Origin of the sequence: Pseudodesulfovibrio pelocollis (assembly GCF_030282845.1) — a bacterium.
Lineage (GTDB): Bacteria > Desulfobacterota > Desulfovibrionia > Desulfovibrionales > Desulfovibrionaceae > Pseudodesulfovibrio > Pseudodesulfovibrio pelocollis.
The window spans coordinates 1-46,163 of sequence record NZ_JASTWE010000031.1 but is presented as its reverse complement, the minus strand read 5'-3'; the positions used below and the strand labels follow the sequence as shown (position 1 = coordinate 46,163).

Below are 46,163 nucleotides of genomic sequence, written 5' to 3'. Positions count from 1 at the left end.
GTGCATTGAACGATTGATAGTCAGCGAGTTGATCCGCTCCCGCGATCCTTGGGTTGCGCCCTCAAGTTTCCCGGCTGCCCGGCCGATGAGAGGGGAGACACATCGCGACAAGGAGCACCCATGGGAAGCATCGTGGCCCTGGACGCCTTCCGGGCGTCCGTGGAAAAGACCCGCAATACGCCGCAAGGCCCGCCCCGGCCCGAAATATCGGGCGCGGAGATATGGACCCGCGACTACCGCGAGGTGGAGGCCGTGGTCTTTGGCCTGCTCACGGTGCGCAACCTCGTCGCCCACCATCTGGCCGGCTACGATGCCGACTTCGACACCCTGTGCATGGACGGCCTCGATGCCGCCTACACCGTGGAGACCACCGGCCCGGCCCGGCTCAAGGCCGCCCTCAAGCCCCTCAAGGAGTGGCTCCTTGACGCCATGACCGAGGACAGCAAGCGCGACATGGCCTGGGCCCTGGTCATTGTCGATCTCATTGAGAAATCACCCGCCAAAGTGCGGTCCTGAGTTCCCGTCCCACTCATCGCCACGCCCGTCGTCACATCGGGCCGCCACATCGGGCCGCCGCGCCGTTTACCAGCCCGATTGCGCCCTTCCCCGAAATTTCTATCGCGCGGCCGCGCGCGGTGCAGTATTGGTAGGCCATGAGCGAGCCACCCGCCGCACCCGGCCCCACCATCCTGCTCTCGGCAGGCTGCCTCTTCCACCTGCCCCTCAAGCGCATTGCGCAGATCGGGCGGGACGCCGGTTTTGCGGGCATGGAACTGATCATGAACTCGCCCAAGCTGACGCCCGAAGCGGGCCTGGAGCGCATCAGCGAGGTGCTGCCCATCAGGAGCCTGCACGCGCCCTTTCGCGACTGGGCCGCCTGGGGCGGGCATCTGGCCTCGTGGAAGGCGACCACGGCCCTGGCCAACTTCCTGCCCCACGCCGACCACATCACCATGCACCCGCCCGGCTCGCGGCTGGCCAACATGATCCAGAACCGCTGGTTCGAGAAGGCGTGCGACCTGCCCCTGCTCCTCGACGCCAAGGGGCGCATCCGCTTTTCCCTCGAGAACATGCCCTGGGCCGAGGGCTCGCCCTTTGCGCGCGATCCGCTGGAAAGGCTCCTGGAGCAGTGCCGCGACAAGAACGTGGGCCTGACCTTTGACGTCTGCCACATGGGCGTTTCCGGCCGCAACGTGCTCGATTCCATCGCCAAGGTGCCCCTTGAGATGCTCTACAACGTCCACTACTCGGACGCCAGGGGTTTCACCGAGCATCTGGCCCCGGGCAAGGGATGCCTGCCCCTGGCCGAATTCCTGCGCCACCTTGGCGGCCGGGGCTATTCGCGCTATGTAACCCTCGAACTCGAACCGGCGGCCTTTCCCGACGACATCGACGGCACTGTGGCCATGCTCGACGCGCTGCGCCGGGACATGGAGCGCCAGCTGACCCCTGACCCGGAGTGATCATGACCCGCAAGTATCTCGAAAAAGTCTGCTGCCCTGACCAGCGAGTGAACCCGCTCTTCGCCTTCCTCGGCATCGAGGTCGAGGCCCTGATGCCCGAGCGGGCCATGCTGCGCCTGCGCGCCAAACCAGAGCTGGTCCAGGGGGCGGGAATGATCGCCGGGGGCATCCTGGCCACCCTGCTCGACGAGGCCATGGCCCACGCCGTGCTGGCGGGCAACGCGCCGCGCGAGAAGACCACCACCGTGGACATGAACGTCAGCTACCTGCGCCCGGTGGAGGAGGGAGCCACGCTGGAATGCGAGGCCCGGGTGATCAAGCGCGGCAGGCGGGTCGTCTTTGCCGAGGCCGTGCTCCGCGCTCTCGGCCCCGACGAGTCTGATCCCGACAAGCGCGGCCCGGCTCAGGAGGCGGCCAAAGCCACGGCCACCTTCCTCCTGGTCTGAACCGGGCCGCGGGTCATTGCCTTTGGCCCGTTCATGCTTATTTTCGGGCCAGACACATCCCCGGAGGACACCCCCATGACCGACACCACCCGAATTCTCGTCTGCCCGGGCTGCGGCGCGCGCAATCGCGTCCAGGCCGGGCGCGAGGCCCAGGCCACCTGCGGCAAGTGCAAGGCCACCGTGTTCGAGCCAAAGCCGCTGGAACTGGTGGCAGCCACCTTTGACCGCCAGATCGCCGGGAGCGACGCGCCCGTGCTCGTGGATTTCTATTCGCCCAGCTGCGGACCCTGCCTGATGATGGTCCCCCAGTTCGAGGCCGCGGCCAAGGCGCTGCACCCGGACGTGCGGCTGGCCAAGATCGACACCTCGGCCGAGCAGGGAGTGGCGGCGCGTTTCGGCATCAGCGCCGTGCCTACCCTGATTCTCTTTCGCCAGGGCCGCGAGATCGCCCGCCAGCCCGGGGCCATGAACGCCCGCGACATCGAGGCCTGGGTCCGCAGCCACCTGTGACGGCCCGCCGCATCGCGAAGACACCTCTGGTCGGAAAACCCCTTGAACTCGAAGGGGAATTGGGCGACTATGCCCGCACTACGCGAAACAGGTTGTGAAAGGAGTTGTTATGGCAAAAGATTTCAGAGAGTTGCTTGTGGAGTCCTCGCGCCACGAGCAGTTTGGTCGCTTTTTCAAGGAGCTGGCCGTGGGCTTCAAGGTGGTGCTCTCCTTTCAGGCGAGCGAGACCCACGCCTGCGAACCGGCCGAGACCCTGGACGACCTCTACGCCTACACCAAGTGGGAGGTGAGCATGCGCCAGGTGGACAAGGCCATCGACATCCCCAGAATCGGGGTGTGGAGCTTCTTCAAGGACAAGGAGTGGGCCGCGCCCTTTGACCGCCCCGAGTATCAGCGGGCCATCGCCGGCGAGTTCATCCCGGTGGAGGACTGTCAGCGGATTCTGGAGGATGTCATCGAGTACGCCGTGAGCCACGACCAGATCAAGTCCGAGGACGAGATCACGGTGGTGGACCCGGAGGTGGACCTCAAGCGCGCCGCTGGCTGCGGCGGCGGCTGTGGCGGCAAGAAGGCCGACAAGGCCGAGAAGAAGCCCGTTCAGTAGGCCAAGGCCCGTCGGAACGGACGATGCCATCATTCTGAGGCCCGCTTTTCGCGGGCCTTTTTACTGTCAGGCGAAAAAGGCGGTGAGAACGACCACGTAGACCAGGGCGGGCAGCAGGTTGGCCAGCCGGATTTCCTTCAGTTCCAGCAGGTTGATGCCGATGCCGATGATGAGCAGGCCGCCGCAGGCCGTGACCTGGCTGATCATCATGGGCGAGAAGTATTGCTGGAAGAAGCTGGCCCCGATGGTCATGGCCCCCTGGTAGAGCAGCACCGGGATGAAGGAGAAGAGCACGCCCGAGCCATAGGTGGCGGCCAGGGCCACCGAGGCGAATCCGTCGAGGATGGACTTGGTGTAGAGGACCGTGGCGTCGCCGTTGATGCCTTCCTCAAGCGAGCCGATGATGGCCATGGCCCCGATGCAGTAGATGAGCGAGGCGGTGATCAGCCCGTCGGTGAACTTGGCGTTGTCAGACTTGATGAGCCGCTTGAAGCGGTCGCCAAGCCGGGCGAACAGGGTGTCGAGCCGCAGCAGCTCGCCGCTGATGCCGCCCAGCAGGACAGCGAAGATGACAATGAGGATGTTCTCGACCTTGAGGGCCATCTGGATGCCGATGAGCAGCACGCACAGCCCCAGCCCCTGAAAGACGATGGTGCGGATGCGCTCTGGAAAGCGCGATTGCAGCCAGCAGCCGATGAGGCTGCCGCCGATGATGGCCAGTGCGTTGACGATGGAGCCGACAGGGAGCATGGGCGACCTTCCGAGGTTGAGTGGCGGCGCGGCACCGCAGCTGCGGTGCTACCACCAAGGCGCGCGCCTGACAAGAACATTGACAGCCCGCGCCGCCCTGCCCTATGAATGACCCCAACCACGCCAGGGTGGCGGAATTGGTAGACGCAGCGGACTCAAAATCCGCCGGTAGTGATACTGTAAGGGTTCGAGTCCCTTCCCTGGTACCAGAATGAATTCAGCGGCTTGCGATGAGAATCGCGGGCCGCTGACTTGTTTCGTTGATTGTTGTGCTGATTGTCCCACTTCTGCCCCAAGGCGTTGACTTTTCGCCAGGAGCATAAGCAATATTTTTGGTTGACTTCAGGCAAGCAGAATAGCATTTTATTAACGATACTTAACATTGTGTTGATATACGTTGCCTTTAATTGTTGCCGGAATGAATTTATTATCATCTAAAAATTTCTTACTACGTTTACTTCACAGGAATAGACACATGCAGCCTATAGAATTCAAATACCCAGAGCAGCCTGAGCAGCAAATTAGTGAACATATCCTTCAAAACAATACGCCAGCAGCCTGTACGTCTATTGAGTTAGATTTAAGAAAGTTAAAAGATGTATGGGGAAAAGACGTTTACGGATATTCCGGGGTTGGTGGCCGTGACAGGAAAGAAGAAAGGATCGAAATTTTGAAAAATGAAATTGCCTCAGGGTCAACTTACATGCCTATCATTTTCTTGACGGATATGGCCCCCGAGGGGCTTAGTTTTGAAGACGGGCGGCATCGCACAGCGGTCCTCATTGAGGCCGGTTATGAGACCGCAATGTTTGTAGTTCCGAGCCACCAAGCGGAGCAGATCAAAAAATTTTTTGGACCTTGATATAATTTGCATGGCGGTAGCAGGTTTCAATGTTCGCTTACTTGCATGAAGAGAGTTCTGTGCATGAATAGTGCATAGAAAATAGTGCCCACCTGAAACCGTTGACCTTGGCGGGTTATGTTTCGCTGGTTCTTCGGTCTCCGATTGCTTGCACTCCATCGACCTTTGAGATACGTGTATCTCAAAGGAGGTGCCTATGCCCATATCCATTCGATTGCCGGAAGAGACCGAGAACCGGCTCAACGCCCTGGCGGAAGCCACCGGGCGCACCAAGGCTTTTTACATCCGGGAGGCGATCCAGGAGCACCTGGAGAACCTTGAGGACATCTATCTCGCGGAGCAGAGGCTCGCAGACATCAAGGCGGGTAAGAGCCGCACATACACGATAGATGAGGTGGAGGCGCGCCTTGACCTGGCGGATTGAGTTCGACGCAGCTGCGGAAAAGGAATTGGCCAAGCTCGACAAGCAGGCCCAAAGGCTTCTTTTGAAATACCTCCGGGAGCGGATCGCTCCCAACAACCCGCGAGATTATGGAGAGCCGCTTCGCAAGAACCTAGCGGGCCTCTGGAAGTACCGGGTCGGAGACTATCGCATTGTAGCCGACATCCAAGACGAAATAGTCTTGATTCTGATTCTCCGTGTCGGCCATCGCAGAAAGGTCTACGGGGGTCATTGAAACCCCTTTAGCCCCCGCAATCTCGGCCCGCTTCTTTCCGGGTGGCGACTCTAACCAATCAATCCCGCCCCACCCACTCAATACAGCATGCCCACGACCGCGCCGGTCATGAGGGTGGCCAGGGTTCCGGCCACCAGGGATTTCAGGCCCAGGCCCACGATCTCGTCGCGGCGGTCCGGGGCCATGGCGCTCAGCCCGCCGACCATGATGCCCACCGAGCCGAAGTTGGCGAAACCACACATGGCGTAGACCATGATCACGCGGCTTTTCTCGCTCAGAGCGCCCTCGGGCAGGGCGGCCATGTCGAGGTAGGCGATGAATTCGTTGAGCACCACCTTGGTGCCCATGAGCGCTCCGGCCGTGACCGCCTCGGACCAGGGCACGCCGATGATCCAGACCAGCGGGGCCATGAGCCAGCCCAGCAGCCGTTGCAGGGTCAGGGGGGCGCCTGCCGCGTCCGGGCCCAGGGCCAGGAGCAGGTTCGCCATCTCGGCCAGGGCCACGAACACGATGAGCAGGGCCACCACGTTGATCAGAAGTTTCACGCCCTGCGCCGTGCCCTTCACCGCCGCGTCCATGGTCGAGGTGGCGGTCTGGGGCGGCACGATGACCCCGGTGGTCACCTCGCCGGTCTCGGGAATCATGATGCGCGAGAGCAGGATGGCCGCCGGGGCCGAGACGATGGAGGCGATGAGGATGTGCCCCAGGGCCTCGGGGATCACCGGGCCGAGGATGGAGGCATAGACCACGAGCATGGTCCCGGCGATGGTGGCCATGCCCGCGCACATGAGGGAGAAAAGCTCGCTACGGGTCATCTGGGCGAGATAGGGCCGGACCAGCAGCGGGGCCTCGACCATGCCCACGAAGATGTTGGCCGAGACGCCGATGCCCAGCGCGCCGCCCACGCCCATGGTCTTCTTGAGGCAAAAGGAGAAGGCGTTGACCACCACCGGGATAACGCGCCAGTAGAAGAGCACCGCCGAGAGGGCCGAGACCACCAGGATCAGCGGCAGCGCCCGCAGGGCAAAGACAAAGGCCGCGCCCGGCCAGGGTTCCTCAAAGGGCAGCGGGCCGCCGCCAAGATAGCCGAAGGCAAAGGTGGTGCCTGCGGCCGTGGCCTGCTCCAGCACCTCCACCAGCACATTGGCCGCCAGAAAGGCATCGTTGATCACCGGCACCTTGATGAGGACGAAGGCCACACCCAGTTGCAGGCCCACGCCCGCCAGGACCAAACGCCAGTCGAGCCTGCGCCGATGCTCGCTCAGGAGCCAGGCCAACGCCATCAAGACCACCAGCCCGAGGGCTCCATATGCTCTGTCCATCCCCGCCTCCAAAATTTCCGTGTTTCTACTGCCTTCGAAGGGCGGAAGCAAGAAGGGAGAGCCCTCAGGCCGCCAGCGTCTTCTCGGCCAGCTCCGGGAGCAGGGTTCCGGCCTTGCCCTGGAGGAAGATGTCGCTGAAGCCGTAGGAGTAGCGGGTTTCGTACAGGTTGATCTCGATCACCGTGCCGCCTGCGCTCTTGACCAGATGGGGGATGCGGCCAGCGGGCATGACCTCGCCGCCGGTGCCCACGATGAGGCAGACGTCGCTGGCCTGGGCCAGGTCCGTGGCCGCCCGGTGGACCTCGAAGGGGATGGGCTCGGAAAAGAAGATGAAATCCGGCTTCAGCGTGCCGCCGCAGGCCGGGCAGGGCGGGGGCAGGCGCTCCAGGGAGATGGACGCGGAGTCGAAGAAGGCCCGGCAGGCGAGGCATTGCATGCGCCGGGTGGAGCCGTGGTATTCGTGGACCGTGCGGCTGCCAGCGGCCTGATGCAGGCCATCGATGTTCTGGGTGATGACCCCGGCCAGTCGGCCCGCCGCCTCCAGATCGGCCAGGGCGTAGTGCGCCGGGTTGGGCCGCGCCCTAGCCAGGGTGTCGTAGAAGATGGTCTTGAGCAGGGGCCAGACTTCCTGCGGATGCTGTTTGAAATACGCCTTTTCGAACATCGCCGGGTCGTATTTGGACCACACCCCGCCCGGGCCGCGAAAGGGCGGTATGCCCGATTCCACCGAGATGCCCGCGCCGGTGAATGCGATGGTGCAGCGGGCCTGCCCCAGGATGCGGGCGGCGTTGTCCAGCGCGTGATTGGCCATGGCGACCCCCTTTGCCCGACCCATAGCACGGGATGCGGCCAATGAAAAACCCGGCCCGGCGGAGAGGGCGGCCGCCGAAAAACGGTGGCGGCACCGGGCAGTGGCCCGATGCCGCCAAGACATAACGGCGTGCTAAAGCATCTTCTCAGGCTGTTCAAAAATGGTCCGATGCGTCGTCTTTCAGCCTACTATGGTGTGATGGTCGTGCCGAGCAGCCTGAGGAACTCGCGGATCAGCGCCGGGTGGGAGGGCCAGGCCGGGGAGGTGACGAGGTTGCCGTCCACATGGGCGTTGCTGAAGGTCTCGTTGGTGTTGACCCATGTGGCGCCGCCCACTTCGAGGTCGGGCCGCACCGCAGGATAGGCGGTGCAGGACTTGCCCTTGACCACGCCTGCGGCCACCAGCACCTGCGGGCCGTGGCACACGGCGGCGATGGGCTTGCCCGCCTTGGCGAAATGGCGCACGATCTCAAGAACCCGCTCGTTGAGGCGGATGTATTCCGGGGCGCGTCCGCCGGGGATGACCAGCCCGTCGTAGCTCGCCGGGTCCACGGTGTCGAAGTCGGCGTTGAGCAGGAAGTTGTGGCCCGGCTTCTCGCTGTAGGTCTGGTGGCCCTCGAAGTCGTGAATGGCCGTGGCCACAGTCTCGCCCGCCTTCTTGCCCGGGCACACGGCATGGACCTCGTGCCCGACCATGAGCAGCATCTGGAACGGGACCATCACCTCGTAATCCTCGACAAAATCGCCGACGAGCATCAGAATCTTCTTCACGGACATGGCTTGCCTCCTGGGGGTTTTTCGATGCTTCCACCAATACCCCTATTCGGCGCGGGGCACAACCGTTGCGAGGGCAGGTTGGCTGGCGTTGTGCCGCCGTGGTGGGTCCTTGTCATTGCGAGGGCCGTGGGCTATGCCTCGTCACGACAAAGAAGAATCACCATAAGGAGTTGATCATGCTGAAGTATGGCTTGGCGGTGTGCGCCCTCGTCGTCTGCCTCACCCTGGCGGGGTGCGGCGACAATGGCCCGTGGCCCACCATGATGGGAAAAATCCAGAAGGACTATTCCTTTGAGGCCGCTGATTCCTGGCAGGACGCCACCGGCGACACCATGTCGCTGCTCATGGCCTCGTTCATGGCCGAGGAGTATGTGATTGAGCACACGTTCATGCCCGCAGGGCATCAGCCCGGTGGAGGGTACCCCCCGGCCGTGATGTTTCTGGTGGACAGGGGCGGCCCCTATTCCCGTGATCAGATCGAGGAGCAATACAGGGAGTATCTCTCCCGACCGGTGGTGACCGCGCCGAGCGAGGTCCGCCATTCCCTGGACCTGGATGCCGGACGCTTCCGCATTGAGGAGATGTCCGGGGATTCGGCGGGGGGCAGGTTGACAATCCTGGAGAGGCAATACACCCGGAAAGGGTATGTGGCCACCCTGGCGATCTGCCCGGCCGACGATGGCGCGCGGCTGGCCGAGATAGAAGCCCTGGCGGGCAGCGTGACCATCAATCCGGCCATCGTCTATGCTGATTCCGCGCACGAATTATAACTGCGCTCCCGGCCAGCTCAGGTATATCCGATTGAGCATCGGGCGGATTTGGTCTATCCTGCACAGGATAACGGCGAACACGGATTTTTCCAATCAGCATAAAGAGTCGTTGAAAAACTCGAAAACACAGGCTGTTCAAAAATGGTGAGATGCAAGGCGCGAAAAAAGGTCAAGGCCGAAGCGTACTCCAGGTACGCGAGGATTTGACCTTTTTGAATAAGCTTTCTGTACGGCTCGAAGACTCGCCTACAGTCGCTTAACGTCCGCAGATCGTCGTTTTTCAACAGCCAGGCAAGGAGTCGATCATGAGTACCATCACTGGCGTCTGGGCCCGCGAGATTCTGGATTCGCGCGGCAATCCCACGGTTGAGGTCGAGGTCATCCTCGAATCGGGCGTCATGGGCCGCGCGGCCGTGCCCTCGGGCGCGTCCACCGGCTCGCGCGAGGCCCTGGAGCTGCGCGACAAGGAAGAGCGCTACAACGGCAAGGGCGTCATGACCGCTGTCGAGAACGTTCGCGGCGAGATCGCCGGGGCGATCATCGGCATGGACTGCCTGCGCCAGACCACCCTGGATAACGCGCTGATCACCCTTGACGGCACCGAGAACAAGGAGCGCCTGGGCGCCAACGCCATGCTCGGCGTGTCCATGGCCGCTGCCCGTGCCGCCTCGCGCTTCCTGGGCCTGCCCCTGTACCAGTACCTGGGCGGGGTGAACGCCAAGCTGCTGCCGGTGCCGCTCATGAACATCATCAACGGCGGCGAGCACGCGCCCAACAACCTGGACATCCAGGAATTCATGATCATGCCCGTGGGCGCCGAGACCTTTGCCGAGGCCCTGCGCATGGGGGCTGAGACCTTCCACATGCTCAAGGCGATCCTGGCCAAGGACGGCCACGTCACCTCGGTGGGCGACGAGGGTGGCTTTGCCCCGAACCTCAAGTCCCACGCCGAGGCCTTCGAGTACATCATCCGGGCCATCGAGGGCGCTGGCTACGAGCCCGGCCGCGACATCTGCCTGGCCATCGACGCCGCTGCCAGCGAGTTCTACAAGGACGGGAAATACGTCCTGGCCGGCGAGGGCAAGACCTTCACCTCGGCCGAGCTGGTGGACTTCTACGACGACTTCACCGACAGGTTCCCGCTGGTGTCCATCGAGGACGGGCTGGCCGAAGGCGACTGGGACGGCTTCGCCCTGCAGACCGACAAGATGGGCGACCGCATCCAGCTGGTGGGCGACGACATCTTCGTGACCAACCCGGACATCCTGGCCGAGGGCATCGATCGGGGCGTGTGCAACTCCATCCTGATCAAGCTCAACCAGATCGGCACCGTGTCCGAGACCCTGGACACCATCGAGCTGGCCAAGACCGCGGGCTACACCACGGTCATCTCCCACCGCTCGGGCGAGACCGGCGACCACTTCATCGCCGACCTCGCCGTGGCGGTCAACGCGGGCCAGATCAAGACCGGCTCCCTGTGCCGCTCGGACCGGCTCGAAAAATACAACCAGCTCCTGCGCATCGAGGAAGACCTGGCCGACGACGGCGCCTACTACGGCCCGGTGCTCGGCGGCAGTTTCTTCGACGAAGAGTAGGGAAAAGGGCGGGGCGGCCGGATCGCGACAACGCTGTCGCCACAGCGCCGCCCCATGGATTCAATGTCTCGAGCCTGCCGGGCCGAGGGCGCGATGCTCCCGGCCCGGCATGCCCGGAATTCACGCAAGTCCGTGCCGAGCGGGCTTTTGACTCGCCGGAGGCAACAGCATGATTCTACTCGACGGCAAGGCGACTGCGGCCACCATACGGGCCGAGATCAAAGAGGAAGTGACCGAACTCGCGGCCAGATTCGGGCGCAGCCCCGGGCTGGCCGTGGTGCTCGTGGGCGACGACCCGGCCAGCCAGGTGTATGTGCGCAACAAGGAGCGCGCCTGCGAGGACTGCGGCATCGTCTCCATGCCGCATCGGCTGGAGAATGCCTCCCAGCTGGAGCTTGAGGGGCTGATCCAGCAGCTCAACCGCGACGTGCGCGTGGACGGCATCCTGGTCCAGCTGCCCCTGCCCAAGGGGCTCGACAGCCAGCGCATCCTCGACCTGATCGACCCGAACAAGGACGTGGACGGGTTCCACCCGGTCAACGTGGGCAAGCTCAGCCTCGGGCTGCCCGGGTTCAAGCCGTGCACCCCGGCGGGCGTGATCAATCTGCTCAAGCGCTACGACCTGGACCCGGCCTGCAAGAAGGCCGTGGTCATCGGCCGCTCCAACATCGTGGGCAAGCCCCTGGCCATGATGCTCTCCCAGGCCGGGCCGTGCGCCAACGCCACCGTGACCCTGTGCCATTCGCGCACAGCGGACCTCAAGGCCGAGTGTCAGGGGGCGGATTTCGTGTTTGCAGCCATCGGCATGCCGGGCTTTGTCACCGCGGACATGGTCAAGGAGGGCGCGGTGGTGGTGGATGTGGGCATCAACCGCACCGACGAGGGCCTGGTAGGCGACTGCGATTTCGAGGGCCTCAAGGACAAGGTCCACGCCATGACCCCGGTGCCGGGCGGCGTCGGCCCCATGACCATCGCCCAGCTGATGGTCAACACCCTGGAGGCGTACAAGCTCCACGTAGGCGCGTAACAGGCTCTTCTGTGACGATCACAGGGGCGGTCCGGGATGCCGGGCCGCCCCTTTTTGCGGCCGCGGGGCGATTTGGCGGGTCAGGGCATTTGCCTTTTCCGTACCCTTTCGTGTAGCGTGGCCCGGGCTTGAAACATGCAGGAAATCCGGCCGGCGGGCCGGAACAGGAGGCAGGCGATGGGCAGTGTTTTTGTGACCGGGGCCACAGGCGTCATCGGGTCGGCCGTGTTGGCATCCCTGCGCGAGGCCGGGGTGGATGTGGTGGCCGGGGCGCATGCCCCGGAGGGAGCCGAGGCCCTGGCCCGCGACGGCGTTCAGGCGCGGGTCTTTGACTTTTCGGACCAGGAGTCCATGACCCGGGCCATGCAGGGGTGCGACAGGCTCTTTCTGGCGCTGCCCCTGGCCGAGGGCATGGCCCGGCGGGGCCATCTGGCCGTGCAGGCGGCCAAGGCGGCGGGCATCGGCCATATCGTGCGCGCCAGCGCCTACGCCGCGTCGTCCGATGCCCACTGGCGGCTCGGGCGCGAGCACGGCACCGTGGACCAGTTTGTGGAGGATTCCGGCATTCCCTTCACCATCCTGCGGCCCAATGCGGTCATGCAGCGTTTCGCCACCACCCTGGCCCCCATGGTGCGCGCAGGCCAACTGGCCCTGCCCGAGGAGGACGCCAGGGTCAGCTACATCGACGCCCGCGACATCGGGGCCTGCGCGGCCCGGCTGTTTCTCGACGACGCGACCCACCACGGACGCACCTATGCCCTGACCGGCCCCCAGGGGATCTCCCTGGCCGAGGTGGCGGCCATCCTGACCAAGGCCACCGGCCGGGAGGTGGCCTACCGGCCCGTGGACGAGGCGGTCTACATGGAGGCCCTGGCCCGGGACGGCGTGCCCGAATGGACCGTGAACATGCTGGTCAGCCTGACCCGGGTGGTCAAGCTCGGCATGGCGGGCAACGTGACCGGGGCCGTGGCCCATCTGACCGGCCACGAACCCCGCGCCTTCGCGGCCTTTGCCGCCGAACACGCCGACGCCTGGGCATAGGGTCGTCGTGCTCAAGGGGCAGGACCGGCTGGTGGAGGCCATCAAGGCCATCGCCGCAGGGAACTATTCAAGCGACATCATGGAGCTGACCGGCCCGGGCTATCCGCCGGAGGTGCGTGAGCTGGCCGAGGCCGTGGGCATGATGATGGTCCGCATCGAGACCAGGGAGTTTCACCTGGAGCAACTCATGGAGACCATCCGAACCAACTCGCTGAACGCGGTCACCGCGGTGGTCAACGCCCTGGGCGCGCGCGACGCCTATACCGAGGGCCACGGTGAGCGGGTGGCCGTTTATTCCGAGCGGCTGGCCCGGCGGCTGGGCCTTGACGAGGAAGAGGCAGAGCGCATCCGCATCGCGGGCGTGCTCCACGACATCGGCAAGATCGGCTTCAGCGATCTGATCTTTTCCAATGAAGACACCGTGATGAACGAGGACATGCTCCTTGAGATCCGCAGCCATCCCCAATGGAGCTACGACATCCTCAGAAACCTCGACTTCCTTGGCCCGGCCCTGGACTATGTCTACGCCCATCACGAGCGCATGGACGGCCGGGGTTATCCGCGCGGCCTGTGTGGTGAGGACATTCCCCTGGGCGCACGGATACTGGCCGTGGCCGACTGCTTCGACGCCATGACCACGGACCGGCCCTACCAGCCGGGCAGGACGCCCCAGGCCGCCCTGGCCATCCTCGGCACCCTGGCGGGCGATGCCCTGGACCCGGCCGTGGTAGACGCCTTCATCATAGAGATCGAGGACAACGGCATGGTCGGCTAGCAGTGGGCCGCCACCCGATGTCATCTGCCTGTCGTTCCTGGAACAGCTTATCATTTACTTTTTGATTTCGTGTGGTATGCAGCGGCGATGGAAATCCCTGTCCTTCAGCCCATCGAATACCGTTTATGCCGCGACGCATCGCCTATCTGATACCTCTCGTGGTCGGGCTGGCCCTGGCCGCCGCGCTGTCCCTGACCCTGCATGCCGATGGGCAGCGCCATGCCCAGCATGCGCGGCTTGAAGTCTTTCATCGTCTGTCCGTGGTCCAGAGCGGGTTCGAGAACGCCCTCAACTCGCGCCTGCACCTGGCCCGCACCCTCAAGACGGTCCTTGCTCTTGACCCGGACATGGACCAGTCGGCCTTTGCCGCCCTGGCCAGGGGGCTGCTCGCGGACCTGGGCGGGGTGCGCTTCGTGGAACTGGCCAGGGACGACCGGATCACCCATGTCTTTCCCGAGACCGGCGGTGCGGCATCGGTGGGTCGGCGACTGGCCGAGGACTACCCCCAAGAGGTGCGTCAGGCCGCGCTGCATGCGGTCAGGACAGGGCAGGTTCAGGTTCTCGCGTCCACCCGGATGCCCGAGGTGGGCGAGGCCGTGGTGGCCCTCATGCCTGTCGATCTGCCCGCTGGCGGCCACTGGGGCATGATCCTGGTGCTCATCGACGCCGGGACCCTGTTTCGCGAGGCCGGGGTCATGGACACCTCCCTGCGGCTGGACATCGCCTTTCGCGAGCAGACAGCGGGCGGCTGGCGCATGATCTACGGCAATGGGTCGGTCTTCGCGGCAGCCCCGGTGATCATGAACACGCCCGTGCCCCAGGGGCTGTGGCAGGCTGGCGCGGTGCCCTCGGGCGGCTGGCACCCTTCGCCCAACCGCCCTGTTCTGATCTATGGCGGCGGTGCGCTCATCCTCCTGGCCACAGGCGGGCTGCTGGTCGTCATGCGGCTCGTGGCGGCCAGACTCAGGGAGCGCGAGCAATACCGCTATCTGGTGCAAAACGCCCGCAGCCTCATCCTGCGCATCGACCTGAATGGAACCATCGTCTTCTGCAACGAGCATGCGGAGCGTTTCTTCGGCTTTGCTCCGGGCGAACTCCTTGGGTGGCCCCTCGTGGGCACCCTGATCCCGGAACGTTGCCCGGACGGCGAGCCCACCAAGCGGCGGCTCAACAGGCTGCTGGGCGACCCGGCCGAGCCGGTGCTGGCCGAAACCAAGGTCATCCGCCGGGGCGGCGAGTTGGCCTGGGCCTCCTGGGCATACTCGCCTGTGCGCTCGGCCGATGGGGCCATGGTCGAGCTGCTCTGCGTGGGCACGGAAATCACCGACCGCCGCCAGGCAGAGGAGGCCCTGCGCCAGAGCGAGCGCCAGTACCGGCTGCTGGCAGACAACGTCACCGATGTCATCTGGGGCACGGACGCTGACCTGTGCGTCACCTTTGTCAGCAAATCCGACCTTGGTCTGCGCGGGTTTGCCCGGGCCGATGTCCTGGGGCGACCCCTTGGCGAGTTCCTGACCGGCGTGTCGCGGGGCAGGCTCGTGGAGGCGGTGGCCGCGCTCAAGGGCATGGCCGACGCCCACTGCGACCAGCCGCCCGCCGTGACCCAGGACCTCGAATTCCTTTGCGCCGACGGCCGCTCCATCTGGCTTGAGACCCGGCTCGGGCTGCTGCTCAACGAGTCGGGCGACAGCGTGGGCGTGCTCGGCGTGGGGCGCGACATCACGGACCGCAAGCTGGCCGAGGCCCTGCGCGACGATGTGGAGCGCATGGCCCGCCATGATCTCAAGACCCCGCTGGGCGCGGTGGTCGGCCTGCCAGGGGAGATAGAGCGGCTGGGAGGATTGACCGAGGCCCAGTCCGGCATGCTCAGGACCATCGAACAGGCGGGCGAGACCATGCTCGTCCTCATCAACCGTTCCCTGGACCTCTTCAAGATGGAGCGCGGCACCTATGGCCTGAGCCGCCGCCCGGTGGATCTGCTCCAGACCCTTGAGCGGATCAAGGCGGAATGCCGGTTCATTCTGCGCGAAAAGGGCATCAGCGTGGGCATTGAGGTGGCGGGCGGCCTGCCCGACGAGGGAATGGTGGTCCCGGCCGAGGAGGAGCTGCTGCGCACCATGCTCGCCAACCTGCTGCTCAATGCCTTCCAGGCCTCGCCCGAGGGCGGCTCGGTGACCGTCACCCTGACCTCCGGCGATCCGCTGACCCTGGCCATCCGCAACCAGGGCGAGGTGCCCCCGGCCATCCGCGAGACCTTCTTCCAGAAATACGTGCGCGCCGACACCTCCCCCGGCTCCGGCCTTGGCACCTACTCGGCCCGCCTCGTGGCCCGAACCCACGGCGGCGACATCACCCTCGACACCGCCACCCCCGGCGAAACCTGCATCATGGTGACCCTGCCCCGGCGGTGAGCGCCGTGGTCAATGGCCGCTCTGGGCGTGTTTCGTTCTTTGATTGGGAATGAGGTGAATGCATATCCATCATGTTGACACTCTTCCTGTTTTTTACTACCTGAACCCATTGTCCAATCCGCAACGAGACGGGAAAGGAAGACGCTGCGGGCGCTTCGCTTTTTCGTTTTGTTGCCGTGGCACATTGCGATTCCGGGCTCCTTTGTGGGGTACCTAGCCGACGAGGAGAGGGTATGCCTTGCCCAGTCAAAACCGCATTTCGGAGGTTTTACTATGTTTGGTCGTCCAAGAAAGCGTTTTTTCACCCTTGCACTCACCTCACTGTTGATCCTGTGCCTGCTGATGTCGGGTTGCCAAGCGACTAAACGGGAGACCGGCACTGCTGCCGGAGCCGTCTTGGGCGCGGCGGCAGGAATGTTCTTCGGCAGGGGGGTGGGCAAGGCTGTTGCCATTGGTTTGGGTGCCGTGGTCGGCGGTTTTGTCGGCAACATGATCGGTGGGTATCTTGACGATCAGGACCGACTGGCCCTTGAGAAGGAGTCGGCCAAGGCTCTCTCCGAACTCAAAGATGGGGGCACGTCCAAATGGGAAAACCTCGAAAGCAAGGCGGAAGCTGAAATCACGGTAGTCAAAACAGAGACCATCCAGAGGAATGTGCCGATAGTCAGACACAAAGAGGTCAAGAAGCCGGGAACGCTCACCATGATCGGAGAGCCCTATGAAATACTGACGGATTCAAACGTGCGGTTTGGGCCTTCGATGGAGTATGACGTGGCCAAGGTGCTAAAGAAGGGGAGCGTTGTCCTCGCTGTGGGACAGGAAAAGGGCACCAACTGGATTCTGGTGAACCAGGATCGTCAGGCCATCGGGTACATCCACGCTTCCCTTGTCGGGAAGGAAGGCACCCTGGCCGAGAATGAGAGAAAGACAGAGAACTCTGTCGCCGTGATGCGCCCGGCCTATGATCTTGACGAGATGTCGGGAGACATGGCGAGCGCACAGACCATTCGGCCCGCCATCAACCTTGACGAAATGGTCGCAAGCTATGCCGACACCCCTGAGACCGATGACCTGGTTGCCGAGCGCGTGGATGTGGAGGCTCCGGCCAGAACCATGAAGATGAAGGTCGTCACCCCGCACGGGGAGGAAGAGACGACTGTCGTGGCAAGCAAGGGAACGGACGGAGCCTGGGAGATCTTGTAGCCATGAAATGGAGAACCGGTTTTCTGGTCACTGTCTGCCTGCTCATGTCAGTTGGGGTTTCCCATGCGGCATCCTGGCACAAGGTCGCGTACTCGAAAAAAATGGGTGCAGAGGTCTTTGTTGACCAGGGACAAGCCAGCTGGTGCAGGGAAACGGTCGAGGTCAAGGTTCTCCTTGATGCTGGCAGCCCCTTGGAAACCGGTGGTCTTGAGGGCTTTTTGCAGACCGCATGTTCAGTCATCGCTCGCGATTGCCAAGCGGCAGTCGTGGCGAATCTCAACGTTTTCAGTCGGGCGGATGAGACCTTGTTCGGCAGTTATACAGCCGCCATCCAGAACGAATGGAGGCCTGTCAAGGCTGTGCCTTCGGCTCATCCCGCTCCCCCGGCATCCGGCGAGCAGCCCGGGCCCTCCGAGCCCGTAACGGCTCAGGAAGCCAAGGCCGTCAAGGCGGACTATATCAATCTTGTGGCGGGCGTCATGCCTGCCACGCAGGACGTCCTGGCCGATGAGCAGGCGGTAATCGACTATGTCAAAATCAAAGATTGTAAGGCGGTCCAGAGGGCCGAAAAGGACGAGTTCGCCCTAGCGAAAATGAAGCACGATGCCCGGGCCGAGGCCGAAGCCTTCTTGCAAAGCGCCAAACCCGAGGTGGTTGAATTGACATTCCCGGCTCGGCTTGGCGAGTATGATTTTGATACAAGCGCTTTCAGCTTTGTGCCGATGCCTTCGGGCACGACCAAGAAAGTCGGTGCCGAATGGTCTGCGTGGTGCCCCAAAAATACCACCTTCCCCGAAAGCATCGAGGTGGTCATCAAGGGCGGCGAAGTGATCCAGCATCTCGCCATGCCGCCTGACCGCGCAGAGGCCCTTCTGAAGTCCATGCGTGGAGACAGGCGGGTCACGGTCAGGGCAACGCTCAGGGTCGAGCAGTGGGGCCAGTATTCCAGGAATGAGCGTACGCCGCCAACCATCACGGTGGTTCCTGACGCCGTGGCGGTCTCCATTCCAAAAACCGGTAAACCTTTTTTTGAATACCCGAGCAGTTGGCTTGAACCTCGCGTGGCCGCATGGCAGAAAAAGAATGAGGAGATGGAAAGAGAACAGCGGCTGCGGCAAAAGGCGGCGCGCCTCCGGCAGGAGCGCGAGAAACTGGCCCAGGCCGAGCGAATCCAGGCCGGGACCGAGCCGATTCTTGCCACCCCGGAGGTAGTCCTTGCCCATTTCAAGAAGTTGTCCGCCCCGGAAGCGTCCGGGACGACCATCAATGGCGTGGATGTAAGACGGCCTCTTGTTTTTCGGGCGACACCGCAATTTGAGGAAGGCATCGCGAGCGCTCTTGCATCCCCCATGGGCGAGGTGGCGGTGCTCAATCAAATTGAGCCGGAAGCCACGGCTGCGCTTGTTTTCAACTCGGACGAGGGCAGAATCAAGGTCGTCGTGCAGAACATCAAGGATTTTTCGACGGTTGTCATTCCTGCGGAAGTTGTGTCTGGAGTGAAGGAAGGCCTGGGGGGATCAGGCACCTCTTCGGCTCCTGAGATGGCGGCTCGGCGGACTGCGAGCGAGCGGGGTCTGGGCCGACTGCTCTCGGGATATTATCCCGGCCCCGAGATACGACTGGAGTATGTCGCGGAGCCTGTGGGATATGCAGAGGACCCCTGGAAGGGCGGCAAGCTTCTCTATGTCCACGCTGTCAAATGCGTTTCCCACATCAAGGTGGCGGACCAGAGTACGGAGCAGACCTGGGAAGCCAAGGCCTCGTCGAAACCACAGCCGTTTGTCCAGAAAAGGGATGAGCGCACCGCCAGAACGCTTTCCATCATCGGCGTCAATGGGGGCATGGAGAGCGACAAGGTCAAGAGTATTGTGACCGACAGGCTCAAGCTGCCCCTGGCGTTTGATGAGCATATCAAGATTCTTGCCTCGCCAGACACGACCCCGACAACGGAGAAAGACATTCTCACCCTCCTCTATGGGGGAGAAACGGTTGTTCCGGGGCAGCGTGACTTCAGGGGGTACTTCGTGCAAACCGGCAAGTCGCTGATGGGTTTTGGTTCTCCGGTGTACTCCCTGCGCCAGGCAGTGTTGAAGCAGACAGCCGCGCCTCAGGAGAAGGAGGCCATCCTCGATGGCCTGATCGCGAGGTTCGGCGAGCCTGATCTGCTGTTGAGCGACAAGAGGGTGAGCATATTCAACTGGGGCAGGAGAATCTCGGACGACAGGTCGGAGATGCCCATCGGAAAAGACTTCCGCCGTCCGGTTTCGGCCCTTGAAGCCCAGGTCTACAGCAGCGAGCACGGCGTCCTCACCGTGTTGATCCTCACTGATGAGGAGCTCTATCCGGTCAAAGCCGACGTCACGACACAGACAGTCTTCTGACGCGTTCCACAATGGCAGCAACGACGCCTTCGGGGGGCACGGTATGAAACATCTGGCAAACACCACCCTGTTCCTGCTGGGTTTTCTCCTGCTTGCGGTCCACGCCGCCCAGAGTGCGGAGCCGTATCATTTCGCCTTCTCGAAAAAAAAGGGCGTCGATGTATTTGTTGTCTCGGACGGCGATGCCTGGTGTCAGCGACTTGTGGAGATTCAGATTCGTCTCGCCGCCGACAGCCCTCTTGCCAGGGAAGGAGTGGAGGCTTTCTTTGGGAAACAGGTCGGGCCGTTGCTCAACGCCCAATGCCCGAGCGTTGAGCGGGCCATCATCACGGTGATCAAGGCAGAGACCGGCCAGCGGATTGCTTCGATCCGTGCCAGTCGGGACGAGGGGTGGACGCCCCGGGCGGCCCTGCACTGGACAGACAACAAGTGGGTGCTCGCAGGGTCTGCGTGTCTTGTGGGCGCGGTGCTGTTGTGGGCCGTGGTTGCAAGAAGAAGGCGCACTGCCCGGACGAGCGCTCCCCGGCAGGTGATGGCAGCGCCCGAGCATGCGAGGGGCGTGTCCCAACCAAATGCGGCCCCGCACATCGTCACCGCGCCCGAGTATCATCGGCGACTTCGGGCCATTCCAGACCGGTCTGCCCCGGACAACGGAGGAAGCGATGGAGCGGGACGCCGGGGAGAGGCGGCAATCCTGAGGGTCATCAGAGGCATAGGCGGCGGCATAGTCTATTGGGGACTCGGCCTGAGCTTCGAGAGGAAGCGATGTGAGTTCGACATCCTGATTGTGGCCCCGCGCGGTGTGCTCCATGTGGAGGTGAAGAATCTCTCAGGGACGTGGAAGCCGGACCCGGACTCCATGGAAGATGGCTACGCCACCAAGTGGATCAGGGAGAAAGATGGCTTGGCAATGAAAAGTCCCATCTCTCAGGCGCACCGGGCTCGTTTTCTGCTCGGTGAAGCGGCGAGGATTATCTGTTCATATCAACTCCCGGTACACAGCGTTGTCGTGGTTGCCAATGATACGTTCGAGTTCACGGGCGAGAAGGATGACCGCGTGAGCCTCATGCGCGATTCCGAGTTCCGGGCATACTATGAAGAGTATGCCCATGGCCGGGAGTCTTCGGTGGTTGGCGTCGCCAAGCCCCGGCTCGCCCGACTCCCCCTGTATGTCATGCGGTTCAAGCAGCTTCCGGTCTGTTTTGATCTGCGATCATTCGGCAGGGACCGGAGGGATATCCATGTCCTGCGCGAATGGACGGACGAGGATTTTGATCGTGAACTTCGTTGCCTACTCATGGAGGCCTGGCAGTGGGACAAGATCGGCATTGATGTCTCTGCCATATGGTTTGGAAGCTCTGATGATGTCCATCCCGAAAAGGCCCCGCCTGACGGGTATGAATAATCTTACGCGAGCGTTGATCGTTCTGCGGTGAAGCAAAGCCCCCTTGCGGGGGCTTTCTCGTTCAACCTCAACCGTGAATCTTCTTCAGCAGCCAGGCCATGTTCCGGCCGAGGATTTCCATGGTTTCCATGGCCTCGGCGTCTTCGGACACCTGGCCCTTGTCCATGCCCCGGCCCAGGTTCCAGTAGCGGGAGCCGGGGACGATCATCTGCTCGATGAAGAAGAAGGCGTTGAGGGCGTTGAATGTGAGCATGTCGCCGCCCCGGCGGCTGACCACCACGGGCGCGCCCACCTTGCGGGCGAACATGTCGCCGTTGACCCGGCCGACCATGCCCGCGCGGTCGATGAGCGCCTTCATCTCGGTGGTGACATTGGCGAAATAGGTGGGCGAGCCGAGGATGATGCCGTCGGCCGCATCCATGGCCGCGATACAGTCGTTGACGAAATCATTGTCCACGGCGCAGCGGCGGTCCTTGTTCTTGATACACTTGTAGCAGGCGATGCAGCCGTGCATGGGCTTGCCCGAAAGCTCGATCAGTTCGGTTCCGATGCCCTCGGCCTCGAGCTGGTCGAGGACCTTGCGGATCATCAGGGCCGTGTTGCCCCCCTTGCGCGCGCTGCCGTTGATGGCGACTACCTTCATGGTCTGCTCCTAATAGGTGTTGTAGTGAATCCTGTCCTCGCGGAACCTGTTGACCTCGCCCGATGGCTGGGCGGGCCAGCCCATGGGCGCGAACCCGAGGGGGATGACGCCCTGCGGCAGGTTGGCCAGTTTCGTGAAATCCCTGACCCGCTCCTCGATGGGGTAGATGCCGGTCCAGACCGCGCCAAGCCCCAGGCCGTGGGCGGCCAGCAGGAGGTTCTGCATGGCGGCCGAGCAGTCCTGCACCCAGTAGCCCGCGTATTTCTCCAGGGAGAGATCGCCGCAGACCAGGATGCCCACGGGTGCCTGGGCCGCCATCTTGGCATAGGGATGAATGGCGGCCGCATCGGCCAGTTTGGCCGGATCGGTCAGGACCACGAACTGCCAGGGCTGGGCGTTGCCCGCGCTGGGCGCGGCCATGGCCGCCTCCAGCACCTGGCGGATCATGGCCTCGGCAACGGGCCTGTCCTCGAATTTACGTATGCTGCGCCGGGTGCGCAGGGCGTGCATCAGGTCCATGGGCTTCCCCCTTGTCTGCCCCGGAACATGCGGCCGGGGATGTGTTTACCCTGAGTATCTTTTCTGCTACTGGGGCAAAAAGATCAAGTACGCACGGCAAAGTGCCATAGTCACCAAAAAGATACCGGACCGAGCCCGAGGCAGGGCGTCAGGTCACGGAGAAACCATGGGCGTCACCTGCACCCTCAAGCATTGCGGCAACAAGACCTACTATTGCAACGTGGAGCTGACCCTCCAGGTCATCGGCGGCAAGTGGAAACCCATCATCATGTACCGGCTGGGCGACGGCGGAACCCTGCGCTTCAGCGAGGTCAAACGGTCAATCCCCAACATTTCCCAGAAGATGCTCACTCAGCAGCTGCGCGAGCTTGAGGCCGACGGCGTGGTCCATCGCGAGGTGCATCCCCAGGTGCCGCCGCGCGTGGACTACTCGCTGACAGAACTGGGCAAAAGCGTCATGCCGGTCATCGAATCCCTGAGCCGGTGGGGCAGGCGCTACGAGGATTGGGCGAACCGGCAGGATTCGGGGCACGAGGCACGGGGCGCGGCCAGCGCGGTCCTTTGATAAATTGCGCGACATTGTGTACGGTCCCGCAACCGGGAAAAGTGCTTCGCGAGGTGAACATGGCAAAATCGCTGCAATTGTATCTGACCGAGGTCCGGGCCTGCTGGCTTGAGGCCCGCATCGTGCTGGACGGCGAGCAGTACGACCTGAGCACCCATTGCGCCCTGTCCGAGCCACTCAAGGACCTATTTCGCTGCCTGTGCGATGCCCACGGCCTGGAAGGGCCGCCGGACATGGTTGCCGACTACCGCCACCTGGAGTTCGAGTGGGTGGGCGAGGGGTGGCTCTACTACTGGGCGCTGACCCCCGGCCCGGATGGGCGGCTTGAGGTGAGCGTGGAGTTCAAGGGCAAGCGCGAGGTGGGCGGCACCGAGTACCCGGTCTGGAACATCCGGTTTGCCACGGATTGGGCCACCCTGGCCGGGCAGATATTTGCCCAGTCTGCCAAGCTGCTCCGGCGGTACGGCTTTGCGGGCTATCTCGACCGCTGGTCCAAGGACTTTCCGGCCGGGCAGATGATGCGCCTTGGTCATCTGCTGCATGACCAGTCGCCGGAGTGCGAGGATCTGGCCCGCGAGCTGGCCTATCTCGGGGAAACCGCGTGATCAGGCAGGGATCTCGCTTCCTGCTGGCGGCCGGGCTGCTTTGCCTGCTGTGGGTTGCCCCGGCCCGGGCTGACGGGCTGCATGTCATGACCGAGGTCTATCCGCCCTTCAGCTATCAGGTGGAGGGCGAGCCACGGGGCTTTTGCGTCGAGATCGTGCGCCGCATCCTCGACAGCCTGGGACGGCCTGACACGGAGATTTTCTTCTATCCCTGGGCCAGGGCGTACCGGGAGATCCAGGAGGAGGACGGCCGGGTGCTCTTTCCCATGAGCCGCTCGGCCGCTCGCGAGGCCATGTTCCGCTTCGTTGGCCCCGTGTTCGAGGACACGCTTTATTTCTACGCCCGAAAGGGAGCGGAAATGCACATCGCCTCCCTGGACGACGCCCGCCGGGTCAGGGCCATCGGCGTGACCCGCGACGACTTCTATCATCAGTTCCTGGTCACACGCGGCTTTGCCAACCTCGATGTCAGCACCTGTCAGGCCCACGATTTCCGCAAGCTGGCCCAGGGCCGGGTGGATCTGGTGCCCATGGGCGAGAAGGCGCTGGCCCAGTTCGTGGGCAGGCTCGACGGGCTGGACCCGGCCATGTTCGAGCGGGTTGGGCCACCCGTCTATACGTCCGGGGTCTACATCGCGTTTTCGCGCTCCACGCCGGACGGGGTGCTCGGAGAGTGGCAGCAGGCCCTGGACGACCTCAAGGAGGCGGGGGTCTATGATGCCATCATGAACCGCTATTTTCCCGTTGCCGAAGAGTCTCTCCCATAGGTTTCCCCCCCGGTTGACAAATCCTTGCGTGCTGGTAGGTTGGCACGATGCCGCCCTTGACGGGCGCAAGCGAGAGGGGAGACCATGCGCAACAGGGGAGAGGTAGGTCCGAGGTGGCGGGGCAGGCGGGAATATGCGGGGTTCCGGCGCGGGTTGAGAGTCGCGGTGCAGGCAGTCGCGGTGCTGGCGGTGCTCGTGGCGCTGGCTGTGGCACCTGCGGCCGGGGCAGAGGGAGAGGCCGTGCTGCGCGTCTCCTTCAACGACCTGCCGCCGTGGAAGGTGCTCGGCCCCGGTGGCGAGCCCGCAGGCATAGACGTTGAATTCCTCGGCATGCTGGCCTCCCGGATGGGGCTGTCCGTCGAATATGTCCACTATCCCTTCAAGCGCGGACTCAAGATGATGGAGGGCGGCGAGATCGACCTGATGATCGGCGTGCTCCGCAGGCCCGAGCGCGAAGCATATCTGCACTTCATCGAACCGCCCTACAAGAACGAGTCGAGCAAGGCGTTCTTCGTGCTCAAGGGGCGCGAACACGCCATCGCCAGCCATGAGGATTTGCGCGGCCTGCGCGTGGGCACGGTTCTGGGCGGCCGGTATTATCCCGAGTTCGACGACGACCCCCGTATCGACAAGTATCCCGTAACTTCGCCCGAATTGAACATCAGCATGCTTCTGGCCGGGCGCATCGACGCCTTTGTCATGACCGAGACGGCAGGTGACCACCGGGTGGCCGAGCGCGGCCTGGAAGGGAAGGTGGGCAAGGCCCGGTATGTGCACCGGGAGTGCCAGGACGTGTATGTGGTTCTCTCCCGGCAATCGCCCCACGTTGCCCGGCTTGAGGAGTTCAACCGGGCCATGGCCGAATTGGTGGCAGAAGGGGCCTTTTTCCGCGCCAGGGAACAGTTCCTGGAGAGTCTGGCCAGACAGTAGCTCCGGTTCACTGCGTCAGCAGGTCAAGCATGCGGCCCAGGGTCGCGTCCACCGCATCGCCCTCGGGCAAGCCGAGAACCGAGGCATCCGTCATCTGCCGCAGGGCCAGTCCGCCGAGGGGGGGCATGGTCAGCCTCCAGCCGGGCAGTCCCGGCAGGGCGGGCACCTCGCCCCCGGTGTGGCGGTTGATCACCAGCACCTGATTGTTCAGCCCCAGGTCGCGGGCCATGCGGCCCACCTCGGCCCCGACGAGCAGGCCGCGCATGCTCGGCTCGCTGACCACCACCAGCCCGTCCACATGGGCCACCGTGCCCCGGCCCAGGTGCTCCACCCCGGCCTCCAGGTCCACCAGCACCCATTCGTCGCGGCCCATGACCAGATGGGCCAGCACCGCCTTGAGCAGGGCGTTGGCATCGCAGGCGCAGCCGCCGCCCGCGTTGGTCAGCGCGCCCATGACCAGGAGCCGCTTGCGGCCTGGGGTGACTCCGGGCAGCGGCGCAGCGCCAAGGGGCACGTCCACGGCCAGTGTCTCGGGCAGGTCGCCCACCTCGGGGTTGAGATCAAGGAACCCGCCCGCGTGGATGCGCTCGCGCACCAGATCGGCCCGGCGTACCAGCGGCTCGGGCAAAGCTCCTGCGGGCAGGCCGGAAGCCTGCCCCAGCGACAGGGCCGTGTCCGCGTCGATCATCCAGACGTCATGACCCTGCCGGGCCAGCAGGTCGGCCGTCCAGGCGGCCAGCGAGGTCTTGCCAACCCCGCCCTTGCCCGCAAAGGCGATCTTCATGCACGCTCCTTGGTCGTTGCGAGGGCCAGGATGGCGGCGGGGGGAGCGCCCCTTGAATGGGATTTCCCCCCGTCGCCTGAGGTTCTGTTATTCGCTCAGCCCCAGCGCCTTGCGCTTGGCCCTGATGCGCACGTCGAACAGCTCCGCCGCCTTGACCGGGTCGGGCTCGATGACGAAGCACGCGCCAACCAGGTCTTCCAGGCCGGACACGGCCAGGTTGGTGACCGTCTCGGAGCCGAGGATGTTGGGCGGATGGCCCAGGTGGGTGTAGATGCCGCTGGCCACGGCGTACAGCCCGATGGCCGCCGCCTTTTCGGAGTACCACTCGGGCGAGGACGCGCCCACGGGCAGGTCCGAGATGTCCACGCCAAGGCCGTTGGCCAGAGCGGCGCAGAGCTGGAGGATGCGGGCGTTGTCCACGCAGGAGCCGTAGTGCAGCACCGGCGGGATGCCCAGCGACCCGCAGACCTTGCGCAGTCCCGGCCCGGCCTGATCGATGGCCCCGGGCAGGAGCAGCCCGGCCTTGCCCGCCGCCGTGGTCACGCAGCCGGTCACCAGCACCAGGATGTCCTTCTTGATCAGCTCTCTGGCCAGCACCACGTTCATGGAATCCTGCTGGAACTTGGGGTTGTTGCAACCCACGATGCCCACCGCGCCCCGGATGTCGCCGCTGGCGATGGCCTGGATCAGCGGGTCGAGGGAGCCGCCCAGGGCCTTGATGACCGCCTCGTTGGAGAAGCCGGTCATGATATCCACGGGCTCGCCCGGGATGTCCACCCGGCCGGGGTCGCGCTCGGCATAGGCGTCCACGGCCAGGGCCACTATCTCCCGGGCCTGGGCCATGGCGTTGTGGGGGTGGATGTCGTAGTGGATGGCCCCGGTGAAGCGCGCCTTGGACGCGGTGTCGATGAACCGGGTGTGGTAACAGCCGGATATCTGCACAAGGCTCGGCATGATGCACTGGTAGTCCACCACCACGGCCTCCACCGCGCCGGTGATGATGGCCAGCTCGGTCATCAGGTGGTTGCCCGCCATGGGAATGCCCTGGCGCATGAGCAGTTCGTTGCCCGTGCAGCACAGCCCGGCCACGTTGATGCCTGTGGCCCCGAGCTTCTTGGCCCGCTCGATCAGCTCGGGCTCGCGGGCCGCGGCCAGGATCATCTCCGAGACCACCGGGTTGTGCCCGTGGACCAGGATGTTGACCTTGTCCTTCTTGATCACGCCGAGGTTGGCCGTGGACATCCTGGGCGTGGGCGTGCCGAAGATGACGTCAGAGAGTTCGGTGCCGATCATGGACCCGGCCCAGCCGTCGGCCAGGGCGGTGCGCGCCGCGTGGATCAGGGTGTTGGGCGCGTCGTTGTCGCAGCCCATGTGGGTGCGGTGCATCATCTCCGCGATCTCGCGGTCCACGCCGCGCGGGGTCATGCCCAGCTTGGCCCAGATGGCCTTGCGCTTTTCAGGCACGCGGCACAGGAAGTTGACGGATTTGCGGCGGCTGCCGAAGTCGGCGTAGAAGGCGTCCATGACGTCGCGGGCCACGTCCATGGTCGCGCGGCCCTCGGTGGCCACGCCGATCTCGGCGGCGATGGCCGTGAGTTTGGCCTCGTCGGTGATGCGGTAGTCCTTGGTCTCGCCCTCGACGATGGCCTCGAGCACCTCGATCAGGTCGCGGCCGTGGTCCGAGTGGCCTGCCGCGCCGCCCGCCACGAAGCGGCCGAAGTTGCGCGCCACCACCACATCCGCGTCTGCCCCGCACACGCCGCGTGGGGCCTTCTTGCTGATGCGGCAGGGGCCCATGGTACAGTTGCGGCAGGTGGTGCCCAGCTCGCAGAACTTGCAGTGGGGCGTCTGCTGCGCAAGCCGCTCGTGCACGGTCTCGATGCCTTCGGCCCTGGCCTTTTTGATCATGGCCCGGGCGTCTTCCCAGATGGAGAGTTCTTCAACCGGTCTTGGTTCCTTCGCCATGTCTCCCTCCCATTTTCTTAGGGCTGCGCGGATGCCCGGCCCGTTTATGTGTGACAGCCAATGGGGACGAGCGTACCTGTCTCCAAGCGGCGTGTCTGTCGGATAGCCGACAAACGGAGTAAGAAATGCGGAAAAAATATCCGGACGGTCAGGCGCCCGGCAATCCGGCGGCGGCGCGTTTCAGGGCGGTCAGGTCCGGGATGCAAAAGCGGCCCCGGCCGCGTTTTTCCAGGAGTCCGGCCCGGACCATGTCGTTGAGCAGGGTGGACACGGTCTGCCGGGTGGCCCCCAGGAGCTGGGCCAGCTGCTCCACGGTCAGTCCCAGCGTGACGATCAGCTCCCCGTCCTCGCCTTCGACCACGGTCTCGCCGCTGTCGCGGGCCTGGATGAGGATGTAGTCCATGAGCCGGTCGTAGATGTCCTTGAAGGCGAGGCCGCCGATGATGGAGAAGGTGTTCTGGAGGATGTTGCCGAGCACCCGGACCATGGTCCGGGTGAAGGCGGGCACTTCGGTCATGCACCGTTTCACGGCGTGGACGTCCGCCGCCAGCAGCCGTGCGTTGTCGAGGGCCTGCACGTAGCATCCGGCATGGGTGGCGTAGAGGTCGCCCGGGCCGAGGATGCCCAGGGTGAATTCCTTGTCTTCGTAGGCCAGATAAACGCGCACCCGTCCCTCGGCGATGATGAAGACGAGGTTGTCGGTTTCGTCCGCGTCGAAGATGACGGCCCCTGCGGGCCAGGACCGTTCGCTGAAGATGTCGCGCAGGTCTCCCAGTTCGTCCCGCTTCAACTCGTCGAGCAGGTTGACTCCCGTGAATTTCATGTGGCCTCCTGGCTGTGAGTCGCTGCCACAAACGTAGCACGATCCGGCCCGTGGCGTCCAATGACCCGTGCTCCTTCCATTTGTTGTTGAAATGGGCGGTCAATGGGGAAAGAATGGCGCATGACACAGCGCGAGACCCACAGACCGGGTGCATTCCACAGCGACGAATACGCCCGCATCGCTCCGGTGTACGATGCAGTGGTCGGCCCGTTCCTGCGGCCGGTGCACGCGGCCGTGGCAGCCGCCCTGCGCTCCGGCCCGCTCCGGCCCGGGGATGCGGTGGTGGACCTGTGCTGCGGCACCGGTGCCTTGGCAGATATGGTCGCCCGTGCCCGGCTCAACGTGGTGGGCGTGGATAATTCTCCGGCCATGCTCGACCGGGCGCGCGCCCGCGGTGGCGGTGCGCGGTATCTGCTGGCCGACGCCTCGGCCACGGGCCTTGAGTCGGGCCGGTTTGCCGGGTGCGCCATCAGCTTCGCCCTGCACGAGAAGCCGCCAGAAACAGGGCTGGCTATTCTGGCCGAGGCGCGACGGCTGGTCAGACCCGGTGGCCTCGTGGTGGTGGCTGACTATAGCGTGGCTCAGGGCACCTGGCTGGCTGGAGTGGCCATAGCCCTGGCCGAGCGGCTGGCCGGAAGCGAGCACCATGCATGCTTCCGGCGCTTCATGGCAGGCGGCGGCTGCCCCTCGTTCCTGGCCCGGTCCGGGCTGGACGCGGGTGAGCCGTTGGCCTTTTTCCTGGGCGGCCGGGTGGGCGTGTACGTTGTAGCGCTCTGATCCCGACCGGGGCGGGTGTCGAAATTGTACCGCAAGGTGTTGACGCGGGCTCGCGGCTGGTGCAATGGTCCGCCCCATGTGTATGGCGCGCCGGGCGCGCCAGATCGCCCACGCCGCAGGAGGGACCATGGCGGAGTTTCACGTGTTCGCGGATGTCGAGGCCCAGAGCCGGGCCGCCGCCGACCTGATGGTCGGCCTCTCCCACAGGGCGCTGGAGGCCCGGGGCCGTTTCACCCTGGCCCTGTGCGGCGGCAGCGGCCCGGTGCGGATCATGGAGCTGCTGGCCGGGGAGCCCTGGCGCAGGTGCATCCCCTGGGACAGGACCGTGGTCTTTTGGGGCGATGACCGGGCTGTGCCGCCCGACCACGAACACAGCAATTTTCATCAGGCGAGCAAGTTGCTCCTCTCCCGCCTTCCCCTGGCCGAGGCCAATGTGGTCCGCATCCGGGGCGAGCTGGGTGCCATGGACGCGGCCCGGGAGTTGCGCCTCGACCTGGCAGAGTGTTTTGGCGAGGCCGGGCCGCCCCGGTTCGACCTCATGCTGCTGGGCATGGGACGCGACGGCCACACGGCCTCGCTCTTTCCCGGTCGGCCCGAGCTGGATTCCACGGCCTGGGTGGAGCCGGTGCCCGCGCCGGACATGGAGCCGCGCGTGGACCGCGTGACCATGACCTTGCCCGTGCTCGACGCGGCCCGCACGGCCCTCTTTCTGGTGTCTGGCCCGGACAAGCGCGCCCTGGTGGGCGAGATCATGACCGACCCCACGGCCCCGGCCCGTTACCCGGCGGCCAGGGTCAATGCCGAACGCACCCTGTGGTACCTGGACGAGGCGGCGGCCGGGCAGCCTGCCGGGGGCTGATCCCGCGCATGGTCACAGTAAATGCCAGCGGGCCGACATCCTCTGAGGGTGTCGGCCCGCTGGCGTTGGCGTCGGCTTTGGTGGGTTTACGCCGGGCACACGGCCCGGGCGAAGAAGCGGCAGGTGCGGTCCTGCCAGCCGATGAAGCCGAGTTCGGCGTCCGCGTACCACGCGGCAGTGAAGGCCTTGGTGTCCGCGCTCCACAGTCGCGCCTTGCGCGGGTCGAAGACCGGGGCCTGACAGGAGAGGCCCGGCTGCGCGGCGCGGCCCATGAGCCCGGCCAGTTCGGCCACGGTGGGCAGCCGCCAGCCGGTGCGGCCGCCGTAAGCGCGCTCCTTGAGCCGTGCCGCGTGGGCCTGGGCCCGTTCCCAGGTCAGCGGATAGCGTGAGCCGTGCCGCTCCCAGACCAGGCCCGTGCCGTGGCCGCTCGGCCCGGGTTGGAGCACGGTGCCGTCGCCCTGGTCCGAGAACTCGGCCGGGGCGGTGTTCGTTGGCCGCCACAGTTCGTCGAGCCCGAAGAATGGCCGTGCCTGCCGCGCTCCCACCTTGACCGGCGTGGACCGTGCGTGTCCGGTATCTGGCTGCGCCGTTTCGGCCAGCAGGTCCGCCGCCGAGCAGACCGCCTCGCGGGCCGCCAGCCAGTCGGCTTGGACCCGGTCCAGGGCGTCGAGCATGGCAGGCGCGTCGGCAAAGCGGTCGTCCGGGTTCGCGGCCAGGGCGCGGGCGAAGAAGCTGTCCCAGTCCGGGCCGGAGAGATCGGAGGCAGCCAAAAGCGGGGCCGCCCCCTGCCCGGGTTCGGGCAAATGGCCGGTGAGCATCCGGTGCAGGGTCACGCCCACGGAAAAGAGATCGGCGCGGGCGTCGGCGCTGTCCGGGTCTGCCTCCTGCTCGGGCGCGGTGTACCACGGGGAGCCCACCACCATGCCCGGGTGGCTCGGGGGGCGCTCGCCGCGCAACCGGCTCAGGCCGAAGTCGATGAGCCTGACCGTGCCCGGCCCGCCCTCGTCCTCGGCCAGCATGACGTTGAAGGGCTTGACGTCGCGGTGGACGATGCCCTCATAGTGGAGCCGGTCCAGGCCGTGGAGTATCTGGCGGGCCAGGAGCAGGGCCGCTGCCGCGCCCAGCCTGCGCGAGGGGCGTTCCACCTCGTAGGTCTCACCCATGAGCGCGCCGAGGTTGCCGCAATAGTATTCCATGGTGAAGTGGGGCGGGGTGGTGTCGTTGCCCTCGTCCACATCGAGGACCGAGGCCACGTTGGCGTGGCTGATGCGGGCCATGGTGGCGGCCTCGGCCAGAAACAGGGCGGTCAGGGCGTCGCGGCCCATGATGTCGAGGAGGATGTCGGCGGGCCTGAGGACCTTGAGGGCCACCATGCGCCCGGTGACAGGCATGGCCACCTTGTAGACCGCGCCCATGCCGCCCCGGCCCAACAGGCCGCGAATCTCGTATCGTCCGATGCGCATGGCCCGACGATACCCCAAAGCCGGACAGACGGAAAGGCGCGGGATCAGCCCATACGGCGGGCGAACTCCGAGACGAGCACGGCCCCGGCCTGGGCCACGTTGAGGGAGTCGAATTCGCGCCGCAGGGGGATGGAGAGGTCGTGGTGGCAGAGCTTGGCCACGCCGGGGCGCACCCCCTTTTCCTCGTTGCCGAGGACCAGCACGGCCGGGGTGGTCAGCTCGGCCTCGTAGGCGTTGAGGGCCTCAACGCCCGAGCGGGCGCAGTAGATGGTGAAATCGTGATTGACGCAATCCTTGAGGGCCACGGCCAGATTGCCCGCCTTGGCCACGGGCAGCTTGTTCAGCGCGCCCGCGCTGGAGCGCACGGCCCCGGCCCCGAGATAGGCGCCGTGGTGCTGGCAGACGATGAGCCCGGCCCCTCCCAGGGCATAGACCGTGCGGGCCAGCACGCCCACGTTGCCCGTGTCCTGGACCTGATCCAGGGCCACGATGAGCGGCAGGGGCGCTTCCGGCGCGGTCTCCAGCAGGCTCTCAAGGGAGACGTAGGACAGGGCCGCGCACCGGGCGGCCACGCCCTGGTGATTGCCCCGGTACATGAAGTCCAGGTCCTTGGGCGGCACCGAGCGGAAAGGGACCCCGGCCTTGCGGCACAGGGCGAGGATGTCCTCCATCGCCGCATCGTGGCGGCCCTGGCGAAAGGCCACGAAATCGACCCGCGAAGGGTCGTCGAGCAGCAGCTCCCTCACGGGCTTGTTGCCGACCACGAATATCTTGCCGTCCTTCTTGTCCTGCTGGCCGTCCTGCATAGTGTCCCCGCCTTGTCTCGGTGCGGCAAAGAGTTGCACATGGTTGCGTACCGCACCGCGACTATGTAGGGGTTTTGCCAAGCTATTGCAATCCCGGGTCAGGTGAGGTAGCACAGTTCTCATCGGCTCAGCACATGTAAGACTTTTTCTAGACTTCCCAAGTCCCTGTTTTTCTGATACTGGGTGCGGGAAGCCGGAGGAAAAATTGGACGCACACAAATCTCTGCGCCCGCTTTTTGCGGCGCTCCTTATCGTCGGGTTGGCGACCTTCATGGCCGGTTGTGCCGCCAAGGCTCCTGTCAGCGACCCTGTCGCCGAGACAGACCAGGGCGGTGTGCCCGATGACGCCGAGGCCTTGGACCCTGAGGTCATCGCCGCCCCCGTGAGCGAAGGGGAATTGACCCAGGCCGAGCAGGCGGTGCTCAACGCGCGCTTTGGCCTGCTCTTTGACCTTGAAGATCACGACAACGCGGACGTTGAGCGTTATTTCAATTATTTCAACCACAAGGCTCGTGGGACAATGGAGCGCTGGCTGGAGCGCTCGCAGCAGCACCTGCCCTATGTGCGCCGCGTCTTCACCCAGTACGGCCTGCCTCAGGACCTCGTACTCCTGCCCTTCACCGAGTCCGGCTACAACGTCCGCGCCTACTCCTGGGCCGGGGCGGGCGGCATGTGGCAGTTCATGAAGGGCACCGGCCGCCTCTACGGCCTGCGGGCCGACTGGTGGATCGACGAGCGCCGCGATCCCTACAAGTCCACCGACGCCGCTGCCCGCCATCTGCGCGATCTGTATGACCGCTTCGGCGACTGGTATCTGGCCCTGGCCGCCTACAACGCGGGCGAGGGCAAGATTTCCCGCGCCCTCAAGCTGACCGATTGCGACGACTTCTTCGAGCTGACGGCCAACAACCACAAGCTCACAGGCCGCGCCAAGCTCAAGCCCGAAACCAAGCACTATGTGCCAAAATTCATCGCCATCTCCAAGATATTCCAGAATCTCGACACCCTGGGCTACAACCCGGTGTCCTGGGACATGGAGCCCGCAGTGGTGCCCGTGCAGGTGCCCGGCGGCACCGATCTGCTCGCTCTGGCCCGGGCGGGCGGCCTGACCTGGAAGGAATTCCACGACTACAACCCGGCCTACCGCCGCCAGGTCAGCCCGCCGCACATGGAGACCACCGCCTATCTGCCCGCAGCCAAGGCGGACAGCATGATCGCCTATCTCAAGGACCCCGGGTCGCGCCCCTATGCGGGCTACACCCAGTACGCGGTGCGCAGCGGCGATTCCTGGTGGCGCATCTCCAATCGCTTCAATGTGCCCGTGGCCGTGCTCAAGGGGGTCAACAACACCAAGTCGGACACCCTGCGCCCCGGCCAGCTGGTCATGGTGCCGGGTAACGAGAAAGGCCGGGTGGTGGCCAGTTCCCCGTCCGAGGACACGCCCTCGTCCACCCGGGCCATCGCCTCGCGCCGCAGCAATTATGTGGTGCGCAGCGGCGATACCCTGTGGTCCATCTCTCGCAAGTTCGGAACCACTGTGGACACGCTCAAGCAATCCAACGGCCTGCGCGCCAACACCCTCAAGGCGGGGCAGAAGCTCTATGTCCCGGACAATTCCGGCCAGGCCACCCGCCAGGCCGTCAAGGACGCGGAACAGGCCAAGGCCCAACTGGTGCGCTACAAGGTGCGCCGGGGCGACAACCTGACCGCCATCGCCCGCAAGTTCGGCGTCACCGTGGCCGAGCTGCGCAAGTGGAACTCCATCAACTCCAGCAACACCATCTTCGCCGGGCAGAACCTCAAGGTCTACGTCCACTAAGCCGGCATCACGCCACTAAAAAGACCGGGGGAGAACCATTGACAGGTTCTCCCCCGGTCTTGTTTTACCGGTTCGCTCGCCCCCTGAATGGATCGGTTGCGCGCTAGGCCAGCCCCCTGAAGGGGTTGGACACGGGCTCGGCCATGCCTTGAACATAGCCCCATTCCACCAGCCGATAATAGGCGTGTTTGGCCTGATCGCCCTGGTTGACCTGCTCGAGAAAGCGCACATACTCGCTGGCAGCCCCGCGTCGGTCGCCCATGCCCTCCTTGCAGTACCCCTTGTAAAAGGCGGAGTAGGGGTTGCCCGGCAGGGCCGTCTCATAGGCCGCGAAATTGGTCAGGGCCTGAGCGAAGTTCCCGTTCCTGACCAGCAGCAGGCCATTGAGCTGCAGGGCCTGGGGTTCGGCCGGATACGCTTCGCGGGCGCGTTCAGCGTAGGGGATTCCCTCGTTGTAACGCCCCTGGGCGGCCTTGCTTTTGGCCATGAGCAGGAGCCCGACATAGTCGTCGGGTGCCTTGGCCAGGGCCGAGGCGATGTGCTCGTCAGCCTTGGTGTACTCCTTTTTGATCAGGTGCTTCTCCGCGGTCTGCAAATCCTTGATCGCGGGCGCCTTGGCGCGCAGCGCAGCGGTGTTGTCCATGTATCGCTCCCGGTACATGGAATACTCGCGGGCCGACAGGTATTTGGTATTGGCCTCGGCGCGGGCCGTGGCCAGCCGCTCGCTGCTCATGGGGTGGGTGGCGAACATCACCTCAAGGGCGCTGGGCTCCTTGTCGTGCAGGGCGTTGAGCGCTTCCATGAGCCCGGCCATGCCGTCGGGATTGTACTCGGCCCGGGTCATGTATTCCATGCCCAGGCTGTCTGCCTGCCGCTCGTCGGCGCGGCTGTATGAGGCCAGGAGCATGCCCGCGCCAAAGGCACCCAGGCCGCCGGCCAGGGCACCCATCTCTCCACCGTATTTGGCCCCGATCAGGGCCCCGCCTACCCCGGCAGCCAGGGAAACCAGGATGGAAGTGCTCATGCGCGAGGCCGTGTGCCGGGCGTTGACGTGGGCGATTTCGTGGCCGAGCAGGCCAGCCAGCTCGGCCTCGCTCTCCATGTCGAGCATGATGCCGCGCGTGCAGGCGATGGTCCCGCCGGGGAAGGCGTAGGCGTTGACGTAGGTGGCGTTGACCACCTGGAAGTTGTAGGGCATCTCCGGCCGGTGGCTGACCCCGGCCAGCCGCTGACCCACCTCGGAAACATAGGCGTTGAGCTCCCCGTCCTGCGTCCGCCCGTAGTCGGCCGAGAGCTGGTGCGGGGCGGCCTGCCTGTCCATGGTGATCTCATCGGTCTCGCTGACGAACATCAGCTGGCTGCGGCCGGTGACCGGGTTCTTGGCACACCCGCCAATGGCCATGAACGCCGCTGTCATGGCCCCGGCCTTGATGAACCTGCGCCGGGTCCAAGGTTTGGAATATGTACGTACCATCATCGTCTCTCCGGTTTTCCTTGTAATACCGCACTCGATCTTAATGTTCAAGTCGTCGTCCGGCTGGAAGGCGAGATACCCCGCCGCAAGGACCGGCCAGAACTTGACATCAAACCGGACGGACGGTATGTTTCGGGCATGACAACAGCACATGAACGCAAAAAACAGCCGGAATTGGTCCGGCGGGCCATTCTCGATTGCGCGGCGCAGATTTGCGTGGAGCGGGGTCTGGCCGCGCTGACCATCCAGTCCGTGGCCGATATGGCCGGGGTGACCAAGGGCGGGGTTTTCCATCATTTCACCAGCAAACAGGCATTGGTTGAGGCGGCGTTTTCTGACCTGCTCGGCCAGATGGGCCGGGAGATCGACCGTTTCATGGCTGCCGATCCTGAAGCCCATGGCCGGTTCACCAGGGCCTATCTGGCCACGGTCTTCCGGGCCGAGGCCTTTGCCAGCAACAATGTCTGCGCGGCCCTGTCTATTGCCATGCTCACCGAGCCCGGGCTGCGCGCACTCTGGCGGCAGTGGCTGGCAGACCGCCTCGAAAGGCACGCCAGGACCGACGGCACCACGGCTCTGACCGTGGTCCGGCTGGCCGCCGATGGCGTCTGGCTGGCCGAACTGATGCTGCCCGAGGGTGAGAGAATCGACGACAGGGTCGCCCTTCATGCGCGCCTGCTCGCCATGACCAGGGAGCCCGTATGAGCTCCGCCATGACCACCTATGTGTCGCTGTTGACAGCCATTGTCCTCGAAGTGGCCGGGACGTCGTTCCTCCAGAAGTCGCAGCAGTTCACCAAGCTGTGGCCCACCCTGGTCATGGGGCTGTGCTACGCCGGAGCCTTCTACTGCCTGTCCATCACCCTCAAGGCCATGCCCGTGGGCATCGCCTATGCCATCTGGGCCGGACTCGGCATCGTGCTGATAACCGCAGTGGGGTATTTCTTCTTCGGGCAGTCCCTTGACGCGCCCGCCCTGCTGGGCATCGGCCTCATCGTCGCGGGCGTGGTCATCGTCAACGCTTTCTCATCTGCCATCCCCCACTGAACCCATGCGGCCCACAAGCTCCGGCCGTCTTGACTTGGCCGTCGGCCTGGGCCACCATCGCGCCTTTGCCAACCGCTAGCGCCCGAGGTGTCGCCATGCCCGCCTTTTGCCCCATGCTCATCCTCAAGACCGGCTCCACCTTTGACGGCCTCGCCGCCGTCAGGGGGGACTTCGAACACTGGACCGCCCAGACCATGGGCCTTGATCCGGGGCAGTGGGTCCGCGCCGATGTCCGCCTTGGCGAGCCCCTGCCCGATCCGGCCGGGCTGGCCGGGTGCGTGATCACCGGCTCCCACGACATGGTAACGGACGACGCGGACTGGATGCTGGCCGCCGGGCGCTGGCTCTCCCTGGCCATGGACGCCGGGCTTCCGCTGCTGGGCATCTGTTTCGGGCACCAGCTCATGGCCCACGCCCTGGGCGGCCGCGCCGCCTACCATCCCGACGGCCCGGAGATAGGCACCGTGGCGGTGACCCTGACCGCCCAGGCTGCGGACGACCCCCTGTTTTCGGCCATGCCGCCCGTGTTCCCGGCCCATGTGACCCACTCCCAGACCGCCCTTGCGCTGCCGCCGCAGAGTGTGATCCTGGCCACCAGCGACCATGATCCGCACCAGGCCTTCCGCCTGGGTTCCCGCGCCTGGGGGGTGCAGTTCCATCCCGAGTTCGACGCCGAGGCCACCGGCCACTATGTCACGGCCCAGGCCGCCAAGATCGTGGCCCACGGCGGCGACCCCGAAGCCGTGCGCGCCTCTGTGCGCGAAACGCCCGAATCGGCCGACCTGCTTCGCCGCTTCGCCGGATACTGCCTCGGCTGACGCGCAGCCAGTTGCGCTGGAGCCGGATATCGGCTATCCCTTCCTTCGGTCGGCAGTTCACCCAGGCGTCGCCGCCCCGTACGGGGAGCTAAACCTGCCTTTTCATCCTTTCCACCCGACACCTTGTTTCGTGCCGAGTCGGAAGTCGGCGACCACCGGCAGTCCATCCCGCGACAGGCGCGACAACGAGGATATGTCATGCCCAGAACACCCATGCCCCTGTGCGTGGCCGATGTTTCCGACTTCGCCCGTACCCTGCGCCATCAACTCGACGACCTCAAACGAATCCCCGGCCATGTGGAGATGCTCAACCTGCTCGCCAGGGCGGGCGGATTCCGCAACATCCAACACCTGCGCGCCCAACTGGCGGCCAGGGAGGCCCTGGGCGCTCCGGTGCCGACCGCAGGCCCGGTCGATCTTGTCCTGGTCAGGCGTCTGGCCCGCCTCTTCGACGACAGGCGGCGGCTCGTGCGCTGGCCCAGGAAATTCACCCAGCGCATGATTTGCCTCTGGGTCGTCTGGGCGCGCATACCGGCCCGCACGGCCATGACCGAGAGGGAGGTCAACGCCCTGATCGAGGACGCCCACCTCTTCGGCGATCACGCGCTGCTGCGTCGCGAGTTGGTGGACCATGGCTTGGTCACCCGCACCCCGGACGGCCGGAGCTACACGCGCTGCGAGCGCACGCCGCCCGCAGAGGCCGTGGCTCTGCTCGACCACCTGCGGCGGTCCGGGGTCAACCGGCACTGAGGGGTTGCCTGACACAAGAGGCGGCGGGCGGCTGGCCAACGGTTCCCCGCCGCTGTCTGCGCTGCGGGCGCGACCTTGGCTGTGGCGGTCTCTTGACGCACGCCACGACGAGCGCCTGAGGGGCTGCGAGTCTCGCGGGAGCGGGATTATCTGTAGGAAAAGGTCCAGCCCTGGACGGCCTGGGAGGAGAGGTCGATCTTCAGCGAGCCGACGATGCGCTCAAGCAGGGAGCGCTCCTTGACCGGCCCGCGCACGAGCACGGCGCGGCCTTCAATGCCGCACATGGTCTTGAGCTGGTCAAAGGCCTGGGATTCACTGCCGAGCATGTCCACGAGCCCCAGCTCAAGGGCCTGCCGACCGGTGACGGCCCTGCCGTCGGCCACGGCGGCCACCCGGGCGCGCTCCATCTTGCGGGCTGCGGCCACATCATCCACGAACTGGTCGTGCAGGTCGCGCATCAGTCCCAGGAGCTGCTCGCGCTGGTCCGGGGTCAGGTCGCGCATGGGAGAGCCTGCGGCCTTGAACTTGCCCGTGGTCAGCACCTCGGGCTTGATGCCGAGCTTTTCCAGGGCCTCGGCCACGGTGACGAACTCGGCCATGACCCCGATGGAGGCGGTGATGGAGCCGGGGTTGGCCATGATGACATGGGCCGGGGCCGAGGCGTAGTAGCCGCCGCTGGCGGCCACGGTGCCGTATGAGGCGACCACGGGCTTGAGTCCGGCCAGATCGGCCACGGCCTGATAGATTTCCTGGGACGGCGCAATGGCCCCGCCCGGGGAGTTGACGCGCAGCAGCACGCCCTGGATCGAATCGTCGTCCTTGAGGGTGCGTATCCACCCGACCACTTCGGCAGAGTCGAGGATCATGCCCTCCACCTCCACCACGCCGAGCTTGGACGCACCGAATCCGCCCCCGGGGCCGAGCCCCACGGAGCGAAGAAAGGCCGTGGCCCCCATGACGAGGACCACGGCCAACAGTATCATCATCACCCCGAAGAGAAAGGGGTGGCGCTGGGAGAAACGCAGTCGTGTTCCTTCCAAACGCACGGCGTCGCTCTACTTGCTCTCGTCTTCGTCAGACTCGGCACTTTCGACAGTCTCGGGCTCGACGGGCTCGGGTGCGGCGGCAGCCGCTTCCTTGGCTTCCTCCTCGGCGATTTCTTCGAGGATGTCGCTGGCGGCCTCCTCGAGTTTCTCGCGGAGCAGGTCGCCCAGGGTGGAGCCGGCATCGACGCCGCCGCCAAAGCTCTTGGCCTTGCGCGGTCCGCCGGAAACGGCGGCAGGCTCTTCCTTGGTCTGCTTGATGGACAGGCCGAGGCGGCGCTCATCAGCGGAGACATGGATGACCTTGGCCTCGATGGTGTCGCCTTCCTTGTATATCTCGGAAGGGGACTTGATCTTCTTGCGGCTGATCTCGGAGACGTGCACCAGACCCTCGATACCTTCCTCCACCTCGACGAAGAGGCCGAAGTCGGTGATGTTGGTCACGGTACCGGTGATCATCTGTCCCACGGGGTACTTGGCCGGGACCTGGGTCCACGGGTCTTCGGTCAGCTGCTTCACGCCCAGGGTGAACTTCTCGTTCTCCTTGTCCACGGTCAGCACCTTGGCCTGGACGGCGTCGCCGGACTTGTAGACCTCGGAGGGATGGCGGATCTTCTTGGTCCAGGAGATGTCGGAGACATGGATCAGGCCGTCAATGCCCTCCTCGATGCCGATGAACACGCCGAACTCGGTGATGTTCTTGATGGCTCCTTCAAGCACGGTGCCCTCGGGGTACTTCTCGGCCACCACATCCCAGGGATTGGGGCTGATCTGCTTCATGCCGAGGCTGATGCGCTTCTTGTCCTGATCGACGCCGAGGACGATGACCTCGACCTCTTCGCCCACCTTGACCATCTGGGAGGGGTGGCGCAGCTTGCGCGTCCAGGACATTTCGGAGATATGGACCAGACCTTCCACGCCGTTTTCCAGTTCCACGAAGGCACCGTAGTCGGCCAGGTTGGTGATGTTGCCGGTGAAGCGGGCACCCTCGGGGTACTTCTCGGCGATGTTCTCCCACGGATCGGGTACCAGCTGCTTCAGTCCCAGGGAGACCTTCTGCGCCTCGCGGTCGAAGCTTAAGATCTTCAGCTCCAGGTCGTCGCCCAACTGGACCATTTCCTTGGGATGCTTGATGCGCTTCCAGGACATGTCGGTGATGTGCAGCAGGCCGTCGAGGCCGCCCAGGTCGATGAACACGCCGTACTCGGTGATGTTCTTGACCTTGCCGGTGACCACCTGGCCGTCCACGATGGTGTCGAGCAGCTTGTCGCGCTGCTCGCCGCGCATCTCTTCGAGAAGCACGCGGCGGGAGACGATGACGTTGCTGCGACGGCGGTTGATCTTGAGGATCTTGAAGTCGAACTTCTTGTTGACCAGGGCGTCCATGTCAGGGACGGGCCGCAGGTCCACATGAGAACCGGGCAGGAAGGCTTCCACGCCGCCGAGATCGACGGTGTAGCCGCCCTTGATGCGGCGGAGAATGCGGCCGACGACTTCGCCGTCCTTCTCCATCAGCTCTTCCAGTTTATCAAAAAGCTGCATCCGCTTGGCCTTGTCACGGGACAAGTAGATGGTGCCCTCGGCTTCGTTCTTGCGGGCCACGAACACATCCACCTTCTCGCCGATCTCGACGGTCACGTTGCCGTCCGCATCGAGAAATTCGCTGATGGGGATCTGCCCTTCGGACTTGAAATTCACGTCCACGAGCACTGTGTCCTTGTCGATCTTGACCACCTCGCCGATAACGATGGTGCCTTCGTCAAGATCCCCGAAATCGGAATTGAGGTATTCGTCGAGCGCGTCGGCGAAGTTCAGTTCCATCTCAGTCGATTCAATAGTTTCTTTTGTGTTTTCCATGAGTTACCTCCACAACGGACCTCGGACAATGTATTTTAGCGCTTTATGTTGAAGAAGACGGTACCAGCGCGTCCCAAGGGAGATCGTTCCGAGGCAGTCGAGCCTTGGGGTGCGCGGTCGGCATTGAGGCCGCTTCCGTCCTCTTTACGCTCGTGGGGCCGTTGCCGACCCCCGATCAAAGAAGAATCCTGCTTGTATCGGAAAAACGACACCGTGTAAACTCCTTTTCCCAGGCGGATTCCGGGCGCATGGGCCGGTCTCGCCGGGGCGCGAACCCCTGGAAAAGGCGGCAGAAAAACAGGACCGGCGAGCGCCTGCCCGCCGGTCCTGAAACATGAGTGAAATGGTCGGCTATTCCTTGCAATTGTGCTTCATGCTTGTGCCTTCGACGATGAAGACCACGGACTCGGCCACGTTGGTGGCCAGGTCGGCGATGCGCTCCAGGTGGCGCGCGCCGATGATGGCGTGGACGCCGCGCTCCACGATGCGCGACTCCGAGACCATTTCGCTGACAAACTGGCGCAGGATGGCGATATTGAGGTCGTCGGCCTTGTCGTCGGTGCGGCAGACCTGCCCGGCCAGGGAGACGTCCTCGTCCACATAGGCCTTGAGCGCGTCGGAGAGCATGCGCTTGGCCGTGGCCGCGAGGCTCTCCATTCTGGGATTGTGCGGCAGGGGCGGGCGCGTGCTCAGGAACATGGCGCGGTGGGCCAGGTTGACGGCCTCGTCGCCCAGGCGCTCCAGGTTGACCGTGATGCGCTGGCTGCCCACGATGTTGCGCAGGTCGATGGCCATGGGCTGGTCGAGCGCCAGCAGTTCGAGGGTGTAGTTGTCCAGGTGGTCTTCGAGCTTGTTGATGGCCGCGTCGCCGAGGATGACCTCCTCGGCCAGATCGGCGTCGTTTTCGAGAAACGCCTTGACCGCCTTGTGGACAGCGGCCTCGGACAAGGCTGCCATGCGCAGCACCTCGACCTTCAGGTCTTCAAGTTTCTTGGAAAAATGAGCACGCTGTTCCATATATTCCTCCGGACCCGGTCCCTGCTGGCGACGCGGTGTCGTTGTTCGTCAATTGTTGTCGGTTGCACGCCCTCCCCGGGCTGTCAACGGGCGTCGCGACCTAGCCGAAGCGGCCGGTGATGTAGTCCTCGGTCTGCTTGTTGCCCGGCTTGGTGAACATGGATTTGGTGTTGTCCACCTCGATGAGCCTGCCCATGTAGAAGAAGGCGGTGCGGTCGGAGACGCGCGCGGCCTGCTGCATGGAGTGGGTGACGATGATGATGGTGAAATCTTTCTTCAGTTCGTGGATGAGGTCCTCGATCTTCTGGGTGGCGATGGGGTCGAGCGCCGAGGCGGGCTCGTCCATGAGCAGCACCTCGGGCTGCACGGCCAGGGCGCGGGCGATGCATAGCCGCTGCTGCTGGCCGCCCGAAAGCCCCAGCGCCGAGGCATGCAGGCGGTCCTTGACCTCGTCCCACAGGGCCGCGCCCTTGAGGCTCTCCTCCACGGCCTGCTCCAGAAACGCCTTGTCCTTGATGCCGTTGACCCGCAACCCGTAGGCCACGTTCTCGAAGACGGTCTTGGGAAAGGGGTTGGGCTTCTGGAAGACCATGCCGATGCGCCGCCTCAAGGAGACCACGTCCAGGCCGGGGGCGTAGATGTCCTGGCCGTCAAGGACCATCTGTCCGGCCACGCGGGTGCCCGGGATGAGATCGTTCATGCGGTTGATGCACCGCAGATAGGTGGACTTGCCGCAGCCGGACGGACCGATCAGGGCCGTGACCCGGTTGCGCTGGAACTCCAGGGAGATGTCTTCCAGCGCCTTGAAATCCCCGTAATAGAAATCGAGATTGGTGGAGGCCACCTTGATGGCGTTGCTCATGCCTATCGAAACTCCCGGTGTGGAATTATTGGCTCCGCGCCCGTGAGACGCAGCGAATCCATGCTGTCTATCCGGGTGCGGTTACGGGGGCATGACCTGTTTGTTACGATTGGGAAACGAGAGCGTGCGCGGGGTGTGGGCCGGGGGCGGCTCACTGCTGCCGGGCGATGGGCACGGTCACGCGCAGGGTGTTGCCTTGGCGCGCCGTGGTCGGCTCCCCGAGCCGGTCGAGGACCGAATCCTCGCGCAGATGGACCACGAAGCGCAGCTTGTCCGGGTGCGCGCCGATGACCACATGACGGACCGGGCCGCTCTCCTCGCGCAGGACATTGGGCGCCTTGAGCGTCCAGGAACCGGCCAGATCGAGCACCAGCCTGGGGGGCGAGGCCAGGGTCAGGTGCGCCACGCTCCCCAGGGGCCTGTCGCCAGCCAGAGTCAGGACAAAGTCCCCGGCGGTCGATTCGAGGGACGCGGCGGTGATGGTGCCCCCTGGAGCCGGTGCTTCAGGAGCCGAAGCCTTGGGCGCAGAGACTTTGGGCGCAGAGACTTTGGAAGCGGGAGGCGCGGTGGTCGGAGCCTCGGAAGGCGCGGGCGCGGCGGCTTCGGGAGCCGGGGTTTGGGCCGGGGGTTCGGGTGGGGTTCCGGGCTGCGCTTCGGCGGGAAATTCAGGCTGCGCCGAGGGCATGTCGGACGGGATCACGGTGGCGTCCACGGCCATGCGCACCTGGCCCGCTCCAGCGCCCTGTCCAGAGGTCTGGCCCGGCCCGCCGCGCAGTACGACGACCGCGAGCCCGGCCGCCACGATCACGACCGCCAGCAGTATCCTTTGCCCCTTGCTTTTCGTCATTACTCTTCCTGTCGCCCTTCCTGTCTCTCTGCCTGTCGTTCAATTCCGCATTGTGCTTCTGCCGAAAGTCTATACTGGAATCCGGGCCGAAAGGCAAAGGTGGTCGATCACATGGCCTCGTAGAACCGGGCCAGCCGCTCCACCACCGCGCGATCAGACCACCGCTCGACCATGAACCGGCGCGAGGCATCGCCCACGGCGCGGCAATGGTCGCGGTCCCCGGCCAATTCGCGCAGCCGGGCCTCAAGGTCCGACCTGATGGCGGCCAGCACCCAGGGCAGGTCGTCGGTTCCGGCGAACCCGGCCACCTGCTCGCGGTTCCAGGCGTCGAGCCCGGCGATGACCGCCAGCCCCTGGGAGAGCCCTTCCAGGCTGCTCACTCCGTAATAGCCCTGCATGTGGTCAAAGAGCACATGGCAGCGCCGCTTGCGGGCAAGGCACTCGGCGTTGGGCACATCGTCGATGAGGTCCACGGCCAGCCGCAGCGGCCCGCATTCCATGGCCTTGACCACGGCCAGGAAGTCGTCGGTGTTCTTGAGGTCCTTGCGGGTGGGCGAGTGGCAGACCCGCAGTGGGCCGGGGTGCTCGAAGCGGCCGGGCAGGGGCGTGAACAGCGGATCGTCCACGGGCACGAGGTTGGGCTGCCAGCGCGCCTCGGGCAGCAGCTTCATCAGGTCCGGGGTGCTCACCAGCAGGTTGGTCCGGCCCAGCCGCTGGTACTTGTCGCGAAAGGCCCCGGGGTTGGTGCGGAAATCGTGATGCCCGTGGTGGTGATGGACCACCGCCTTGCCGCGCAGATGGTCGGCGGGCAGATGGGGGCCAAAGGGCTGGCGCTCGTCGCAGGTCATGTGGAAGTGGAAGACATCCGCCTCGCGCATGAGCATGCCCAGCTCTTCCACGCCGTCCGGCCCCAGGTCGGGCAGGTGCAGGTCCTTTTCCCAGGCGTGGGTGTAGCGGGTTTCCAGGGTGGCCAGCCGGGCCGTGTACGGGGTGTGCCGGTTGATGGCCCGGCAGAACTGGATGGCGGTCCCGGCCGGATCATTGATGGCGAGCATGAGTATCTTCATCGGCCAGCTCCAGATGGGTCATGACCGGGACCATGCCCGGGACCGTGCCCGGAATACCGGACCGAATCGGCCGCGCCCCCGGTGTAGACCACGCGCACGGCGTCGAGAAACCGGCCCACCTCGGCGGCCAGGTCGGCCGCGCGTTCCAGGTCGTGGGCCAGGGCCGCCCCTTCGATGGCCGCGCCCAGTTCCGAGAGGCGGGGGAAGCCGTAGGATGCGCCCGTGCCCTTGAGCCGATGGCCGAAGAGGCGCACCACCTCGGCCCGGCCCGAGGCCGCAGCCTTGGCCACCTCGGCCAGATCGGTGCGCTGCAATTCGAAATAGCGGGGCATGATGGCCGCCAGATCGGCGTCAACGGTCACGGTGAACGGTTTCATGCTCCTCCCGGGCGGGTCATTGTTGCTTGGGGGCGTCTTGCTCCACCGCGTGCAGTTCGTCGCTCTTGTCGCCAGAGAGGTCGAGGGCGTCGAACTCCCTGGTGGCGGGCAGGCGCACCGTGAACTCGCGCAGGGTGTCGATGCGGGCCGTGGCCGGGTCCATGGAGCAGTCGAGCACATGGCCGCCTCCGCTGCGGTCCCGGGTCAGGAAATGCCAGTGGAATCCGGGCACGTTGACCCCTTTGACAAAGGGCGGCGAGTAGTAGCCCACCAGCGTGCCCTCGCCCGAGAACTGGACCACCACCTGCTCCCTGACCGCCTCGGCCAGGGGGACGTAGGGCGCGTTCTGCCTGGGGATGGCCCGCGCCTTGACAAAGGGGAAGCGTGCGTCCACCCGGATGGCGAAGAAGGCGTTGCGCGAGGGCAGCCCCTCTTCCACGGCCCGGTTCAGTTCATCGAGGGAGCCGATGCGGCCGAGCTTGAGGATGGCGTCCTCCTGGAAAAAGGAGACCGTGGCAAAGGGCACCCGGGCCGAATCGGCCGGAATCTGCGCCTTGCCCCCGGCAGTGATGTGGTAGGCCTCGCCGTCGAGGACCACCAGTTCGCCGTCCAGGCCGTTGAGGGTGCCCAGGCCGAAATCGCCCTTGTCCTTGAGATCCCTGATGCTCAACTGGCCATCGTACAGCCCGGCCAGCAGGGCGTCGATGGTGGAATACTGGAAGAGGGCGTCGCCCGCCAGGGCGACGCGGCCCGGCAGCGTCAGCAGCAGGCACAGGCACAGGGCCGTGATCGGTCCGCAAAGGGCTTTTGCGCGCATGGATTCCCCTTGTTGCAGGTTGATGGGCAACGGC

48 protein-coding genes and 1 tRNA gene are annotated in these 46,163 nt (G+C 64.8%); 29 read left to right on the top strand and 20 right to left on the bottom strand.

What is annotated here, in order from left to right:
* Positions 1-120 precede the first annotated feature (120 nt).
* The 5 genes from QQS14_RS11540 to QQS14_RS11520 all read left to right on the top strand — a co-directional run bounded on the left by QQS14_RS11540 (position 121) and on the right by QQS14_RS11520 (position 3,023).
* Entirely contained in the window at positions 121-516 is a 396-nt protein-coding gene (locus tag QQS14_RS11540; protein WP_285907150.1) for a hypothetical protein, read from the top strand.
* Between the two features lie 137 nt (positions 517-653).
* Positions 654-1,463: a sugar phosphate isomerase/epimerase family protein gene (locus QQS14_RS11535; protein WP_285907149.1), complete on the top strand. Its 810-nt coding sequence runs from the start codon at positions 654-656 to the stop codon at positions 1,461-1,463.
* Positions 1,464-1,465: 2 nt separating this feature from the next.
* On the top strand, positions 1,466-1,909 hold the full coding sequence (locus tag QQS14_RS11530; protein ID WP_285907148.1) for a PaaI family thioesterase: 444 nt from the start codon (positions 1,466-1,468) through the stop codon (positions 1,907-1,909).
* Between the two features lie 75 nt (positions 1,910-1,984).
* Complete coding sequence (locus QQS14_RS11525; protein WP_285907147.1) at positions 1,985-2,419, top strand: thioredoxin family protein; 435 nt, start codon at positions 1,985-1,987, stop codon at positions 2,417-2,419.
* 109 nt (positions 2,420-2,528) lie between these two features.
* Positions 2,529-3,023, top strand: coding sequence for a hypothetical protein (locus tag QQS14_RS11520; protein ID WP_285907146.1), 495 nt, complete (start codon positions 2,529-2,531; stop codon positions 3,021-3,023).
* A gap of 66 nt (positions 3,024-3,089) precedes the next feature.
* Here QQS14_RS11520 and QQS14_RS11515 read toward each other — a convergent pair whose 3' ends face one another.
* On the bottom strand, positions 3,090-3,773 hold the full coding sequence (locus QQS14_RS11515; protein ID WP_285907145.1) for a DUF554 domain-containing protein: 684 nt from the start codon (positions 3,771-3,773) through the stop codon (positions 3,090-3,092).
* 122 nt (positions 3,774-3,895) lie between these two features.
* Between QQS14_RS11515 and QQS14_RS11510 the strand changes: the two genes are divergently transcribed.
* The 4 genes from QQS14_RS11510 to QQS14_RS11495 all read left to right on the top strand — a co-directional run bounded on the left by QQS14_RS11510 (position 3,896) and on the right by QQS14_RS11495 (position 5,312).
* Positions 3,896-3,982 (top strand) — tRNA-Leu (locus QQS14_RS11510).
* A 266-nt stretch (positions 3,983-4,248) separates the two neighbouring features.
* Positions 4,249-4,635 carry a hypothetical protein gene (locus tag QQS14_RS11505; protein WP_285907144.1) on the top strand — a complete coding sequence of 129 codons (387 nt, stop codon included), beginning with the start codon at positions 4,249-4,251 and terminating at the stop codon, positions 4,633-4,635.
* Between the two features lie 196 nt (positions 4,636-4,831).
* On the top strand, positions 4,832-5,059 hold the full coding sequence (gene relB / locus QQS14_RS11500; protein ID WP_285907143.1) for a type II toxin-antitoxin system RelB family antitoxin: 228 nt from the start codon (positions 4,832-4,834) through the stop codon (positions 5,057-5,059).
* A complete protein-coding gene (locus QQS14_RS11495) occupies positions 5,043-5,312 on the top strand; it encodes a type II toxin-antitoxin system RelE family toxin (protein WP_285907142.1) in 270 nt (89 codons plus the stop codon). The genes relB and QQS14_RS11495 overlap by 17 nt, the downstream gene beginning before the upstream one ends.
* Positions 5,313-5,389: 77 nt before the next feature.
* On the opposite strand, the gene QQS14_RS11490 is transcribed toward QQS14_RS11495, so the two are convergent.
* From QQS14_RS11490 to QQS14_RS11480, 3 genes are all read right to left on the bottom strand, one after another.
* Positions 5,390-6,634: a NupC/NupG family nucleoside CNT transporter gene (locus tag QQS14_RS11490; protein ID WP_285907141.1), complete on the bottom strand. Its 1,245-nt coding sequence runs from the start codon at positions 6,632-6,634 to the stop codon at positions 5,390-5,392.
* Positions 6,635-6,698: 64 nt separating this feature from the next.
* Positions 6,699-7,445 (bottom strand): SIR2 family NAD-dependent protein deacylase, encoded by a 747-nt coding sequence (locus QQS14_RS11485; protein ID WP_285907140.1) that lies wholly within the window; start codon positions 7,443-7,445, stop codon positions 6,699-6,701.
* Between the two features lie 188 nt (positions 7,446-7,633).
* Complete coding sequence (locus QQS14_RS11480; RefSeq protein ID WP_285907139.1) at positions 7,634-8,221, bottom strand: DJ-1/PfpI family protein; 588 nt, start codon at positions 8,219-8,221, stop codon at positions 7,634-7,636.
* Positions 8,222-8,397: 176 nt separating this feature from the next.
* Between QQS14_RS11480 and QQS14_RS11475 the strand changes: the two genes are divergently transcribed.
* The 9 genes from QQS14_RS11475 to QQS14_RS11435 all read left to right on the top strand — a co-directional run bounded on the left by QQS14_RS11475 (position 8,398) and on the right by QQS14_RS11435 (position 20,829).
* Entirely contained in the window at positions 8,398-8,991 is a 594-nt protein-coding gene (locus tag QQS14_RS11475) for a hypothetical protein (protein ID WP_285907138.1), read from the top strand.
* Positions 8,992-9,296: 305 nt separating this feature from the next.
* A complete protein-coding gene (eno, locus tag QQS14_RS11470) occupies positions 9,297-10,586 on the top strand; it encodes a phosphopyruvate hydratase (protein WP_285907137.1) in 1,290 nt (429 codons plus the stop codon).
* Between the two features lie 169 nt (positions 10,587-10,755).
* Positions 10,756-11,613, top strand: a complete 858-nt coding sequence (folD, locus tag QQS14_RS11465; protein ID WP_285907136.1) for a bifunctional methylenetetrahydrofolate dehydrogenase/methenyltetrahydrofolate cyclohydrolase FolD — start codon at positions 10,756-10,758, stop codon at positions 11,611-11,613.
* 177 nt (positions 11,614-11,790) lie between these two features.
* Positions 11,791-12,654: an SDR family oxidoreductase gene (locus tag QQS14_RS11460; RefSeq protein ID WP_285907135.1), complete on the top strand. Its 864-nt coding sequence runs from the start codon at positions 11,791-11,793 to the stop codon at positions 12,652-12,654.
* Between the two features lie 7 nt (positions 12,655-12,661).
* The gene (locus QQS14_RS11455) at positions 12,662-13,429 is read left to right on the top strand and encodes an HD-GYP domain-containing protein (RefSeq protein WP_285907134.1); all 768 of its coding nucleotides are present in this window, start codon (positions 12,662-12,664) and stop codon (positions 13,427-13,429) included.
* Between the two features lie 125 nt (positions 13,430-13,554).
* On the top strand, positions 13,555-15,840 hold the full coding sequence (locus QQS14_RS11450) for a PAS domain S-box protein (protein ID WP_285907133.1): 2,286 nt from the start codon (positions 13,555-13,557) through the stop codon (positions 15,838-15,840).
* 273 nt (positions 15,841-16,113) lie between these two features.
* On the top strand, positions 16,114-17,043 hold the full coding sequence (locus QQS14_RS11445) for a glycine zipper domain-containing protein (protein WP_285907132.1): 930 nt from the start codon (positions 16,114-16,116) through the stop codon (positions 17,041-17,043).
* A 2-nt stretch (positions 17,044-17,045) separates the two neighbouring features.
* On the top strand, positions 17,046-19,424 hold the full coding sequence (locus QQS14_RS11440) for a DUF4852 domain-containing protein (RefSeq protein WP_285907131.1): 2,379 nt from the start codon (positions 17,046-17,048) through the stop codon (positions 19,422-19,424).
* A gap of 43 nt (positions 19,425-19,467) precedes the next feature.
* Positions 19,468-20,829: a nuclease-related domain-containing protein gene (locus tag QQS14_RS11435; RefSeq protein ID WP_285907130.1), complete on the top strand. Its 1,362-nt coding sequence runs from the start codon at positions 19,468-19,470 to the stop codon at positions 20,827-20,829.
* Positions 20,830-20,896: 67 nt separating this feature from the next.
* Here QQS14_RS11435 and QQS14_RS11430 read toward each other — a convergent pair whose 3' ends face one another.
* Both QQS14_RS11430 and QQS14_RS11425 read right to left on the bottom strand, forming a co-directional pair.
* Positions 20,897-21,472, bottom strand: a complete 576-nt coding sequence (locus tag QQS14_RS11430) for a flavodoxin family protein (protein WP_285907129.1) — start codon at positions 21,470-21,472, stop codon at positions 20,897-20,899.
* 9 nt (positions 21,473-21,481) lie between these two features.
* Complete coding sequence (locus QQS14_RS11425) at positions 21,482-21,991, bottom strand: nitroreductase family protein (protein WP_285907128.1); 510 nt, start codon at positions 21,989-21,991, stop codon at positions 21,482-21,484.
* A gap of 166 nt (positions 21,992-22,157) precedes the next feature.
* On the opposite strand from QQS14_RS11425, the gene QQS14_RS11420 reads away from it, so the two are divergent.
* The 4 genes from QQS14_RS11420 (at position 22,158) to QQS14_RS11405 (ending at position 24,858) form a co-directional block, all read left to right on the top strand.
* A complete protein-coding gene (locus QQS14_RS11420; RefSeq protein ID WP_285907127.1) occupies positions 22,158-22,556 on the top strand; it encodes a winged helix-turn-helix transcriptional regulator in 399 nt (132 codons plus the stop codon).
* A 59-nt stretch (positions 22,557-22,615) separates the two neighbouring features.
* The gene (locus QQS14_RS11415; RefSeq protein WP_285907126.1) at positions 22,616-23,161 is read left to right on the top strand and encodes a hypothetical protein; all 546 of its coding nucleotides are present in this window, start codon (positions 22,616-22,618) and stop codon (positions 23,159-23,161) included.
* Positions 23,158-23,928, top strand: coding sequence for a substrate-binding periplasmic protein (locus QQS14_RS11410; RefSeq protein ID WP_285907125.1), 771 nt, complete (start codon positions 23,158-23,160; stop codon positions 23,926-23,928). The genes QQS14_RS11415 and QQS14_RS11410 overlap by 4 nt, the downstream gene beginning before the upstream one ends.
* Before the next feature lie 165 nt (positions 23,929-24,093).
* Positions 24,094-24,858 carry a substrate-binding periplasmic protein gene (locus QQS14_RS11405; RefSeq protein ID WP_285907124.1) on the top strand — a complete coding sequence of 255 codons (765 nt, stop codon included), beginning with the start codon at positions 24,094-24,096 and terminating at the stop codon, positions 24,856-24,858.
* Between the two features lie 7 nt (positions 24,859-24,865).
* Here QQS14_RS11405 and QQS14_RS11400 read toward each other — a convergent pair whose 3' ends face one another.
* The 3 genes from QQS14_RS11400 to QQS14_RS11390 form a co-directional block, all read right to left on the bottom strand.
* Positions 24,866-25,642, bottom strand: a complete 777-nt coding sequence (locus QQS14_RS11400) for an ATP-binding protein (protein ID WP_285907123.1) — start codon at positions 25,640-25,642, stop codon at positions 24,866-24,868.
* Positions 25,643-25,729: 87 nt separating this feature from the next.
* Positions 25,730-27,607, bottom strand: coding sequence for an anaerobic carbon-monoxide dehydrogenase catalytic subunit (gene cooS, locus QQS14_RS11395; protein ID WP_285907122.1), 1,878 nt, complete (start codon positions 27,605-27,607; stop codon positions 25,730-25,732).
* A 148-nt stretch (positions 27,608-27,755) separates the two neighbouring features.
* A complete protein-coding gene (locus QQS14_RS11390; protein ID WP_285907121.1) occupies positions 27,756-28,430 on the bottom strand; it encodes a Crp/Fnr family transcriptional regulator in 675 nt (224 codons plus the stop codon).
* A gap of 120 nt (positions 28,431-28,550) precedes the next feature.
* Between QQS14_RS11390 and QQS14_RS11385 the strand changes: the two genes are divergently transcribed.
* Both QQS14_RS11385 and pgl read left to right on the top strand, forming a co-directional pair.
* Complete coding sequence (locus tag QQS14_RS11385; RefSeq protein WP_285907120.1) at positions 28,551-29,207, top strand: class I SAM-dependent methyltransferase; 657 nt, start codon at positions 28,551-28,553, stop codon at positions 29,205-29,207.
* A 127-nt stretch (positions 29,208-29,334) separates the two neighbouring features.
* On the top strand, positions 29,335-30,066 hold the full coding sequence (gene pgl / locus QQS14_RS11380; protein ID WP_285907119.1) for a 6-phosphogluconolactonase: 732 nt from the start codon (positions 29,335-29,337) through the stop codon (positions 30,064-30,066).
* 86 nt (positions 30,067-30,152) lie between these two features.
* Here pgl and QQS14_RS11375 read toward each other — a convergent pair whose 3' ends face one another.
* Positions 30,153-31,529, bottom strand: a complete 1,377-nt coding sequence (locus QQS14_RS11375; protein WP_285907118.1) for a protein kinase domain-containing protein — start codon at positions 31,527-31,529, stop codon at positions 30,153-30,155.
* Positions 31,530-31,573: 44 nt separating this feature from the next.
* Entirely contained in the window at positions 31,574-32,335 is a 762-nt protein-coding gene (locus QQS14_RS11370; RefSeq protein ID WP_285907117.1) for a TrmH family RNA methyltransferase, read from the bottom strand.
* Between the two features lie 271 nt (positions 32,336-32,606).
* On the opposite strand from QQS14_RS11370, the gene QQS14_RS11365 reads away from it, so the two are divergent.
* Positions 32,607-34,154: a lytic transglycosylase domain-containing protein gene (locus QQS14_RS11365; protein WP_285907116.1), complete on the top strand. Its 1,548-nt coding sequence runs from the start codon at positions 32,607-32,609 to the stop codon at positions 34,152-34,154.
* A 103-nt stretch (positions 34,155-34,257) separates the two neighbouring features.
* Here the strand turns inward: QQS14_RS11365 and QQS14_RS11360 are convergent, their stop codons facing one another.
* Positions 34,258-35,631 carry a M48 family metalloprotease gene (locus tag QQS14_RS11360; RefSeq protein WP_285907115.1) on the bottom strand — a complete coding sequence of 458 codons (1,374 nt, stop codon included), beginning with the start codon at positions 35,629-35,631 and terminating at the stop codon, positions 34,258-34,260.
* Between the two features lie 135 nt (positions 35,632-35,766).
* Here QQS14_RS11360 and QQS14_RS11355 point away from each other — a divergent pair, with 135 nt between their 5' ends.
* The 4 genes from QQS14_RS11355 (at position 35,767) to QQS14_RS11340 (ending at position 38,242) form a co-directional block, all read left to right on the top strand.
* Entirely contained in the window at positions 35,767-36,333 is a 567-nt protein-coding gene (locus QQS14_RS11355; protein ID WP_285907114.1) for a TetR/AcrR family transcriptional regulator, read from the top strand.
* Positions 36,334-36,341: 8 nt separating this feature from the next.
* Positions 36,342-36,674: a DMT family transporter gene (locus QQS14_RS11350; RefSeq protein WP_425607925.1), complete on the top strand. Its 333-nt coding sequence runs from the start codon at positions 36,342-36,344 to the stop codon at positions 36,672-36,674.
* 95 nt (positions 36,675-36,769) lie between these two features.
* A complete protein-coding gene (locus QQS14_RS11345) occupies positions 36,770-37,492 on the top strand; it encodes a glutamine amidotransferase (protein WP_285907112.1) in 723 nt (240 codons plus the stop codon).
* A 198-nt stretch (positions 37,493-37,690) separates the two neighbouring features.
* Positions 37,691-38,242 (top strand): DUF2087 domain-containing protein, encoded by a 552-nt coding sequence (locus tag QQS14_RS11340; protein ID WP_285907111.1) that lies wholly within the window; start codon positions 37,691-37,693, stop codon positions 38,240-38,242.
* Positions 38,243-38,388: 146 nt separating this feature from the next.
* Here QQS14_RS11340 and sppA read toward each other — a convergent pair whose 3' ends face one another.
* From sppA to budA, 8 genes are all read right to left on the bottom strand, one after another.
* Positions 38,389-39,288 (bottom strand): signal peptide peptidase SppA, encoded by a 900-nt coding sequence (gene sppA, locus QQS14_RS11335; protein WP_285907110.1) that lies wholly within the window; start codon positions 39,286-39,288, stop codon positions 38,389-38,391.
* Positions 39,289-39,297: 9 nt separating this feature from the next.
* Positions 39,298-41,142, bottom strand: a complete 1,845-nt coding sequence (locus QQS14_RS11330; RefSeq protein ID WP_285907109.1) for a 30S ribosomal protein S1 — start codon at positions 41,140-41,142, stop codon at positions 39,298-39,300.
* A 351-nt stretch (positions 41,143-41,493) separates the two neighbouring features.
* Positions 41,494-42,159 carry a phosphate signaling complex protein PhoU gene (gene phoU, locus QQS14_RS11325; protein ID WP_285907108.1) on the bottom strand — a complete coding sequence of 222 codons (666 nt, stop codon included), beginning with the start codon at positions 42,157-42,159 and terminating at the stop codon, positions 41,494-41,496.
* A gap of 100 nt (positions 42,160-42,259) precedes the next feature.
* Complete coding sequence (gene pstB, locus QQS14_RS11320) at positions 42,260-43,021, bottom strand: phosphate ABC transporter ATP-binding protein PstB (protein ID WP_285907107.1); 762 nt, start codon at positions 43,019-43,021, stop codon at positions 42,260-42,262.
* A gap of 151 nt (positions 43,022-43,172) precedes the next feature.
* Positions 43,173-43,868, bottom strand: coding sequence for an AMIN domain-containing protein (locus QQS14_RS11315; RefSeq protein WP_285907106.1), 696 nt, complete (start codon positions 43,866-43,868; stop codon positions 43,173-43,175).
* A gap of 107 nt (positions 43,869-43,975) precedes the next feature.
* The gene (locus QQS14_RS11310) at positions 43,976-44,935 is read right to left on the bottom strand and encodes a glycosyltransferase (RefSeq protein WP_285907105.1); all 960 of its coding nucleotides are present in this window, start codon (positions 44,933-44,935) and stop codon (positions 43,976-43,978) included.
* Positions 44,932-45,312: an Hpt domain-containing protein gene (locus QQS14_RS11305; RefSeq protein ID WP_285907104.1), complete on the bottom strand. Its 381-nt coding sequence runs from the start codon at positions 45,310-45,312 to the stop codon at positions 44,932-44,934. Before QQS14_RS11305 ends, QQS14_RS11310 begins: the two co-directional genes overlap by 4 nt.
* Positions 45,313-45,328: 16 nt before the next feature.
* Positions 45,329-46,163, bottom strand: an 835-nt coding sequence (gene budA, locus QQS14_RS11300; protein ID WP_345782799.1) for an acetolactate decarboxylase, incomplete at its 5' end; no start/stop codon positions are given.

What these genes read in the sequence shown, in the direction of transcription:
- QQS14_RS11310 (WP_285907105.1), bottom strand. Translation starts at nt 44,935, where the DNA reads ATGAAGATACTCATGCTCGCCATCAATGATCCGGCCGGGACCGCCATC.
- cooS (WP_285907122.1), bottom strand. Translation starts at nt 27,607, where the DNA reads ATGGCGAAGGAACCAAGACCGGTTGAAGAACTCTCCATCTGGGAAGAC.
- QQS14_RS11345 (WP_285907112.1), top strand. Translation starts at nt 36,770, where the DNA reads ATGCCCGCCTTTTGCCCCATGCTCATCCTCAAGACCGGCTCCACCTTT.
- QQS14_RS11490 (WP_285907141.1), bottom strand. Translation starts at nt 6,634, where the DNA reads ATGGACAGAGCATATGGAGCCCTCGGGCTGGTGGTCTTGATGGCGTTG.
- QQS14_RS11330 (WP_285907109.1), bottom strand. Translation starts at nt 41,142, where the DNA reads ATGGAAAACACAAAAGAAACTATTGAATCGACTGAGATGGAACTGAAC.
- QQS14_RS11340 (WP_285907111.1), top strand. Translation starts at nt 37,691, where the DNA reads ATGCCCAGAACACCCATGCCCCTGTGCGTGGCCGATGTTTCCGACTTC.
- QQS14_RS11425 (WP_285907128.1), bottom strand. Translation starts at nt 21,991, where the DNA reads ATGGACCTGATGCACGCCCTGCGCACCCGGCGCAGCATACGTAAATTC.
- QQS14_RS11460 (WP_285907135.1), top strand. Translation starts at nt 11,791, where the DNA reads ATGGGCAGTGTTTTTGTGACCGGGGCCACAGGCGTCATCGGGTCGGCC.
- QQS14_RS11440 (WP_285907131.1), top strand. Translation starts at nt 17,046, where the DNA reads ATGAAATGGAGAACCGGTTTTCTGGTCACTGTCTGCCTGCTCATGTCA.
- QQS14_RS11370 (WP_285907117.1), bottom strand. Translation starts at nt 32,335, where the DNA reads ATGCAGGACGGCCAGCAGGACAAGAAGGACGGCAAGATATTCGTGGTC.
- QQS14_RS11355 (WP_285907114.1), top strand. Translation starts at nt 35,767, where the DNA reads ATGACAACAGCACATGAACGCAAAAAACAGCCGGAATTGGTCCGGCGG.
- QQS14_RS11480 (WP_285907139.1), bottom strand. Translation starts at nt 8,221, where the DNA reads ATGTCCGTGAAGAAGATTCTGATGCTCGTCGGCGATTTTGTCGAGGAT.
- QQS14_RS11530 (WP_285907148.1), top strand. Translation starts at nt 1,466, where the DNA reads ATGACCCGCAAGTATCTCGAAAAAGTCTGCTGCCCTGACCAGCGAGTG.
- pgl (WP_285907119.1), top strand. Translation starts at nt 29,335, where the DNA reads ATGGCGGAGTTTCACGTGTTCGCGGATGTCGAGGCCCAGAGCCGGGCC.
- QQS14_RS11350 (WP_425607925.1), top strand. Translation starts at nt 36,342, where the DNA reads ATGACCACCTATGTGTCGCTGTTGACAGCCATTGTCCTCGAAGTGGCC.
- QQS14_RS11385 (WP_285907120.1), top strand. Translation starts at nt 28,551, where the DNA reads ATGACACAGCGCGAGACCCACAGACCGGGTGCATTCCACAGCGACGAA.
- QQS14_RS11485 (WP_285907140.1), bottom strand. Translation starts at nt 7,445, where the DNA reads ATGGCCAATCACGCGCTGGACAACGCCGCCCGCATCCTGGGGCAGGCC.
- relB (WP_285907143.1), top strand. Translation starts at nt 4,832, where the DNA reads ATGCCCATATCCATTCGATTGCCGGAAGAGACCGAGAACCGGCTCAAC.
- QQS14_RS11520 (WP_285907146.1), top strand. Translation starts at nt 2,529, where the DNA reads ATGGCAAAAGATTTCAGAGAGTTGCTTGTGGAGTCCTCGCGCCACGAG.
- QQS14_RS11450 (WP_285907133.1), top strand. Translation starts at nt 13,555, where the DNA reads ATGCCGCGACGCATCGCCTATCTGATACCTCTCGTGGTCGGGCTGGCC.
- QQS14_RS11420 (WP_285907127.1), top strand. Translation starts at nt 22,158, where the DNA reads ATGGGCGTCACCTGCACCCTCAAGCATTGCGGCAACAAGACCTACTAT.
- QQS14_RS11375 (WP_285907118.1), bottom strand. Translation starts at nt 31,529, where the DNA reads ATGCGCATCGGACGATACGAGATTCGCGGCCTGTTGGGCCGGGGCGGC.
- QQS14_RS11365 (WP_285907116.1), top strand. Translation starts at nt 32,607, where the DNA reads ATGGCCGGTTGTGCCGCCAAGGCTCCTGTCAGCGACCCTGTCGCCGAG.
- phoU (WP_285907108.1), bottom strand. Translation starts at nt 42,159, where the DNA reads ATGGAACAGCGTGCTCATTTTTCCAAGAAACTTGAAGACCTGAAGGTC.
- QQS14_RS11435 (WP_285907130.1), top strand. Translation starts at nt 19,468, where the DNA reads ATGAAACATCTGGCAAACACCACCCTGTTCCTGCTGGGTTTTCTCCTG.
- QQS14_RS11475 (WP_285907138.1), top strand. Translation starts at nt 8,398, where the DNA reads ATGCTGAAGTATGGCTTGGCGGTGTGCGCCCTCGTCGTCTGCCTCACC.
- QQS14_RS11505 (WP_285907144.1), top strand. Translation starts at nt 4,249, where the DNA reads ATGCAGCCTATAGAATTCAAATACCCAGAGCAGCCTGAGCAGCAAATT.
- QQS14_RS11535 (WP_285907149.1), top strand. Translation starts at nt 654, where the DNA reads ATGAGCGAGCCACCCGCCGCACCCGGCCCCACCATCCTGCTCTCGGCA.
- pstB (WP_285907107.1), bottom strand. Translation starts at nt 43,021, where the DNA reads ATGAGCAACGCCATCAAGGTGGCCTCCACCAATCTCGATTTCTATTAC.
- QQS14_RS11315 (WP_285907106.1), bottom strand. Translation starts at nt 43,868, where the DNA reads ATGACGAAAAGCAAGGGGCAAAGGATACTGCTGGCGGTCGTGATCGTG.
- QQS14_RS11445 (WP_285907132.1), top strand. Translation starts at nt 16,114, where the DNA reads ATGTTTGGTCGTCCAAGAAAGCGTTTTTTCACCCTTGCACTCACCTCA.
- QQS14_RS11515 (WP_285907145.1), bottom strand. Translation starts at nt 3,773, where the DNA reads ATGCTCCCTGTCGGCTCCATCGTCAACGCACTGGCCATCATCGGCGGC.
- folD (WP_285907136.1), top strand. Translation starts at nt 10,756, where the DNA reads ATGATTCTACTCGACGGCAAGGCGACTGCGGCCACCATACGGGCCGAG.
- QQS14_RS11525 (WP_285907147.1), top strand. Translation starts at nt 1,985, where the DNA reads ATGACCGACACCACCCGAATTCTCGTCTGCCCGGGCTGCGGCGCGCGC.
- QQS14_RS11540 (WP_285907150.1), top strand. Translation starts at nt 121, where the DNA reads ATGGGAAGCATCGTGGCCCTGGACGCCTTCCGGGCGTCCGTGGAAAAG.
- eno (WP_285907137.1), top strand. Translation starts at nt 9,297, where the DNA reads ATGAGTACCATCACTGGCGTCTGGGCCCGCGAGATTCTGGATTCGCGC.
- QQS14_RS11430 (WP_285907129.1), bottom strand. Translation starts at nt 21,472, where the DNA reads ATGAAGGTAGTCGCCATCAACGGCAGCGCGCGCAAGGGGGGCAACACG.
- QQS14_RS11400 (WP_285907123.1), bottom strand. Translation starts at nt 25,642, where the DNA reads ATGAAGATCGCCTTTGCGGGCAAGGGCGGGGTTGGCAAGACCTCGCTG.
- QQS14_RS11390 (WP_285907121.1), bottom strand. Translation starts at nt 28,430, where the DNA reads ATGAAATTCACGGGAGTCAACCTGCTCGACGAGTTGAAGCGGGACGAA.
- QQS14_RS11305 (WP_285907104.1), bottom strand. Translation starts at nt 45,312, where the DNA reads ATGAAACCGTTCACCGTGACCGTTGACGCCGATCTGGCGGCCATCATG.
- QQS14_RS11415 (WP_285907126.1), top strand. Translation starts at nt 22,616, where the DNA reads ATGGCAAAATCGCTGCAATTGTATCTGACCGAGGTCCGGGCCTGCTGG.
- QQS14_RS11360 (WP_285907115.1), bottom strand. Translation starts at nt 35,631, where the DNA reads ATGATGGTACGTACATATTCCAAACCTTGGACCCGGCGCAGGTTCATC.